The sequence below is a fragment of the Eisenbergiella sp. OF01-20 genome (genome assembly GCF_003478085.1).
In the GTDB taxonomy this organism is placed as follows: Bacteria; Bacillota; Clostridia; order Lachnospirales; family Lachnospiraceae; genus Eisenbergiella.
Genome location: NZ_QUES01000003.1, coordinates 296,726 through 354,396 on the forward strand (window position 1 = coordinate 296,726; position 57,671 = coordinate 354,396).

A 57,671-nucleotide genomic window follows, 5' to 3' on the forward strand; every position below is an offset into this window, starting at 1 on the left:
GGTCGCGGGGCATGCTCAAGGCCTGCGGCCTTTCGCTTTGTGGCTGTCGCCACATGGTCCGGAGAAAACAAAAACTGTCCGGGACGCAGCGTCCTTTGGACTGCTGTGTCCCGGACAGTTTTTGTTTTCTCCGGACCGCCCGGCTCGTAGCTTTAAAAAATTTCCTTGCTTTTATAAATAATATGTGGTAATATGTGAAACAATTTATAGAAAAAGCAAAGAACGGGACTCTTATCAGGGGAAACGACAGGAATGCGGCGTCACCGACTGAGAGCGCTGCTTGTGAAAGCTGATGTAGGGAACACCCGGGAGCTGGTTATCTGAAATTCCTCTGGAACGTAGGGTAATCCGTGTAACACGCGTTAAGTGTAAGAGTGGATGAGGCGATGAAGCATTTTGTTGGAAGTGCCGTCTTGTCAATGCGGGTGGTACCGCGGATTTGAATGGAATCCGTCCCGGAATGCAGTTTTACTGTATTCCGGGACTTTTTTACGTTTTCGGATAGTATCTGTATTTGTACAGTACCGTTATTTTGTCCGGGATTAATATTCCGTCCGGAATGTATATTCCGTCCGCCCCGCAGCCGGAACCTGAAAACCAGCCACGCAAAAGGAGACCAGACTATGAAATTTTTAACAGGAGTCCTGCAAAAAGAAACAAGGGAGCTTACCGACCTTCTGGAGCCGGAAATGGAGGGTGCCCTGGTAACAGTAAACGGCGCTGTCCATACCATCCGGGATATGGGGCCAATAGCTTTTGTAATCCTCAGGAAGCGGGAAGGGCTGCTGCAGTGCGTATACGAATCGGAGGAAGCGGACTTTTTGCTGAAGGATGTGAAGGAGGCCGCTGCCGTAGAGGTATCCGGCATATTGACGCTTTCCCCTAAGGCGCCCTCCGGAGTGGAAATCCGGATGAAGTCGGTGAAAATCCTTTCGGAGCCTGCGGAGCCGATGCCTATCCCTGTTTCCAAGTGGAAAATGAACGTATCTCTGGAAACAAACCTGGATTTGCGGCCTATATCCCTGAGGAATATCAGGGAACGTGCCAAATTCCGTATCCAGGAGGGTATCGTGCGGGGTTTCCGGGAATTCCTTACTTTACAGGGCTTTACGGAAATCCATACTCCCAAAATCGGTTCCAAAGGGGCCGAGGGAGGCGCCAATATATTCAAACTGGATTATTTCCACCGGCCTGCGGTCCTGGCACAAAGCCCTCAGTTTTATAAGCAGATGATGGTAGGGGTATTTGACCGGGTGTTTGAAACCGCCCCCGTATTCCGGGCAGAAAAGCACAATACCAAGCGTCATCTGAATGAATATACCTCCCTGGATTTTGAAATGGGTTATATTGACGGTTTTGAAGATATCATGGCAATGGAAACCGGCGTTCTGCAGAATATCATGCGGCTTCTCGGAAAGGAATACCAGAGGGAGTGCGGGCTTCTGGAAATAGAACTTCCCGGGACGGATAACATCCCCTGTGTCCGGTTTGATGAAGCAAAGCGGCTGGTGAGCGAAAAGTATGGCCGTCCTATAAGAAACCCCTATGATCTGGAGCCGGAGGAGGAAATGCTTATCGGAAGGTATTTCAGGGAAGAGTATGGCAGTGACTTTGTTTTCGTCACCCATTATCCCGCCAAAAAACGTCCCTTCTACGCCATGGAGGATCCGGAGGATCCCACCTTTACCCTGAGCTTCGACTGTCTTTTTAAAGGGATGGAGATTACCACAGGGGGACAGCGTATCCACGATTACCACATGCTTATGGAGAAAATACGCAGACGGGGTATGACGGAGGAAGGAATGGAACATTACCTGATGGCATTCCGATACGGCATGCCGCCCCACGGAGGCCTCGGCATCGGCCTGGAACGCCTTACCATGAAGCTTATCGGAGAAGACAACGTCCGCGAAACAACCCTGTTTCCCCGTGACTTGAACCGGTTAGAACCGTAAAGGGAAACACAGACTTGATGCCGGTTCAAGTCATGTGGGACTATGAACCGGTTAGAACCGTAAAGGGAAACACAGACTTGATACCGGTTCAGGCCCGTTCCCAAAAAAGAAAGGAGCCATATCATGGCAAATAAAATCAGTGATGAAACAATCGAATATGTGGGGATTCTCGCTAAACTGGAGTTGTCCGGGGAAGAGAAGGAACAGGCGAAAGCCGATATGGGCCGTATGCTGGACTATATAGATAAGCTGAATGAACTGGATACCGAAGGCACGGAGCCAATGACCCATCTTTTTCCCGTGACCAATGTATTTCGGGAAGACGAGATAACGAACACGGATATCCGGGAGGATCTATTGAAAAATGCGCCGGGGGTTAAGGATGGTATGTTCAAAGTACCCCGTACCGTATAGGCAGATGCCTGTGCATACCCGGTGCCCGGACAGCCCCGACGGCGGGGCGGAAAGAGAGGGAATCATGAGCCTGATGGATTGTACGGCCCTGGAGTTGGCCGATAAGATAAAAAGAAGGGAATATACCTGTCAGGAAGCCGTACAGGAGGTATTCGCGGAGATAGAGAAAAAAGAAGACTGTTATCATTGCTATATCAGTCTGGATAAAGAAAAGGCCCTGCAAAGGGCAGAGGAGGTACAGGATGCCATAGATGCGGGTGAACCCGCAGGCCCTCTGGCAGGGGTGCCGGTGGCTGTTAAGGACAATATCTGTACGGAAGGTGTGGAAACCACCTGTGCCTCCCGGATCCTTTCCGGATTTGTACCCGCTTTCCATGCCAAAGCCGTAGCCAATCTGGAAAAAGCGGGAGCTATTATACTGGGAAAAACCAACATGGACGAATTTGCCATGGGATCCACCACGGAGACTTCCGCTTACGGAGTAACCAGAAACCCCTGGAATCCGGGGCATGTGCCCGGAGGTTCCTCGGGCGGTTCCGCGGCGGCAGTTGCGGCAGGTGAATGCTTTTTCGCCCTGGGCAGCGATACCGGAGGCTCCATCCGCCAGCCCGCAGGATTCTGCGGAGTGGTGGGAATGAAACCCACCTATGGTACGGTTTCCCGATACGGCCTGATAGCCTACGGTTCTTCACTGGATCAGATCGGCCCCCTTTGCAGGGATGTCTCTGACTGTGCTGCGGTTCTGGAGGTGATAAGCTCCCGGGACACAAAAGATTCCACATCCCTGGAGCGGGAAACGGATTTTACCTCCGCCCTGACTGCCGATGTGGACGGAATGCGGATTGGAATCCCCAGGGATTATTTAGGGGAAGGCCTGGATCGCGAAGTGAAAGAGGCCGTATTGCAGGCAGCTGAGGAATTGCGTAAAAGGGGCGCCGTTTTGGAAGAGTTTGACTTAAGCCTGGTGGAATATGCCATCCCTGCTTATTATACCATCGCTTCCGCGGAAGCCAGTTCCAACCTGGAACGGTTCGACGGCATCAAATACGGCTATCGGGCAAAGGCGTATGAAGGCCTGCATTCCATGTATAAAAAGACTCGATCCGAAGGCTTCGGCCCGGAGGTAAAACGCCGTATAATGCTGGGATCCTTCGTCCTAAGTTCCGGCTACTACGATGCTTATTATCTGAAGGCGCTCCGGGTAAAAGCCCTGATAAAAAAAGCATTTGACGAGGCATTCGGACGGTTTGACATCCTGCTGGGGCCGGTGGCTCCCACCACGGCTCCTGAGCTTGGCAAAAGCCTGGCAGACCCGCTTACGATGTATCTGGGTGATATTTATACCATCTCCGCGAACCTGGCAGGGCTTCCTGCCATCAGCCTTCCCTGCGGGTTGAGCGGCAACGGCCTGCCCATAGGGCTTCAGTTGATTGGCGATTGCTTTCAGGAGAAAAAACTGATCCGCGCGGCATATACCTATGAAAAGGCAAGAGGCGCTTTCCCATGTGCCCCGCAGTCACCTGTGTACGGTCCGGCCGGAGAGGCACAGGCGGCGGAAAAAGCATGCGGCGCAAAAGGTAGGGCTGCGGACGGAAAGGAGGCATAAGGAAATGGCAAAACAATATGAAACGGTTATCGGCCTGGAGGTCCATGTGGAACTGGCGACCAGAACTAAAATATTCTGCGGCTGTTCCACGGCCTTCGGCGGATCCCCCAACACCCATACCTGCCCGGTATGTACCGGCATGCCAGGTTCCCTTCCCGTTCTGAACAAACAGGTGGTGGAATATGCCGTGGGAGTCGGTCTGGCGGCAAACTGTACGATTACCAGGTACTCCAAATTCGACCGGAAAAACTACTTTTATCCCGATAATCCCCAGAACTATCAGATCTCCCAGCTGTACCTTCCCATTTGCAGAGACGGCTATGTGGAAATCGAAACAGCCGCAGGGGCCAAACGTGTGGGAATTCATGAAATCCACATGGAAGAGGATGCGGGAAAACTGATCCATGATGAGTGGGAGGACATTTCCCTGGTGGACTACAACCGTTCCGGCGTGCCTTTGATCGAAATCGTTTCCGAGCCGGATATGCGCAGCGCGGAGGAGGTCATAGCCTATCTGGAAAAGCTGAGGCTGATCATCCAATACCTGGGGGCTTCTGACTGTAAACTGCAGGAAGGAAGCATGCGTGCGGATGTCAATCTCTCCGTGAGAGAGGCAGGAACAACTGCATTGGGAACCAGGACGGAGATGAAAAACCTGAATTCCTTTAAAGCTATCGCCCGCGCCATTGAAGGGGAAAAAGAACGGCAGACGGCGCTTCTGGAGGAAGGGAAGATCGTGATCCAGGAAACCAGGCGCTGGGATGACAACAAAGAATATTCCTATGCCATGCGCTCCAAGGAGGACGCCCGGGATTACCGCTATTTTCCCGATCCGGATCTGCCGCCGGTATTTATCAGCGATGAATGGCTGGAACGAATCCGGAAAAAGCAGCCCGAATTCCGGACGGAAAAAAGGGAACGTTACAAAAAAGAATATCAGATTCCGGATAAAGACATAGAGATCATTACCGGATCCAAACGACTGGCAGATTTGTTTGAAGAGACGGCCAAAGCCTGCGGACAGCCCAAAAAGGCCAGCAACTGGATTATGGGAGAAACACTGCGTCTTTTGAAGGAAAGAGGGGAGGAGCCGGAGGATATCCGTTTCTCCCCGGCACATCTGGCAGCCCTGATAACGATGGCGGACAAAAAGGAAATCAACGGGAATACTGCAAAGGAAATTTTCGAAGTCATGTATGATACCGATGTGGATCCCCAACGGTATGCAGTGGAAAAAGGGCTGAAAACCGTGAATGACGAAGGCCTTCTGCGCAGTACGATAGAGAAGGTGGCAGCGGATAACCCGCAGTCTGTGGCGGATTATCAGAAAGGGAAAGAAAAGGCCATGGGCTTCCTGGTAGGGCAGACAATGAAAGCCATGAAGGGGAAAGCGGATCCGGCTATGGTGAATGCCATTTTAAAGGAAATATTGTAACGGATCATACCGGGGCGCCACGGGAATGGAAGCCCCGGTAATTGATTAAAAGCATAGGACTCAAATCTCGCAGTTGCCGAATGGCCATCCGCCGGCTGTCTGTGAGGTTTGAGTCCTATGACCCTATTGCCGGAAACGATTCAGGAAAAATTCCCGGTGTCCTGCCCGCTGCAGTTCATGGCCACACAGTTGCGGCCGGAATTTTTTGCCCGGTAAAGCGCCCGGTCCGCCTGTTCATAGAGCGTGATAAAATCAAAGGGGGTCATAACGGAGGCGGCGCCAATGCTTACTGTGACAAATGGGCTGACCTCATCGTCTGCGGCAGGGAGCTTAAGCGCGAGTATTTCTGACAGAATCCGTTCTGCCATCCGAAGGATTTCATCCGGAGAATAATCAACAAGGGCTACCAGGAATTCCTCTCCGCCGTAACGTGAGGTAATATCATAGGGGCCTTTTGTACATTCTTTTACCGTATCGGCCACTTTCTTCAGACATTGATCGCCCTGCTCGTGTCCGAAACGATCATTATATTTTTTAAACAGATCGATATCTATCATCAGAAAGCCTGTGCGGACGGGATGGTCAAAACGGGGCAGAATTTCCTGCAGCTGTTCCTGTATTCCGCGGCGGTTACACAGGCCGGTCAGGGGATCCGTCCGGGCGAGATCCATCAGTTTCTGGTTGGAGATCTTCAACTGTGCCATCATAATCTCATTCATTTTATAAGAGCTGTAAAGCATGCGGGACAGAATCCATGCAAAAATGGCTATTAGCGGAAATTGCAGCATCTGCTGAGGTGCCAGCCCGCTGTAAAGGGCAAAGGAAAACATAACAGCCGTGTCTGCGCAGAACAGCAGAAGGGACTCCTTCCAGGTAAGGAGGGGAAACGCGGCTGTGAGGATGAGCAGATAGATGAAATTATTAGTGGAGCCTCTGGTGCAGATTTCCAACCAGATAAAGACCAGCATTCCCAGTGAAAAGAGCCACCAGAAGGAGCGGTAAAGAAGCCGGCAGTGCCCTGCGGCAGCAAAAGAACGGCGGAGCACCAGATAAGCCAGCAGGATGGCGGAGACCATCAGAAGAATCATCAGAATCCCCGCTGGCAGATAAGCAGCCCGCAGACTATCTTCTGAGGAAGTCAGAAGGATTGTTATCTGATTAATTATTTCAATCAACAAAATAATCGCGGCAAAAGGGATAAGCCTTTTGACGTTATTTTTAGCAATTTTAAGTGCAACCTTCTTCTCCAGCTCAGGAGAGTGCTCTTGCTGTGCTGTCTGAAAACGGAATAATCCTTCTTTTTCTTCACGAAATATTCGTTTTATAAAAATCATAAGCTTCCTTTACGATCCTTTTCTAATAGAATAAAACCATTATACTATAGCTCTTTGCATACCGTCAAAATGATTTTATTGTCAAAAAGTCGGTTTTTTGATTATGATCATACAGCTTTTCCGTAACCGTTCAGACGCCCCCTTGTGTCCTGCGGCATCCCCTTCCCTGCTTTTTCCTGGGGCGGCGGTGCTGCAGGACACAAAGGGGCGTCTGAACGGTTACGCTTTTTCAATATAAATAATGACATTCCTGCTACAAAACTTGATTTATTATTACTACTGTGATATTTTAAATTTATCTATGTTTATTTTTTCTGCCGGTAAGTAATGTCGGGTTTAAGGGGGGCTGCTATGACTATTGACCCTATAGAAAAAGAAATAAAAGAACTTCAGGAAGAAAATTCCCGGCTTAAAATGCTAAGTGAGGTTGACGGTCTGACCGGTCTTTACAACAGAGTGGCGGGAGAACGGATAATCAATGATAAGCTCCGTAAGAATGCCGGCGGCAATTTTATGGTAATAGATGTTGACGGTTTTAAAAGAATTAATGACAGATACGGCCACCTGTTCGGAGATGATGTACTTCGGGGGCTGGCGGAGCTGATGAGGGATATTTTCCGAACGGAAAATCTGGTCGGCAGGTTCGGCGGTGATGAGTTTGTTGTTTTCACTACGGAGAAATGGGATTCCCGGAAGGCGATGGAAAAAGGGAAGGAGCTCATACGCCGTATGGAGGAAATGGGACGGAAAATGGGCGTGGAGGATCGGTTTTCCGCGACGATTGGGATGGCATCCTATCAGGATAAAGATACGTATTCATCCATGTTCAGCCGGGCGGATTATGCCTTGCTGGAAGGGAAAAAGAGCGGAAAGTCAACGGTTTACCTCTATCGTGAGAGACAGAAGGAACTGCCGCCGCCGGAGACGGCGGAAAACAAAGGGGCGGAGGATACCGGGATAGACCGGGATATGGAGCTTATCTGGATGGAGCTGAGAGAGAAAGACAGGCCTCAGGGAGCGTATTGCCAGGATTATGAAACCTTTAAGCGTCTGTACCGTTTTGTGGAGCGGGGGCTTATGCGTGCACCCTCCAGTGCATATACAATACTGCTGACGCTGGTGGATGATAACAAGGCATATGTCACCCTTCAGGATAAAGAGCATCTGATGATAAGCCTGGGGAAAACCATTAAAGCCTCCCTTCGGAGCGGGGATGTATACACACAATACAGCAGCTGCCAGTATCTGCTGATGGTTATGGGGACGAGCCTGGAAAATGCATGGAAGGTTGTGGAACGGGTCCGATCTAATTTTACAGGGGACGCACAGGAGTATTCCGTGTATATCGGTTCCAATATACGGCCGCTGCAGTCGGCCGGAAGGGGCCTTTCCCATATGGAGGACACAAGCATAAAGAGTGGATGCAGCGATGGCAGGGACAACTAAGGAACAGAATGGAGTGCGGACAAAAGAATGAATAGAAGGATGGAAGACAAGACAAGTTTGAAGGTACATATGTTAGGAGGCTTTTCCCTGGTTTACGGGGGGAAAACGATTCCCAATAATTATTCAGGAACATCTAAAATGATGCAGCTGTTCCAAATTCTTTTGTACGCAGGAAGGGACGGCATTCCCAGGGGCGAATTGATCAGCCGCCTCTATGAAAGAGAGAATCTGGAGGATGCAGGGGCAACGCTGCGGGTAAATATTTACAGGTTAAGAAAATACATACAAAAACTGAACTGCTTTGAAAATACGGACTGTATCTGGTTCCAGGAGGGGATTTACCGCTGGAATTACTGTGCCGTCCCATTGGAACGGGATACGGATCTTTTCCTCACGACAGCGGAAGCTGCTTTGGAAGAGGAGGATCCGGATAAAAAGGTGGAGCTGTTAAAGGAAGCCTGCCGGATGTACCGGGGGGAATTCCTGCCGGAGCTGGCGGGGGAGGAATGGGTGGCCATAGAGAGCTGCAAGTACCAGAAGCTGTATGTGGACTGTATTAATGAAGCAGCCGTTCTTCTGAAGGAACGGGGGCAGTTCGGCGAACTTCTTGAGCTGAGCAGCCAGGCCAGCAGTATTTATTATTTTGAAGAATATTACCTGATGCAGATAGACTGTCTGATGGCTCTCGGCCGGTATAAGGAGGCAATGGAAATTTATGAGACAGCCGCTTCCTTTTACTTTGAGGAGCTGGGGCTGGAGCCTTCGGAAGAGATGATGGACAGATTCCGGCAGATGAGGGAAAAAATCCATTACAACGCATCGGTAATCAGTGATATCAAGCATGGCCTTCAGGAAGGGGAAAACAAAAACGGCGCCTACTTCTGCAGCTATCCCGGCTTTGTGGACTGCTACCATATCGTCTGCCGTATGTCGGAACGGAGCGGACAGCCGGCATTTCTCATGCTCTGCACCCTGGTGGACGGGGAAGAACTTCCCCTTACAGAGGACGCAAGGCTCGGCAACTGCATGGATAAGCTCAAGAGCGCCATCCGCTCCGCACTGCGCCGGGGAGATTCCTTTACCCGCTATGGAAACAACCAGTTCCTGGTGCTTCTGGTGGGAATTAAACAGGAAAACTGTGCCATAACCCAGAGCCGGATAACCAACTGCTTCTTAAGCTATGGCCTGCGGGGAAAGATTACGGTACGTTACGAGATCTATCCCGCAACGGAAGAGGACGGGACAGCCGGAAACCTGCTGTTCCATCAGCCTTCCGACTGGCAGAATACCTGAGTGGGGATTGGAAGAAATGCCTTGTCCCGGGACATAAAAAGTACGCCGCTTTCAAATAAAAGCGGCGTACTTTTTATGTCCGGTTCCCTACTCCATATCCAGGTATTCCAGGAATTTAACAGCGTTATCCACATGATCCGAATTGATGACAATACCGAATAACGCATCATTAGTGACGGCATAAGCGCCGGTTTCCACTACCTTGGGGGCATCTGCAAGCTGGATCCCGATAGGAATTTCACCCTGATCATCCTCCGGCACATCATAATAAAAGAAACGATCCTGATACTTGTCAATCAGCTCCCGGGGAAGCACATCATTCAGATTGCAGAAATAGCCGGGTTCCGCATAATTGGTAAAGGTCTGGGTATCCGCCATGATTACATCCAGCTCCTTGGCGGCAACCAGCGCCATAAGCTTCTGCACATTTGCCATGGTATATTGATCCGTGGCCTCCTCCTGTATGGTGAAATTCATTTCCAGGGAAGTGGCGTATTCCTCGGTATCAATCTGTGCATATTCATTGAAACCATCCATAAAAGGTTCCGTATCCATTTCGGAATAGCCGTTGATAAACAATACGGATAATGCGCTGTCCTTGGCCGTGGCAATGGTGTAAATCAGGTTGCCTGCGAAAGCAATAACCAGAATGGTGACCAGCGTCGGCATCCTGTAATATTCCCAAAAATAAAGAAACTTTTCTTTTACGGTTTTTCCGGCCAGTTTCTTGTGCTGGGCTTTGATTTCATCTGAAACGGAATTTCCATCTGCCATATTCATCCTCACTTCCGCTGCTCGGTGCAGCTCTTTTGTCCTTTTTACTATGATAAGCGGTTGTTCAAATGATGTCAATGAAGCGTTTGGAACAACCTCTAAAATTTTTCTAAAATCCCTGTGAATTTTTGGCGAAACACAGGATTTGAAGGGATTCTTACTTGCAAGTTACAGGATTTTGTAATATCATATTACCTAAGAACGCGGCGGGTGAACTGTCTGGCTGAAAGGGTGGAATGTAAAATGGAGACTTACGTGGAATGTATGGTTAAGAAAAAACCGAGCGGGGCTATGGCGGCTCTGAAAATAGTATTGATTGGTATTGCTGCGGTTACCGGGCTGCTTGGGCTGATGGGGCTTATCGTTTTCCTGATTGTGGCCGTGGTGGCAGGTGTCGGGGCCTATTTTGTGAATCTGAATGCCAATCTGGAGTATGAGTACCTGTATGTGGACAAACAGCTTACCGTGGATAAGATTATGGCGAGGACAAGACGTAAAAAGGTGGAGACCTTTGATATGGAGAGAATGGAGATTCTGGCTCCCATCAAATCCTGGCATCTGGATGATTACAAAAACCGCCAGCTGAAGGAGATCAACTACAGCAGCGGTGTGGAGCAGCAGCCCGATATCCGTTACTGCATGATATATAATGGAGAGAAGAGGGTTATCTTCGAACCCAATGCGGCTATGGTAGCGGCAATTAAATCAATTGCACCAAGAAAAGTTTTTACGGATTGACAAGCGTCCGTAAGTCTGGTACACTTTTCAAAACACAAAACTGTCAGTAAGTTTACTGGCAGTTTTATATTCACATTTTTTTGAACTTTGTCCGTTCCCCACGGACAAAAAATCCAATCATTCAAATGAAAACAGGAGGAGAAGAAATGGGTCAGATTATTGGTGACGGCATTACCTTTGATGATGTGCTGCTGGTTCCGGCATATTCCAAGGTGATTCCGAATCAGGTTGACGTAACAACCTGGCTGACGAAAAAGATCAAACTGAACATTCCGATGATGAGTGCAGGAATGGATACCGTTACTGAGCACAGGATGGCGATTGCCATGGCGAGGCAGGGCGGCATTGGCATTATCCACAAGAACATGTCTATTGAAGCGCAGGCAGAGGAAGTTGACAAAGTTAAGCGTTCAGAAAATGGAGTTATCACCGATCCTTTCTCTCTTTCCCCGGAGCATACGCTTGAGGATGCGGACAACCTGATGGCGAAGTTCCGTATTTCCGGTGTCCCGATTACTGAAGGACGCAAGCTCGTTGGTATCATTACCAACCGGGATCTTAAATTCGAAACGGATTTTTCCAAGAAAATCAAAGAATCTATGACTTCTGAAGGACTGATTACAGCCAAGGAAGGCATCACGCTGGAAGAGGCGAAGAAAATACTCGCTAAGGCCAGAAAAGAAAAACTCCCTATTGTAGATGACAATTTTAATCTGGTGGGCCTGATCACCATTAAAGATATCGAAAAAACGATTAAGTATCCTCTTTCCGCGAAGGATGGACAGGGCCGTCTCCTCTGCGGTGCAGGTGTGGGTATCACTGCTAATGTGCTGGATCGCGTAGGAGCGCTGGTGGATGCCAAAGTGGACGTTGTCGTACTGGATTCCGCCCACGGACATTCTGAAAATGTGCTTAATTGCCTGCGTATGATTAAAGGAAAATATCCGGAGCTACAGGTAATTGCCGGAAATGTGGCTACCGGAGCGGCAACCAGGGATCTTATTGAAGCGGGTGCAGATGCGGTTAAGGTTGGTATCGGTCCCGGATCCATCTGTACCACTCGTGTAGTGGCGGGTATCGGTGTTCCCCAGGTAACGGCGATCATGGATTGTTACGCAGTAGCCAAGGAATACGGAATCCCCGTTATTGCGGACGGCGGAATCAAATATTCCGGTGATATGACCAAGGCTATTGCAGCCGGCGGCAGTGTCTGCATGATGGGCAGTATCTTCGCAGGCTGTGACGAAAGCCCGGGAACCTTTGAACTGTACCAGGGGCGTAAATACAAAGTATACCGCGGCATGGGCTCCATTGCCGCCATGGAAAACGGCAGCAAGGACCGCTATTTCCAGAACGATGCCAAGAAGCTTGTTCCGGAAGGGGTGGAAGGCCGCGTGGCATATAAGGGAACCGTGGAAGACACGGTGTTCCAGCTCATGGGAGGCCTGCGATCCGGTATGGGTTACTGCGGGACCCAGACGGTGGATGAATTGAAGGAAAACGGCAGATTCATCAAAATTTCGGCGGCATCCTTAAAAGAAAGCCATCCCCACGACATTCATATCACCAAGGAAGCACCCAATTACAGTGTGGATGAATAAGAGTAGATGTGCTTCCTTTGGAAGCAACCCAATTACAGTGTGGATGAATAAGAGTAGATGTGCTTCCTTTGGAAGCAACCCAATTACCGTGTGGATGAATAACAGAGCAATGATAATTGCAGAAACAAGCTGTCTCAATGGCCCTGCAGGGCTTTTGAGGCAGCTTTTTTATACCAGCAGCAATAAACAGGAAAGAAAGCAATATAGGAGAAAGAGGATATGGATTTAAAAGAAGTAAAGGAACGGATGCAGACCGGAAAGCTGTATTTCCCTACGGAGGAGGATCTGTTAAGCGAACAGGCGGAATGGATGGAACTCTTATATGACTTTAACAGCACACGCCCTTCGGAAGGGAAAAAGCGGGCAGAGCTGCTGGAAAAACTCCTGGGCGGGGTCGGAAAGAATTGTTATGTGGAACCGCCTCTTCATGCCAACTGGGGATGCAATACGTATATGGGCGACGACGTATATGCCAACTTTAACCTGACCCTGGTGGATGATGTGAAGATTACCATCGGAAGCCATGTGATGTTCGGCCCGAATGTGACGGTGGCTACGGCCGGCCATCCGGTGGAGCCGAATCTCCGTTCCAGGCAGGCACAGTATAACCTGCCGGTAAATATCGGGGATAATGTGTGGATAGGAGCGGGGTCGGTAATCCTGCCCGGCGTGACCGTCGGGGATAATACGGTCATTGGAGCAGGCAGTATTGTTACCAAGGATATCCCCGCCAATGTGGTGGCTTATGGCAATCCCTGCAGAGTGGTGAGGGAAATCGGGGAACGGGATCGGAAAATTTATTACCGGGATCGGGAGATCGATCTGGAGTAAGGCACCGCTGCCGGGATGTTCAGATCAGCAGCTGTTCCCCCTTTACCCGGACAATACCGGCATTATCCGGTTTATAGCGGGAGGCCATCTGGGAAAAAGGGGTGTTGTTCAGATATGCCATAAGTGACATGATAACGCCGCTGTGGGTAACCAGCAGAAGGGAATGGGAATGAGGGCCGGAGCGGGCGGCTTCGGTTTCCTCTTTCACCAGACTTCGCAGGGAGGGAAGCAGCCTGTCCAGCAGATCCTGGTAGGATTCCCCCATAGGTGTTCTCTGGTATCTCCGGTTTTCATACCATGCGGTGAATTCTTCCGGATACTGTTCCTTCACCTGGCCCCAGGTGAGACCCTCCCATAAGCCGAAATGGATTTCTTCCAGCCCATCCCTTACCACACATGCAACGCCCAGCGTTTCCGCCGCAATCTGTGCGGTCTGCAAGGCTCTTTTCTGCCGGCTGGTATATATCCGCTCCGGCCTGATGCCGTTGGTTTCCAGATGCTGTGCCAGCAGGGCGGCCTGGGCCACACCGCTTTCATTTAAGTCCGTATCCGCACTTCCCTGGATCCGTTTCTGTCTATTCCAGTCCGTTTCCCCATGTCTTGCAAAGAAAAGATTCATAATACGTTTCTCCTGTTTTATAATAAACGCAAACTCCGTATCTGCATTTTAGCATAGCCGGGAAAAGAAATCCATAAGCCGGCAGGGGAAAACGGGCAGGTAAAACCGCAGGGCGGGGGACAAGGGGCTGTGAACAGTAACCGATTGCGTGAAAAGTATCTTTGCCAAACCAGGAATGCATGGCTGAATAGCAGCAAATATGCTATCATAAAGATAAGGGAAACAAAGGTATCGTTTTGTTGCGTTATTGGGCGCGGATGGGAGCAGCAAATGAAAAGTACAGGAAAGGATCACAGGACGCGGGTAACGAAAATGCTCATCCGTAAAGCATTTACGGATTTGCTGAAGGAAAAACCCATTCAGAGCATAACCATTAAAGAGCTGTGTGAAGCGGCGGAAATTAACCGGGGAACCTTCTATTCCCATTATTCCGATATCTACGATTTGCTGGATAAAATGGAAGAGGAAATGCTGGCTGATTTTATTAAAGCGCTGGAACCTTTGCTGGAAACAGAGAAAGAGGATTTGACCCCGGTGAAAATTACTGCCGGTATTTTCCGCTGTCTCAAGGAAAACGCGGATATTTGCATCGTAACACTGGGAGACTATGGAGATAAGGAATTTGCACTGCGCCTGATTAATCTGGGCAGGGAAAAATGTGTGGAAGCCTATTCCCATTATTTCCAGTCCGCTACCGCTAAACAGATTGAATTTTTTTATGCCTTTGTCAGTGCGGGCTGTATCGGCCTGCTCCAGAAATGGCTGGCGGAAGGAATGGTAAGCAGTCCCGAGGAGATTGCTGCTATGGCGGAAAATATCATGATGTATGGTATGGGCGCACTGTTGGAAAAATTAAAGGAAATTTAAGAAGTCCTTTGTTAAAAAGATAAGGAAGCTGTGTTATACTTCCTTTCACGGAAAGAGGTATCACTCGTTTTCTGTTCAAAGATATGGTGTAAGGAGCTGCAGTATGCGAATTATCAAAAAGTTTATTGTAACCGTCATTGTTGTTTTTTTCATAGGGGGCTGTGTGGCGGGCGGACGTCTGCTATGGGAGGGATACCGGATGTATCAGGAGGTAATTGCCGGGGAGCCGCTTACGGATAAGGTGGAAGAAATCCGATCCAAACCGCATTACACTACCCTTGACCAGCTTCCTGATACGTATAAAAATGCCGTGGTGGCCGTCGAGGACAAGCGTTTTTATAAGCACGGAGGGATTGATCTCATTTCTACGTTCCGGGCCGTATTCATTAACCTGAAGGAAAAAAAGCTGGCGGAGGGAGGAAGTTCCATCACACAGCAGCTTGCCAAAAACATGTATTTTACCCAGGAGAAAAAATTTCTGCGGAAAGTCGCCGAGCTGTTTGTGGCGTTTCAGCTGGAGAAAAATTATAGCAAGGAGGAAATACTGGAGCTGTATGTCAATACGATTTATTTTGGCAGCGGCTATTATTGTGTCTATGATGCCGCCCAGGGCTATTTTGAAAAAGAACCCGGGGAAATGAGCGATTACGAAAGTACGCTTCTGGCCGGAATCCCCAATGCTCCTTCTGTTTATGCCCTGACCAACCGGCCGGAGCTGGCGGCTCAGAGACAGAGAACCGTAGTAGAATGCATGGTGGAACAGAAAGTTCTGACACAGGAAGAGGCGGAACATATTTTGGGGGAAGGAGAGCAGACGATACAGGACAATGAATAAAGTATTGATTGTGGAAGATGATACGCTGCTGAATACCACCCTTGCCTATCATATGCAGGGACGGGGAATGGAAACGGATTCAGCGTTCGGCTGTATGGACGCCAGAAAAAAGCTGGAAGCGAGATCTTATGATCTGGTCATTCTGGACGTAAACCTTCCGGATGGTGATGGCTTCTCCCTTTGCAGGCAGATCCGACGGGAATGGAAAACGGCGGTTATTTTTCTTACGGCCAATGATCTGGAAAGCGATATGCTCAAGGGCTATGATTTAGGTGCGGCAGATTATGTGACAAAGCCTTTTTCCACCCAGGTGTTCCTGAAAAAGGTGGAACGGCTGATGCAGCTGATTTCTCCGGAAAAGGAGCGGGCGGAGGATAGTTATGAAGATGAAGAGCTCCATATTGGCCTGCAGAGCATGACGGCATCCTTCCGCGGCAGGGACATTGCATTTACCCCTCTGGAATACAGGCTTCTCACTATTTTTATCCATAATCCCGGAATCGTCCTCACAAGGCAGAAGCTGCTGGAACGGCTGTGGGATGATCAGGGGAATTATGTGGATGAACACACGCTGACTACGGTTATCAGCCGGATGAGGAGCAAGCTGGAGGGGGCGCATCCTTATATTAAAACCGTTTATGGGATGGGATATCTCTGGAATGGGAAAGGCGGACGGTATGACGGCTGAGGACGGCGGGAACAGGAGAGGCGGGCGGATTATGTACGGACATACAGCGCGGAAACAGGAATGGCGGTTACCCCGCGGAAAATGGAACAGAACAGGTATCGGGGCGGGAATGCTTCTGACGGCTGCAGCGGCTGTCGGGGGCTTTTTTGCAGTTACCAAAGAAGCGGGGGTGCTGGCGGCCGGCGGGAGTGTCCTGGTGCTGGCGGCGATTTGGACGGCAGTCATGTACGAAGCCGAAAGGCGGGAACTGCAGACATTTATGGAGGATGTGGGAAAGCTGCTGGATACCATGGAAGGCGTTTGGAACAGGGAAGGGATGCAGAAGCCGGAAGAAATGTTCCGGGAGATTACCGGCCTGGAGGAAGAAACGCTTATATCACGGCTGGGAAGCAGATTCTGCCGTCTTTATGAAATGATGGAACATGCCCGGCTGAAGACGGAAGAGGAAAAGAAAAAATTACAGTCCCTTGTTTCGGATATTTCCCATCAGGTCAGAACGCCGGTGACCAATATGAAAATGATCGGTACGGCGCTGACGGAGCCTGCCGGCGGTAAGTCTCTCACGGCGGAAAAAAGGAAGGAATTCCTGGGAGCTATGAATGCCCAGGTGGAAAAGCTGAATTTTCTCATGCAGGCACTGGTAAAGACCTCCCGTCTGGAAACCGGGCTGATAACGCTGCACCGGCAGAAGGAATGCCTTTATGAAACATTGGCGGAGTCCCTGGGCGGCATTCTTTTTGCGGCGGAATCGAAAAAAATCGAAGTGGAAGCTGTCTGCCCGGAAAAGCTGCAGCTGCCCCATGATAAAAAATGGACGGCGGAGGCCCTTTTCAATCTTCTGGACAACGCGGTGAAATATACCCCGCCCGGCGGGAAAATCCGGGTGGAGGCAGTGCAGCAGGAGATGTATACCCGGATTGATGTGGCGGATACCGGAAAGGGGATCCGGGAAGAACACCAGGCCGCCATATTCCGCCGTTTTTACCGGGAAGAGGGAGTGGCTGGAATCCCGGGACTAGGCATCGGCCTGTATCTTGCCCGCGAAATTGTATCCATGCAGGGCGGTTATATCAAGGTAGTCTCACGGGAGGGAGGCGGATCCGTCTTTTCCGTTTACTTACTGAATACCGTTCCTTAAGAATTTTTTTCAGAATTTGTGACTTTTCTGCAACAATTTCACGATATCCTTGATACAAAGGAAGAGCCATGGCTGTGACACACAAGCCGGGTAAGGAATCATGAATTATGGTTTAGGGAAGGAGCAGAAATGACAATTTTACAGACAACGGATTTAAAGAAATATTATGGGGAAGAGCCAAATCTCACAAAGGCGCTGGACGGGGTGGACCTGTCAGTGGAGCAGGGGGAATTCCTGGCTGTGGTAGGAACCAGCGGGAGCGGGAAATCGACGCTGCTCCATATGATGGGCGGGCTGGATACGCCCACCTCCGGAAGCATAAAAGTAAGGGGGAAGGAACTGGCGGAAATGAATGATGAACAGCTCACTATTTTCCGCAGGAGAAATATCGGATTTGTATTCCAGAGTTATAATCTGGTCCCCATATTAAATGTATATGAAAATATCGTGCTGCCTGTGGAGCTGGATGGGGAACCGGTGGATCAGGCTCTGTTTGACCGGATCGTGGATATGCTTTCCCTGAAGGAAAAGCTGGAAAGCATGCCGAATCAGCTGTCCGGCGGGCAGCAGCAGCGTGTGGCAATTGCCAGGGCGCTGATTACCAAGCCGGCTATTGTGCTGGCGGATGAGCCTACCGGAAATCTGGACAGCCGTACCAGTGCGGATGTGCTGGGGCTTCTGAAAATGACAAGTGAAGAATTCCATCAGACAGTGGTGATGATAACCCATAATAATGAAATCGCCCAGCTATCCCATCGGATTGTGCGCATTGAAGACGGCAGAATCGCAGGGAAACAACAGGAGGTGTGATCATGTTAAAGAATCTGAATACGGGAATCATCCGGAGACTGGCGGCAAACAGCCTGAAATCGGATAAAAAGAGGAATCTGTTTCTTATCATTACGATTGCTTTCAGCGCCTGTCTCATGCTGACGCTGTCCCTGAAAATACTGGGGGATAATACGAAGCTGAATAGATATATGCGGGGAAGATATCAGACCGTTTTCTCAGACTTGCCGGAGAAAGATATCCGGAAGCTGCAGGAACAGCCGGAGGTGGAAGCTTCCGGGATGAAAAAGAACCTGTATACGGCCCGTATCAGGGACTATACGGTGGATGTGGAGTATGCCGATCTATCTGCCGCAAGTCTGCTTACGTACGGTAAGGTGCTGGGAAGCTGGCCGGAAAAAGAAAAGGAAATTGTGGTGGAAGAAGCCTATCTGAAGCACCTGGGCCTGCCTGTGGAGCCGGGGCAGAAGGTGACGGTGGATCTGGGTGATGGTAGCGAACAGGAATATATGGTCAGCGGCATTTTGCTGGGGGATAATGAGACACGGGTATACAGAATCGTTGTATCGAAGGATTATGTAAATTCCGTATATGGTGAAAATACGGGATATGAGATAAACATCCGCCTTAAGGATACGGAAAAGGACAATATGGATACCCTGAAGGCAAAGATACAGGCCTTTGCAGCCGCAAACGGCGTGGAAGAGAACAAGGTGTTCTACAGCTCCACATATTTCAGCCTGGGAGAAGATTTGCCCATAGAAAAGGTTCTGGCAATCCTGTTCTGCTGTGTCCTGATTGTCGTTGCCACATCGTTGGTGATTTACAGCCTGTTTTATATTTCCGTTGTGGGTAAGATCCAGGAATACGGAAGGCTGCGTGTGATCGGGACCACAAAGAAACAGCTCCGGAGGCTGGTGAGAAAGGAAGGGCTGTTTGTATCGGGAATTGCGGTCCCCATCGGGCTTTTACTGGGCTGCATCCTGGGTTTCCTGCTTGTCCCTGACGGATGGAAGTGGTCCATTACCCTGCTGTTTGTAGGAATTATTGCTGTAATAACCGAAACGGCCGTTATGATATCCATCCGGACACCGGTAAAAATCGCATCCTCGGTGTCCCCGGTTGAAGCCGTGCGGATCAGTGCCATGGATGATGGGGGCAAAGCCGGATCCCCAGCGCGTCGCTGGGGTTCCGGCCCTCGCGGCGGCCGTCAAGCGGAAATAAAAAACAGAAGGCGCAGGAAAATAACCCCTGTCAGCCTGGCCTTTCTGAATTTTTCCAGAAATAAAAGAAAAGCAATCCTCACACTTACCTCTCTGGGATTCACAGGCATGCTTCTGATGTGTGTTGCCGCATATCTGAATTCCGTGGATGATGATGCCATGTCGAGGGCCAGTTTCGGATTGGGCTGTGCGCATCTGGAACTGCAGCAGTCGGATGGGCGCAGCGATACCAGTGATGACAGCCTTACGGATTATTATACTAAGGTACAACAGGAGAATCCCCTGGATGAGGAGATGCTGCAGACGGTTAAGCAGATAGACGGGGTATCCGACGTACTTATATTCCAGGGATGCAAGTCCGATATGATTTTCCCGGAAATGAACGATTATGCAAGGGAGAACCCGAAGGAGCTTTCTTTCCGCAATATCGGGCTTACCAGGGAACAGATGGAGTCCTGCAGTGGTTATCTTGTGGAGGGGACGATGGATTATGATACCCTGGTGCAGAATAACGGAATCCTGATAGCCGATTCGGATAATCTGATTGGCCGTTTTTACGGGTATACCGCGAAGCTGGGAGACAGGATTCAAATAAAAACGGACACGGATACCACGGTGGAATTCCAGGTGATGGGCGTGTTAAAAGGACTTACATTGGGAATTGATGTGCCCTTCTTTTACATGCCGGATGCGTGCCTGCCTCTTCTGAAAACTACAGTTACTAATTTTAACACCCATTTTATGCTGGTGGGGGATCAGGAAAAGGAAGAACAGATAGAAAAAGCGATAATCGCACAGATGGAGGGATGGGATTCTATTGAGATCAGCTTCCTCAGTGACCTCAGACGGCAGTTGAGCCTTCAGATGGAACAGCTAAAACTCCCTCTTTATGGCCTGGTAGGATTTATCGCCATATTCGGTCTGCTGAACCTTATCAATACACTGCTTACCAATGTGGTAACGAGACGCCAGGAATTCGGAATCCTGCAGTCTGTTGGGATGAGCGGAAAGCAGCTGGCCTCCATGCTCAGGACAGAGTGCTTCCTGTATGTATCAGGCACACTTTTTCTGACACTGACGGTTGGCACGCTGGCAGGCTGGATACTCTGCCGGGTATTCGATCAGTTAGGAACCTTCGGAAAGCTGGTATTCCACTTCCCGGTCCTGCCTGTCCTTGTTTTTGCCTTCCTGCTGCTGCTAATCCAGATGTTTTTCTCCTGCTGGGCCGTGAGTTACTGCGGAAAGGAGTCTTTGGTACAGCGGATTAAGACGGAATAACCGATTACGGTTCCGTCCCCTCTGTGTCCGGGACATCCCACCGGCGGCCTCCCTTCCGGCCATGGTATGTTCCCTGCGTGGGCGCGTTCTCACAGCTTCCGCAGTAACCTAACCTGCCATATAATAGGGAACCACAATCCGGAAAACGGAATAAATAAGTGCTGCAGCGGTGAAGAAAATCAACAGGCCGGAAAGAATGGCCGGGATTTTTTCCGCCAGGCTGCGGCATTTTATTTTATCGGCGAGTTCCTGGAGAAGGAAACCGGTTTTGCGCAGCCCCAGAGTGACAAAATACATAAAAGCGGGAAGCATGGGCATCAGGTACCGGCCCTGGGGCTGGAAATCCCAGGTATAAGAATAGTAAACACACAGGAAGACAGGTATCACACAGGCCAGCACCATACACCCGTTAAAAAAGAAGCGGCGGATTTTTTCCTGCCAGGACAGATACAGGCCGCGCCCTATGGGCAGCATGCAGACCAGCAGGCCGACGGCAAAAATGCGGTAATAAATTTCATAAATATAATAGTGGGTGGGCAGGTTCATCGGGCCGAACATAGCCACAAAGCTTCTCACAAGAAGCGTGAAATAATCCGTACCGAACACCATGGCAAGCACGCCGATACCCTGGTTTTGGCAGGTCTGCCTCAAAAGCGGATGGAAATCCGGCGTACAGGTGGAAGCCACACAGAGGTTGCGGGCATTCATTCCCAGAAAGTCCCCGTGATAGAGGATTGCATTGCGGATAAACCACCAGCCCGCGCCCAGAAAAACCAGGGCCGAGATAAACGCACCTGCGCGGAACATGGGTTTCCAGTCCATGTAATACCGGTCAACGGGAGAGGCGGTGCCGTCCCGTGTGATGGTCCCGGCAGAAACTTTTCCTGCAAAACAGCTGATAAACAGTATGACAGTCACCACTACGGCGCCGTAGGCGTTATAATAGGACAGCGCGCAGAGGATAACCCCTGCGGCGGTCTGGATGCAGAGCGGGCGGGTAAACCCGTTTTTCATCCCGTCCAGTACGGCGGTAAACATGAGGATAACCGACAGGAAGGCGCAGGAATCCGTATTGATATAGGTATGCAGAAACAGGCTCTGGGGAAGGAATACCACCAGACAGGAAAAGAGCCATTGGGTCATTTTTTCCGGAAACAGCAGCTTGGAAAGCTTTCTTGTGAGGACGGCGGCCGCCATGCCGAAGAATACGTTCACCATACGGGCGGCTACGAGCAGGACATCAAAACGGTCGGTAAAGAGATCCACCGCGCGCAGAAGGAAACCCTCCAGTATGTAGGTAAGCATGGGCTGAAACGCGTAGGAACCGCCGTAACCGGGAATCAGTACCGCCGGATCGTCTCCTTTGGGAAGATATCCGTTTTCATAAATAAAGCGGACAACGCGGAAGCGGTTGATTTCATCCGGCCCCTCCCCGAAGGGCTGGAGCAGTACAAAGGTCATCATGCACACAAAAGCCAGGGAAAGGAAAAGGATTTCCGGAAACCGTTCATTTTTATAGAAACGACGTATTTTAGCCATAGATTACTCCTGTAATAAAATGGTTGCTTTGGTTGGCAGACATTGAGCCTGATAGATATAAATTTATTATAATCGAATTACCTCTAAATTTCCACAAAAATACTTGTCAGCGTAAAAAGGATGGGCTATACTGTTTGTGTAGGGCGTTTTGCCCATGAATTTAAGGTAGTACATGCGACTGGCGGAATGGTGGAGCACCACAGGGAGTATGTATGAAGAAAGCCGGCCGCCTGGGTACCCGTATGAGAGTAACCAGGGGGTTTTTTATTTTTCCGGAAAGCGAAGGATTTCCGGAAAAGTCCCTGTGGGGACACTTTATGAAAGAAGCCGCTGGAACGGCAGAATGGAGGAAGTTATGAAATTACTGTCTCTGGAAGACGAATTGAAAAACAACGCCTATCCCGGAAGGGGGATTGTGCTGGGGAGGACTCCCGATGGGAAAAAAGCGGTTGCCGCTTATTTTATCATGGGAAGAAGCGCCAACAGCCGGAACCGCATTTTTGCGGAGGAGGGGGAAGGTATCCGTACCCAGGCATTTGATGAATCCAAGCTGGAGGATCCCAGCCTTATCATTTATGCGCCGGTGCGGGTTCTGGGAAATAAAACCATTGTGACCAATGGAGACCAGACAGATACCATTTATGAAGGCATGGACAAACAGCTGACCTTTGAACAGTCCCTGCGCTGCCGGGAATTTGAACCGGACGGCCCCAACTATACCCCCCGTATTTCCGGGATCGTCCACATAGAAAACGGCGGCTTCAATTTTGCCATGTCCATACTGAAAAGTGACGACGGCTGTCCTGATTCCTGCAGCCGCTTTACCTATGCCTATGAAAATCCGGCGGCAGGAAAAGGACGCTTTATCCATACGTATATGCATGACGGAAATCCCCTTCCCAGCTTTGAGGGCGAACCGAAAATGGTGGAAATCAAGGGCGGGATTGATGAATTTACCGACCTGGTCTGGAACAGCCTGAACGAGGAAAACAAGGTTTCCCTGTTCGTGCGTTATATTTCCATAGATGACGGAACCTATGAAACAAGAATTGTGAACAAGAACTGTAAATAAAAACCGGCGGCACGGCGGCAAGCGCATTCCCTGCGTTTATCCTTGCATGGAACGGAAAAGGTAAGGAAGCGTTATACGAATAAATATACAGGAGAAAAAGAAATGAATGAAATTCAGTTAAAGTACGGCTGTAACCCCAATCAGAAGCCATCCCGCATTTATATGGAGGAGGAAAGGGAATTGCCGGGTAATTCACGAAGGGAATTGCCTGTCAGCGTACGGAACGGCAGGCCCGGTTATATCAACTTCCTGGATGCATTAAACGGCTGGCAGCTGGTGAAAGAGCTGAAGGAGGCGACCGGCCTTCCTGCGGCCACTTCCTTTAAGCATGTTTCCCCTGCAGGCGCGGCAGTGGGGCTTCCTCTGTCCGACACCCTGGCAAAGATTTACTGGGTGGATGACCTGGGAGAGCTTTCTCCTCTTGCCTGTGCTTATGCAAGGGCCAGAGGGGCAGACCGCATGTCCTCCTTCGGCGATTTTATTTCCCTTTCCGACATCTGCGATGCCGATACGGCAAGGCTGATTAAAAGAGAGGTATCCGACGGGGTAATCGCCCCAGGCTATACGGACGAGGCTCTGGAAATCCTGAAGCAGAAGAAAAAAGGGAATTATAATGTGATTCAGATCGATCCCTCTTATCAGCCGGATCCGCTGGAAAGAAAACAGGTGTATGGAATCACTTTTGAGCAGGGAAGAAATGAGCTGTGTATCGACGAGGCGCTTCTTTCCAATATAGTGACGGAAAATAAGGATATCCCGGCACAGGCCGTAATTGATATGAAAATCGCCCTCATTACGCTGAAATACACCCAGTCCAATTCCGTATGCTATGTGAAAGACGGCCAGGCCATCGGAATCGGGGCCGGACAGCAGTCCAGAATCCATTGTACGCGTCTGGCAGGAAGCAAGGCGGATAACTGGTTCCTGCGCCAGTCCCCCCAGGTGCTTTCCCTTCGCTTTGCAGACGGCCTGGGACGTGCGGACAGAGATAACGCCATAGATGTTTATATGAGCGATGATTATATGGACGTGCTGGCTGACGGTGTGTGGGAGAGGACTTTCAAGGAAAAGCCTCCGGTCTTCACAAGAGAAGAGAGAAAAGAATGGCTGGCTAAGCTGGAAAATGTAACCCTTGGATCCGATGCCTTTTTCCCCTTCTTCGATAACATTGACCGTGCGTACAGAAGCGGCGTGAAGTATATCGTACAGCCCGGCGGATCCGTGCGGGATGATGCGGTTATCGATGCCTGCAACCGATATGGGATGGCAATGGTGTTTACCGGAATACGTCTGTTCCATCATTAATCGGGAATGATTCCGGCCGGACATTCCTTTTCCGTCCCGGGGACACCGCTAAGCCGGCGGGCGGAAGGCCTTTCGGCAGATGCGGCGTTTGTGTAAAGTGAAAAAACGGAGCCTTCATTCCAAATTTTACCATTTGGATAAAGGCTCCGTTTTTCTATTGCTCCCAAAACGACGAATCAAGTTGAAAATTGATTACTGTGGATTGGAATTATTATTTTGCTGGCCGTCAGGTGTGTATCCCTGCTGTGGGCCGCCCTGCTGGTAATTGGGATCATATCCCTGCTGATAAGGGTTGCCGAAGCCCTGCTGGCCGTAGCCCTGCTGCTGGCCGCCGTTTTGCTGGTAGCCGCCCTGCTGATAACCGTTTGGCTGGTAACCATTCTGCTGGTAACCGCCGTAGCCTGCCCCATAGCCATACTGCTGCTGATAGCTGCCGCCGTATTTCAGGCTGTTATAGAATGCCGCATTGGTGATTTCCACATAAGGAGTGACATAAAGCCCCGCGAGGCCGCAAGTAATGCCAGCCAGGAGAAACCAGAGAATGAAAGAAAGATCCAGTACGAACTTATCCATCTTGTGTCCGTACATCATGGCTTTGCTTTCATTAATACAGTCCATAATCCCTTTTTCCGGATTTTCCGCAAGTATGTAATAAGCCTGGGAATAACGGTACATGGCAACGATTCCGGGAACCCACAGCAGCAGGGACCATGCGAATACAAAGAAGCCCATGACGATGTTCAGGCCCCAGATTTTCAGACAGTAACGGGCATAAGCGAACAGGTCGTTAATTCCGGCCGGCTGTCTGTTGATAACACGAAGCGTATATGCGGTATAACCCATCTGCAGAAAACCCGTAACCAGTGTGGAAACAAGGGAAAGCAGAAGGGAAGGTATCATCATACCCGCATAAATGGCGGCTGCAGCGTCCGGATCCGAAACAAGGGCGGTAAATGCGCTGGAAAAACCGGACATCATGGAAATTACAAAGCTGATTGCAGCAAGAATGACCATGTATACCAGAGAAACAAGGGCGGGGTGGGGATTGGCCTGCTGCATGGCAGCTTTGGCATCCATTTTCAGTTGTACGCGATCCATAGTAAGTATCCTCCTCAAAAAAGCATGTATTTTGATGCTCAAAATATGAAAACATTATATCACTACATAGTAAGATATGCTACCAAGAAACATAAATTTTACAATTATTAATGAGTTGACTGCTTTCCGGGTTTAAAAATGCGGTCAATAAATATTTCCCACCTGCGCGGACTTGTCTGAACTATTACGGAAAAAGCCGGAAAACGGGGATTTCCCGTATTTTTTCTTTGCGTATTCCGAATACTTATGATAAGATAGTCTGTAATAATAAAGTAAGGTTCAAGGAGGGAGTACCCGCCTGGTAAGGAAGGCCAAAAACCCGGATGCAGTGTATGCCGGGAGCGGCCGCAGGAGGCGGGAAAAAGAGCATGAGTGAGATAAGCAAGAATTTTATTGAACAGATAATTGATAAGGATCTGGCTGAGGGCGTATATGAGACGGTGCACACCCGGTTTCCGCCGGAACCGAATGGATATCTGCATATCGGACATGCCAAAAGTATCCTTTTAAATTCCGGGCTTGCCAAGGAATACGGCGGAAAATTCAACCTCCGTTTTGATGATACAAACCCCACTAAGGAAAAGCAGGAATTCGTGGAATCCATTAAGGAGGACGTGAAATGGCTGGGCGCCGATTGGGAGGACAGGCTTTTCTTTGCCTCCAATTATTTCAGTCAGATGTACGAGGCGGCCGTTAAGCTGATTCAAAAAGGGAAAGCTTATGTGTCCGACCTCACTGCGGAGCAGATCCGGGAATACAGAGGTACGCTGACGGAACCCGGCAAAGAGGATCCGGGCAGCAGCCGGAGTGTGGAAGAAAACCTGGAGCTGTTCGAAAAAATGAAGGAAGGCGCATATGCTGACGGGGAAAAGGTTCTCCGCGCCAGAATTGATATGACTTCTCCAAACATGAACATGCGGGATCCGGTGATTTACCGTGTGGCCCATATGAGCCATCATAATACGGGAGATACCTGGTGCATTTATCCCATGTATGATTTTGCCCATCCTATCGAGGATGCCATTGAAGGGATCACCCATTCCATCTGTACGCTGGAATTTGAAGATCACAGGCCATTGTACGACTGGGTGGTCAGAGAGCTGGAGTATCCCCGCCCTCCTAAGCAGATAGAATTTGCCAAGATGTATCTTACAAATGTGGTGACCGGCAAGAGATATATCAAGAGACTGGTGGAGGACGGCATTGTGGACGGCTGGGATGATCCCCGCCTTGTGTCCGTTGCGGCTTTGCGGAGAAGGGGCTTTACCCCGGAAGCCATTCAGATGTTTGTGGATTTGTGCGGCGTTTCCAAGAGCAACTCCTCCGTGGATTATGCCATGCTGGAATACTGCATCCGGGAAGATCTGAAGCTGAAAAAGCCCAGGGTAATGGCGGTTCTGGATCCTGTCAGACTGGTAATTGACAACTATCCCGAAGGACAGATCGAGATGCTGGAGGCGCCCAATAACCTGGAAAATGAAGAACTGGGCAGCCGGCAGATTCCTTTCGGGAGAGAATTATATATCGAACGGGAAGATTTCATGGAAGAGCCTCCCAGAAAATATTTCCGCCTTTTCCCGGGCAATGAGGTACGTCTCATGAATGCGTATTTCGTCACCTGTACCGGTTTTGAAAAGGACGCGGACGGCAATGTCACGGTGGTGCATTGTACCTATGATCCGGAGACAAAATCCGGAAGCGGTTTCAATGCCCGTAAGGTAAAGGGAACCATCCACTGGGTATGTGCCGGTGAGGCCTTTAAGGCGCAGGTCCGTCTGTATGAAAATATTATCGACGAAGAAAAAGGTGTCTATAATGAGGACGGCAGCCTGAACCTGAATCCCAATTCCCTTGTGGTCAAGGAATGCTACCTGGAGCCTTCCCTGAAGGAGGCCTCCGCTTTTGAAAGCTTCCAGTTTGTAAGACAGGGCTTTTTCTGTGTGGATTATAAGGACTCCAAACCCGGTGAACCGGTATTCAACCGCGTGGTATCATTAAAGAGTTCCTTCAAGCTGCCGAAAACGGATGGTAGATAATACAGGAAAGAAAGAATGAATGATTTGGCGATTCAGCTGACGGATGACGGCAGCAAACATCTGTATGAACAGATATATGAATACATCAGAGATGAAATTAAGGAGGGGAAGCTTCTGGCAGGAGAGAAGCTTCCCTCCACGCGTTCCCTGGCGGAATATCTCCAGGTCGCCCGCAGCACGGTGGAGCTGGCCTACGGGCAGCTGCTTTCGGAGGGCTATATAGAATCCTCCGCATACAGGGGCTATTATATCTGCCGGGTGGAAGAACTGTATCAGATTATGACGGATATGTCGGAGAAGAAGCAGCGTCTGCCGTACCCCGCAGGTCATCCTTTTGCCGGGGAAGAAACGGCAGGAACCGGCACGGCAGCAGGGGAAAGGGCCGGGAAACCATTCGCTTATGATTTTTCACCCAATGCCGTGGATATGAGCGTTTTTCCTTTCGGCACCTGGCGGAAAATTACGAAGGATATCTTAAGCGGTGACCGGAAAGAGCTGTTTGCGTTAGGAGAACCCCGGGGAGATGCGGAATTCAGAAAGACCATCTGCCGTTACCTCCATTCCTCCAGAGGGGTGAACGCATCTCCGGAGCAGATCATTGTGGGGGCGGGAAATGATTACCTGTTACTGCTTCTGCAATATATTCTGGGGAAAAATATCCGCGCCGCGTTTGAAAACCCTTCCTACCGGAGAGCCTACCGTATTTTTTCCTCTTTTGCGGCAGAAACCGTGACGGTTCCTGTGGACGAAAGCGGGATTTCTGTAAAAGAGCTTGCCCGCAGCGGGGCGGATGTGGCCTATGTCATGCCCTCCCATCAGTATCCCACCGGTGTGGTAATGCCTATCGGAAGGCGGATGGAGCTTCTGAAATGGGCGGCGGAAGAGAAAGACAGATATTTGATCGAGGATGATTACGACAGTGAATTCCGGTACCGGGGAAAACCGGTGCCCTCCCTGCAGGCCTCCGACACGGCGGGAAAGGTGATCTATATCGGGACCTTTTCCAAATCCATCGCCCCGGCGATCCGTGTGAGCTACATGGTGCTGCCCCCGGCCCTGCTGAAGCGCTACGAAAAGGAATGTGCCTTTTTTTCCTCCACCGTATCCAGGATTGATCAGACGATACTGAACGAGTTTATTCGAAGCGGGGCGTTTGAAAGGCATTTGAATAAAATGAGGAAGGTATATAAAGAAAAGCATGATATCCTGCTGGAAGAGCTGCGGCCATTCCTGAAAAAATACCGGCTTTCAGGGGAGTATGCCGGCCTGCATGTGCTTCTTTCTTCCAAAGGGGCGGCGGACGAAGAGGCGCTTATCCGGAAGGCGGAGGAAAAAGGGGTGCGGCTTTATGGTCTGCATGAGGCTGCCCTGGAGCCAGTGGAAAAAAAGGAAGCCACCGTGCTGCTGGGGTATGCCGGCCTGAAAAAAGAAGAGATAAAAGAGGGGATTTCCCTGCTAAAAGGGGTACTGTAGATAGGACAGCGGTGTAAGGAATTGCAGGAATGAAAGGAGAGGGTTATATGGAAATTGAAAATCTGGTACAAAGACAGCGTGCTTTTTATCATACGGGACGGACAAGGGATGCGGCCTTTCGTATCGCGTCCCTGCAGAAGCTGGCGGAACAGATAGAAAAGTATGAGAAGGATATCAATGAAGCGCTGAGGAAGGATCTGAACAAATCTGTTTTTGAAGGATATATGACGGAGGTGGGACTTACACTGAGTGAAATCCGCTTTCTGGCGAAGCATACGGCAGCCTGGAGCCGCCCGAAGAAGGTACGCACGCCTCTGGCCCAGTTCCATGCGAAAAGCTTTGTGGTGCAGGAGCCTTATGGAGTGTCTCTGGTGATGTCCCCCTGGAATTATCCTTTTATGCTTTCCCTGGAACCTGCCGCAGGCGCCATCGCGGCGGGAAACTGCTGTATCATCAAACCCTCGGCCTATGCCTGTGCCACTTCGTCTGTTCTGAAGAAAATTATTGGCGAAACCTTTCCCGAGGAATATGTGGCGGTTGTGGAAGGCGGAAGGCAGGAAAATACGGAGCTGCTGGAACAGGAATTTGATTATATTTTCTTTACCGGCAGTGTATCGGTGGGAAAGCTGGTGATGGAAAAGGCAGCGGCCCATCTCACCCCTGTCACGCTGGAGCTGGGCGGGAAAAGCCCCTGTATTGTGGAGCGGGACGCGAAGCTTTCCCTGGCGGCAAAACGGATCGTGTTCGGCAAATTTTTAAACAGCGGTCAGACCTGTGTGGCGCCGGATTACTGTTTTGTCCACGAGGCGGTGAAGGACGAATTTATAGGCTGCCTGCAGAAATGGATTGACAAATTGATTGGAAAGCAGCCTTTCAGCAATCCGGATTATCCGAAGATGATCAATGAAAAACATTATGACAGGGTGCTCGGGCTTATAAAAGGAGAAAGCGTGGTCACAGGCGGCTGCGGCAAACGGGAAACGCTGCAGATCGCCCCTACTGTTTTGAAGGATGTCGGCGCGGATGCCCCGGTGATGCAGGAGGAAATTTTCGGGCCTGTGCTTCCGGTGCTGACTTACCGGGATATCCATGAGGTGGAGCAGTTTGTGGCCGGCCGGCCGAAACCTCTTGCCCTCTATCTGTTTACCGGGAGCCGGGAAACGGCCGACCGGATTCTGGGAACCCTTTCCTTTGGCGGCGGGTGCATCAATGATACCATTATTCATCTGGCTACCTCACAGATGGGATTCGGAGGCGTGGGTGCCAGCGGAATGGGGGCATATCACGGGAAAAAGAGCTTTGAAACCTTCAGCCATGCCAAATCCATTGTGGAAAAATCCACATGGATGGATATGCCCATTCGGTATATGCCTTATACGAAAGGGAAAGAGAGCATTTTGCGGAAGGTTCTGCGGTAGGGCAGGTGCTGCCGGGGCAAAGGTTCCCGCCCGGGGTGCGGTGTGGTTCCGCTATGGCTGCGGCGGAATCCATTTTTTTATCGGCACCTGTGAAGCATATTTGATTGGAATAACAAAGACAGAAGGAGAGAGCGCATGGAAAAGCAGGTTTTAGTTTATGAATTTAAAGGACTGCGGCTGGGGCAGATGAGTAAGGCTTTGGAGAAGCTGCCCTGTAAGATGCGGGTGGTGGAACGGGAAGAGTATGGAATGCCGTTAGGATATCTGGCAGGACTGGAGAAAAAGCCTGTTGCAGGAAAGCGGTATGAAGGAGAAGGGCTGGAGCAGGAAATGGTGGTATTCGCCGGTTTTGTGGGAGAGGATATCGATATGGCCCTTAAGGCGTTTTGCGAACATGGATTGGCGGGAGTGGGGCTGAAGGCGGTGGTAACGGAAACCAACAGGGGCTGGAACTCTTTGCAGTTGTTTGAGGAGCTGAAGAAGGAACATGCAATGATGCATGGAAAATAGAGTCCGATACTTTGCGGCAGGCTGCGGGGCATCTGATTTGCAGGACGGTGAGGAGAATGGGAACAGGGGATAACGCGGATTTTTTGGAGGAGGCCGGGATAAAAAAGGCTTCCTCCAAAGTTACGTTAAGTAAATGGATACTGCGCATGGTGGGAATTCTGTTGGGGATTCTTGCGGTGGGTATCAGCGTAAGCGCTTTTTTGGGAGGTTATATCAGGAAGCAGGCGGAGGAATCTATCAAGTCGGCTACAGAGTTCTATGCTAGGCAAATGGATACCACGTTCCGGGATATTAATGACTATATGGGGGAGCTGGTTTTTCAGGATAAGGATGTCGCTATGACACGGTATGCGTCGGATACGCTTTTATTTATCCAGGCGGTGCAGAAGATTAATGAAAAGCTGGAATTTTACAGGGTAAAGCTGGGCGGGGATTTTACTTTTTTTATTTATTATCCGGAGCTGGATTATTTCGCCTCCTCGGAACGGGGAGAACGGGAGATTGTGGAATTTGCAGAATTGAAAAAGGCTGCAGCGGGGTACATAATGGAGGACTTTGCAGCAGAAGGGATCCATGCCGGAAAAAAATGGCGGATTGCTGAAATCGGGGGAAAGAAGTATGTGTTGAATTATATATTCTTTGACGAGTGGTATGCCTGCTGTTTTATCGAAGCGGACAAGCTGGCGGATTCCGCGAATGTGATACACCTGGGCAGGGAATCCTATGTGACGCTGGTGACCGCGGACGGCATTCCCAGCAATCATACGGCAGAATTGGAAGCAGGAGGATTTTACAAAGAAAATACCGGTGAGTCCCGGCTGAACACAAATGTGTTCGGCATGAAATATACCATAATCCATCAGCCGTTGGAATACGCCCGGTTTGGCATCAGCGTTGTGGTACAGAATAACCGCAGCATGATGACGGTAGTCGTTCTGCAGGTTATTATTGTCCTTTTTATCCTGGCCGGTATTGGAATTGCCGCTGTTTCGCTGTTCCGGGTAAAGAAGCGGGTAATAGAGCCTATGAAATTATTCAGTCAGAACCTGATGAAAATCCGGGAGGACAGCCAGGAGGTTTATTATGACAATGTGGAGATTGCGGAACTGGCGGAGGCAAATGCGCTGTTCCGTAATATCTGCGGGCAGATGAAGGAAATGAAGATACGGATGTACGAACAGGAGCTTGCCCGGCAGAAACTGCAGATCGACTATATGCACCTGCAGATACAGCCGCATTTTTACATAAACTGTATGAGCCTGATTTATAATATGGCGGTAATGGGGGAGGACGATACAATCCAGCAGCTTTCCGCCTGTGTATCGGATTATTTCCGTTATATTTTCCGGGCCGACGGGGAACGGATAAGCCTGAGAGAGGAGCTGCGGCATGTGGGGAATTATCTGGAAATCTGCAGGATCCGTTATAAGGAGCGTCTTACTTTCCGGGTGGAAGAGGGGGAGGGAACCGGTGAGGTGGATATCCCGCCTCTCCTTTTGCATACCTTTGTGGAAAACTCCGTGAAATATGCGGCGGGCAGTGGAAAAGCAACAGAAATCCTGGTATGTGCACGACAGATGGAAGAGGAAGGAATCGTGGAAATCCGGGTAGAGGATAATGGGACCGGTTTTCCGGAAAGTGTGCTGGAGAGTCTGCGGGCAGAAGAGGATATCGTAACGGAGAAAGGTACACGGATAGGTATCCGCAACGGCATCACCAGGCTGGCACTGATTTATGGCCCTGCGGCCGGCGTACGTTTTGAAAACAGAGAAGAAGGCGGTGCCGGAGTGATTATCAGGCTTCCTGCTGCGGAAAGAAGAGAGATGGCATGAATATACTTCTGGTAGATGATGATTATTATATAGTTGATACGGTAAAATCCATGATTGACTGGGAAAAAATCGGCATTGACGGTATTTATACCGCGCTGGATGCGGCGTCTGCCCGGAAGATCATGGAAGGGATTCCTATTCAGATCATATTGTGTGATATTGAAATGGGAAAAGAGTCGGGGCTGGATCTTGTGGAGTGGGCAAGGCAGCAGGGAAATGGGGCAAAGGTGATTTTCCTGACGAGCTATGCGGATTTTTCCTATGCACAAAAGGTGGTAACCCTGCAAAGCTTTGACTATCTGCTCAAACCGGTGCAGTTTCCCCTGCTGGAAAGCCGGCTGCTGAAGGCTGCGGAGGAGATTTCCCGGGAAGAGGCATATCAGGCCAATCTGGAAAAATGGATGAATTCCCAGACCGTGCGAAAAGAAAGCTTCTGGAGGAAATTATTGTTTGAAGATTCCGATGATAAGGCCGTATCCCGCTGGATGGAAATTTTTGGCGTGAAATACGGGCAGGAGGAGAGCTTTCTTTATATCTGTATTTCCATTTATGATTATGAAACGATTTATGAATCCCTGGAACGGGGAATGTTTGATTTCCTTATAGGAAATATCACCCACGAGATTTTTTCCCGGGAGGGATATGAGGTACAGGCATTGTTCCGTACGGATTCAGAAGATGCTTCCCAATGGAACATGGTGCTTGCGCATCCCGGGGGGACCGGCAGCCGGGAAGCGCTGGAGCAGCTTGGGGCAGAATATATTGATCAGATAGATCAGGTAATGCACAGCAAGGTAAGCTGCTATGTGGGCAGCAAAGCGCCCCTTCGGGAACTGGCAGCGGAAGCCAGGGCAGTCATGCGGATGCAGGAGGAGGATGTCCTGGGCATACGGAAGGTTAAGTTCCTTTCCGATTATGAAGAAAAGGAGATTCCCTATGTGGAGCCGGCCTTTACACTGTGGGAAGAGATGCTTTTACAGGGAGAGACGGAAAAACTGGTGCGGGAAATCAGCCTGTATGAAAACGGTCTGGAAATAAACGGAACCTGCAATGCCGGGACCCTGAAGCTTTTTCTTGGAGATTTCCAGCAGATGATATCTTCTGTTCTGCATAAAAAATGTATTTCCATGAACCGCCTCATGAAGGAGCCTGCGTTTTCCGATTACCGGGAAGCCACCCGTTCCCTCTATCACTGCCGCCGTTATACCGAACGTGCGGTCAGAAAGGCCGCAGGCTATATCCGGTTTGTGGGCGAGGAAAAATCGGTGGTAGATGTGGTAAAAGATTATATTGAGGGACACCTGGACGAAGAACTGACCCGTGAAGATTTTGCCGCCCTGGTGTTCCTGAACGCGGATTATCTTGCCAGGCTATTCAAACAGGAAACCGGTCTGTCCATCGGAAATTATCTGGTGGAACAAAGAATGGGAAAAGCAAAACAGCTCCTCGCCTGCACCGCAAGGCCCGTAAATCGGATCGCTGTGGAAGTGGGGTATACCAACTTTTCCTATTTTGCCAAGCTCTTCCGTAAAACAACCGGAATGACCCCAAACGAATACCGTAAATCCAGGAAGAACTCTGCCGGATAATACGCGTACCCTCTCCTGTCTGACCCAAACGGTTTTCCTTCTCATGTCTGAATTTTATCATTTTCCCTCTGAATTTTGTTAGAACTGCCCACCCCACAGTTGTATAGTAAACTTACACCTGCAGACACGTCCGTTTGTACGGCTGTCTGCAGGAATGAAACTGGGGAGGTTTTTGATGCAGACAAAGGTTATAAAAAGAAAAGGAAAAGGGAAGCAGTTCCTGCCGGTCTACCTGATGATGCTTCCGGGGCTCCTGTATCTGTTTATCAACAATTACATGCCCATGGCAGGTCTGGTGGTAGCCTTTAAACAGGTTAATTTTTCAACCGGAATCTGGAAAAGTCCCTGGGCAGGGCTGAAAAACTTTGAATTCCTGTTTACCACGGATGAAGCTATGGTGATCACGCGGAATACCATACTGTACAATCTGGCATTTATTGTTATCGGAATTGTCCTGGGTATTTTCCTGGCAGTCCTGATTACGGAGGTGGCGAATAAGACACTGAAGAAGCTGTATCAGAGCGCTGTCCTGGTTCCGTTCCTCATGTCGATTGTGATTGTCAGTTATATTGTTTATGCGTTTCTGGGAGCGGAACACGGACTGCTTAATAATTCGGTTCTGCCCCTTCTGGGAAAGGAACCGTTCAGCTGGTATACCCAGCCGCAGTACTGGCCGTTTATCCTGGTTTTTGTACACACCTGGAAGGGGATTGGTTATGGATGCCTGATCTATATTTCCACAATAAACGGAATCGACAAGTCCCTGTACGAAGCGGCCGGCCTGGATGGCGCAGGGATTATGAAGCAGATACGTTACGTTACCCTCCCTTGTCTGAAGGGGACCGTAATAACCCTGACGCTGCTTAATATCGGTAAGATTTTCTATGCGGATTTCGGGTTGTTTTATCAGGTGCCAATGAATTCCGGGCAGTTATATGATACCACCAATGTGATAGACACCTATGTATACCGCGCACTGCTCCAGCTTGGGAATTCCGGAATGGCGGCGGCAGCAGGCTTTTACCAGTCTGTGGTGGGGTTCGTCCTTGTGATGATTTCCAATGGAATCGTGAGGAAGACGAGTTCGGAAAATGCATTGTTTTAGGAGGGCGGAAAAATGACGCGACACAACCGCAGATTTCAAATATTTGCAAATAGCATTCTGTTACTGATGGCAGCGGGGATTGTGCTTCCTTTTCTTCTGTTGTTTATGTCGTCTATAACAGAAGAAAATACGCTGATTCAGAATGGGTATTCCTTTTGGCCGGAAACATTCAGTATGGCGGCTTATTCCTATATATGGAACCAAAGAGGACAGATTTTCAGGGCATATGGGATTACCATAATGGTAACTGTCATTGGCACATCGGTCAATATACTGCTGTCTTCCCTGCTGGCATACGGGCTGTCCCTGAAAGAGCTTCCCGGCAAATCGGCATTGACATTTTACGTATTTTTTACCATGCTGTTTAACGGAGGACTGGTACCTACCTATTTGATGTACACCGGTATCTTCCATATCAAAAATACAATTTTTGCATTAATTATCCCCGGTTTCTTAATGAGCGCCATGAATGTCCTGCTGATAAGGACCTTCTATCAGACAAGCATTCCGGACGCACTTTACGAAGCGGCTGAAATAGACGGTGCGGGACATCTGAAAATATATGCCTGCATTGTCATACCCCTTGGAAAACCAATCATGGTAACTATGGGACTGTTTTCCGCATTAAACTACTGGAATGACTGGACAAATGGGTTATATTATCTGTCGGGAGATAAGGGCTATGCGCTCTACAGCATTCAGAATCTGCTGAATGAGATGATTTCCAAGATAGAGTTCCTGTCCTCCAATTCAGCGGCCGGCTCGATCAGCTCGGATTTATCTCAATTACCGTCCACATCAGTCCGTATGGCAATTGCTTTTGTGGCAATGCTGCCAATGCTTATGATTTATCCATTCCTGCAAAAATATTTTCAGAAGGGTATTGCCTTAGGGGCGGTAAAAGGATGACGAACCAATTCATATAAAAAAATATGGGGAATAAAGGAGAGATTACTAATATGAGAAAAAATAAGCTGTTACATAAAGCGGCTGCGGTTCTGCTGGCAGCTTCGATGGTATTATCAGCCACAGGCTGTACAAGCAAGGCGCCGGAAGCCGGGGCGGTACAGTCAACCGGAACCGGGAGCGCGGCAGGCGGAAACGGAGACACTGCGGCAGCGGATGAAGCGGTTGACAGCTCAGAACCTTATACCATTACCTGGGCATATATCGGCGCGACCTATCAGGATACAGATTTGGTAGAAGCGGAAATGAATAAAATCCTGCAGCCCAAATTTAATTGTACGATTGATATCATCGGGTTTTCCTGGGGCGAGTATACACAAAAGCTTAACTTAATGCTATCCGGAGAGGAACCGCTGGATATGGTTCCGGTAATTTATGGGAATGGGGCAAGCTATCTCAATAATGGACAGATTATTGACATGAAAGAACTGATAGACAAATATGGGAAAAATATGAAAGAAGTGGTGGGAGAGGATACCCTTTATGTATGTAATGTGGGCGGAAAAATATATGGAGTGCCTGTTTTCAAGGAGTACTCCGTGGATGCAGCAGTGATGCTCAGAAAGGATTTACTGGAGGAAGCCGGTTTTTCGGTAGACGACATCCATTCCATTGACGATTTGGGGCCTGTTTATGAAAAGGTAAAAGAAAAGCATCCGGAGATGGTGATGCTGGCAGGAAGGAAGGGGGAAACCCCCGCGGTGGCAGCTCTCTGGTGTGATAATCTTTCCGACGGTTTCGGTGTGATAATGCCGGAAGATAAAGAAGGCAAAGTGGTAAATTATTATGAATCGGAGCAGTTTAAACATAATGCGGAAGTGATTTATGAATATGCCCGGAAAGGATACCTTTCCAAAGACTGTGCAACTATGAACGACGGGAAAAAGCCGCAGGTAAAAGCGGGAACCGCATTTTCCTATTTCACGCCCACCAAGCCCGGTGTGGAACTGCAGGACTCTCTGGATACCGGCTATGAAATGGTTTATGCACCTCTGACAAGCACCTTCCGGGCAACCTCGCAGATGGCCTGGATCGGATGGGGAATCGGCAAGAACTGCAAATATCCGGAACGGGTAATGCAGGTTCTGGATTATATGTATGCAAGCCCCGAGCTGATGAATCTGTTTAACTGGGGGATTGAGGGCAGACACTATGTGTTTGCTGATGAAGAAAAGGGTATTATAACTTATCCGGAAGGCGTTAATGTACAGAATAAAACCTATGGGCTGAATATGGGATATGAAATGCCGAACCAGACGATTGCTTATGTATGGGAAGGAAATGAACCCTCTGTCTGGGAGGAATACCGGAAATTCAATTCCGCTGAACCGCTCATTTCCACAGGCTTCATCTTTGACAATTCCAATGTCCTCACAGAGATTTCGGCACTTACCAATGTGCGGGACAAATATATTGATGCCATTGGATCCGGCGCCGTGGATCCGGCGGCTGCCATCCCTGAAATGAATGAGGCATTGAAAAAAGCCGGTCTGGACAAGGTTATCCAGGAAAAGCAGGCACAGCTGGACGCCTTTATCGCATCCAAATAACACACGGGTAATTCAGGTAACTGTACCAACCGGCAAAAAGAAAAAGGAAACGTGTATGAAAGTAATTCTGATTTTGATGGATACCTGCAACCGGCATATGCTCTCGGTTTATAATCCCCATGCAAAAGCAAAGACGCCGAATATTGAACGGTTTGCACGGCGCAGCCTGCTGTTTGACAACCACTTTATCGCCTCCGCACCCTGTATGCCTGCCAGGAGGGACATCCTCACAGGGAGAATTCATTTCCTGGAAAGAGGCTGGGGACCTATTGAACCCTATGATGTGACACTGCCCCGCCTTCTGCAAAGCGGCGGGGTTTTCACCCACATTGTGACCGATCACAGCCATTACATGGAAATCGGGGGAGAAGGCTATCTGCAGCAATACAATACCTGGGACTTTCAGCGGGGACAGGAGACGGATGTGTGGGTATCCAGAATAAAGGATCCGGAGGAGCCACGGCCTCATCTGGGAACCGTATACCGGCAATACCAATGCAACCGTACCAGATTTGCCGGAGAGGAAGACCGGCCCACCCCCAGGACCTTTGCTTCAGCGATACAGTGGCTGAAAGATAATGAAGGAGAAGATCATTTTTTCCTGACGGTAGAAGCCTTTGATCCGCATGAGCCGTTTGACGCTTCCGAAGAATTCAAGGCTATGTATCCCGATGATTTCCCCTGTTTTTATGAATGGCCCCGATATTCCGCCCTGAACAGCGAAGAAACCCCGGAAGCTATTGCCCATCTCAGAAACCAGTATTATGCCACGCTGTCCATGGCGGATAAATGGCTGGGTAAGCTTCTGGATGAGGCGGACAGGCAGAATCTGTGGGAAGATACCTGTATCATATTCACTTCGGATCATGGACATATGCTGGGCGAACACGGCGTGACCGGCAAAAACAGATACCATGCCTGGGATGAAATGAGCCGAATCCCCCTTCTGGTACATATGCCTGAAGATTTCCGTGCCGGAGAACGGATAGCCGGCCTGACCCAGAACACGGACCTGTTTCCCACCCTCCTGGAATATTTCGGAATGGATCCGAAAAAATGCGGCTGCCCCCCTGTCCACGGGCACTCCTGGATGCCGCTGATTACCGGAGAAAAAGAAAAAATAAGAGATTACGCTATCTATGGCTGGTTCGGACAGCCGGTGAATATTACGGACGGAAGATATACCTATTTCCGGGCGGCTGCCCGGGAACAGAATACTCCCTTATATGCCTATATGGCTTCCCTGACAACCTATGAAAGATACCTGGGCTGGGATATGCCGCAGATGGTTACCTGCGGGAGATATCTGAAACAGTGCCCCATTCCGGTATACCGGCTGCGCATGGATCCGGGAACAAAAGAACCTCCTTATCTGGATATAGGCATCAGCCGTCTTTATGACACATGGAAAGATCCCGCACAACAGGATCCGATAACCGATAAAGAACGGGAAGAAAAAATGTGCCGGGAACTGGCTGTTCAGATGAAGGTTCATGATGCCCCTGAAGAACAATTCCAAAGATTGGGACTGGAGCAATACAAAGATATAAATACTATATAACAACCGTTTGCGATAAAATCTTTCCGTCGCTGGCAAGTGAAAATACTGACAAAAATAACGGTATAAACCTTATAATGACGGAATTAAAGCATAAAACAAAGAAAAAGGATTGCGTGAAAATAACCATAATATTCCACAATTCTTTTTTTGTTTTGTTAAAAACCACGATTTATATAACAACCGGTTGACATATAAAAATCCCTATGCTATTATCAAAACACAGTAAGACAACCCCCAATAAAAACACCGCTGTCTGTTATAACAGACTTGCAGAACACTTTTCCCTCCCTTTTCTTTGTGTCTGAGAAGCCGTTGGACGGCGGTGTCCCCCCCCCTTTTTTTATAATTGAACATTCCGGTCTTGCTGTAACAAGCCCCCCTCCTGATATCTTCTCCCCCGAAGATATCGTTATCATAAAAATAGGGGCGCTCCGAGGGAAGTATCCGGAGGAACGCCCCAACCCCCCCCTTCCTTTTATTTTGTCCGGATGGGTCAGCAAATGGCTCATGCGGCCTTTTTTATTTCTGCGGGCAACTGCGATGTTTGCGTAAAATAGATAAAAAAAGATGCGACTATATAACAGGCAGCGCATTTGCCGGGCTGGCTGTAAGGAAATGACAAAACGGAGGAAAGCATGGCAACACTGAAGGACGTGGCAAAAGAAACCGGGCTTACCGTCAGTACGGTGTCAAGGGTATTAAACAATCGGGGATACATCAGCGCCCAGACACGGGAGAGGGTATATGAAGCTATGAAAAAGCTGAATTACCAGCCCAATGAGCTGGCACGCTCCCTTTCCAAACAGACCACAAATACCGTTGGCGTTATTGTTCCCCACATCGATCATCCTTATTTTGCCAGACTGCTGAGCAGCCTGGAAACAGCGGCTTACCGGAATGGATATAAACTTCTGCTTTTTAATTCCAAGGACAGGGACGAAAAAGAGGATGAATATCTGGAAATGTGCAAGGGCAGCCGTGTGGCGGGGATCATCCTTTGCAGCGGCAGCGTGGATACCCAGCGTTTCCGGGATCTGAATGTACCGCTGGTGACGATTGAACGGTTCCTGGAGCAGGGGACCGCGGCAGTTGAATGTGACAACAGGCAGGGAGGCCGTCTTGCCGCCAGACACCTTCTGGAATGCGGCTGCGAAAACGTGATCTATCTCAGCGGGGAGAATGATGTGTCCATGCCTGCCGACGACAGGGCGCTGGGTTTTACGGAAATCTGCCGGCAGGAAGGCATACATTGCCTGGATCCGGGAAAAGAAATCGATGCCCGGCTTTATGCATCCCTGGATTATCATACGTATATAGAAAAAATCCTGACGGAATATCCGGAGATAGACGGTATTTTCGCCAGCAGCGATGTCATTGCCGCCCAGGTTATCCAGATCTGCAGCAAAAAAGGGATTCGGATACCGGAGAAGATGAAGCTGATCGGCTTTGACGACAGCAGCATAGCTTCCCTGACGACACCCGGCATCACTACCATAAGGCAGCCTGTGCGGGAGATGGCCGAGCTGGCTGTCCAGATGATCGCCCGTGCGGAAAGAAAGGAAATTGTCCCGAACCGGACAACTCTGCCGGTTACGCTGATACGGCGGGGGACGACCTGACGGACGGCAGCTGTAAGGACAGCCGCCGTATTGACAGCCGGAGGCCGGTTATAGTACGTCCGGCCTCCTTTTTCTCTATTATCTGATAACATATCTTATCTTCTTCCGGATAACCGCTTAAGCAAATGGCAGCGGTGGAGCTGTATTTTCCGGATTCCTTATAACAGAAAGAAAACAGGCAGCGTTCCATCCCTTACCCGGTCAGTCCGGTATAGGAAGGACGTAAAATGAGTGAAACGATTCACAAAATAATGCAGAAATAGCATTAATTTATTTATGAATCGTTTTATATTTTCAAAGTGCACAAATTTATTGGTGTACTTTAGGCCTGTTTTAATAAATATATAATTTATATACAAAAAAAGTGAAAAAAGATGTTGACAATTATAGAAAGGGATGTTATTGTTTAATTACGATATGAAACGATTCAAGTTCATACAGGCATCAGCATCGTCAAGCGAAAAGCAAGAGAAATGAATACGCTGCCAAACGTCAGGATATGCAGCACAACTTTATGGAGGAAAATACCTCTGTTCACCAGAGGGCAGATTTCTAAAGAAATTGTATTTTTCTCCGCAAAACAAGTAGGAGGAATGAAGATGAAGAAAAAATTACTCAGTGTAGTTCTTTCCGTTGCCATGATAGCCACAGTGCTTGCAGGCTGCGGCGGAAGCGGGGCTTCCACGGCAGAGAGCACAGGAGCGGGAGAGAATGCGGCAGCTACAGCAGCCGGGACAGCAGAAGAAGGAAGTTCCGCAGCTTCCGCGAATGTCTCTACAGAAGGCGTGAAGATTACCGTTCTGAATACCAAGAGTGAGATTCAGACACAGTGGGAAGAGGCGGCCGCACAGTATAAGGAACTTACCGGCGTGGATGTGGAGGTTTCCGTAACGGTAGGTGATTCCCCTTCCCAGGATATCACCAAGAGATATGCTTCCGGTGAAGTGCCCACCATCTTTATGGGTGACATCCAGGATATCATCATGCTGGATGAATATGCGCTGGACCTTTCCAATGAAGACTGGGCTAAGGACGGCGGTTCCGATTATGGCTGCAACTACAACGGAAGACTGATTGGTTTCCCTTTCTGTATCGAAGCACGCGGCCTTATGTACAATAAGACGGCAATCGAAGCAGCTACCGGAGAGACCTTCGACCCGACAAGCATTAAGTCACTGGATGACCTGACCGCACTGCTTGATAAGCTGGTCGCAGGCGGAATGGAAACACCGGTTGCCCTGAATATGGAGGACTGGTCTCTGGGCGGACATTACCTGACCCAGGTATATGAAGAACAGGACGGCACCCTGGAAGGCGCTGCCGCATTCATCGAAAGCCTGAAAGCAGGAAATGAAGATTTAAAGAGTAATGCAAGATGGAATTCCCTGATGGATACCTTTGATGTATTAATGAAATACAACATGAATGCCGGGGATCCTCTGGCAGCCGATTACAATAACAATGCTGTTTCCCTGGCAGAAGGCGACATCGCATTCTGGTTCAACGGAAACTGGGCATGGGCGGAGATGTCCGACTTCGCGGTAGAAGGAAGCGAATACGGCATTATGCCGGTAGCACAGCCTGACAGCTCCAACGGAGCCGTAGACAAACTGGCAGGCGGCGCAAGCAAATACTGCATGATTGATACCAAATACAACAGCGAAGCACAGCAGCAGGCGGCAAAGGATTTCCTGAACTGGCTTGTATATGATGAAAAAGGACAGGATTTCCTTGTAAACCAGTGCAGCCTTGTACCCGCATTCTCCAATATCTCCCTGGAAGTTACCAACCCCATGGGACTTTCCGTACAGAATTATGCGAACGAAGGCAACCTGATTCCCGGATATCCGGAATACCCCGGAGACCATTGGAAAGAGATGGGCGCTGAAATGCAGAAATACCTGGGCGGCCAGGAAACGAGAGACCAGCTGGCAGACAACATTGCAGCATATTGGAAGGCACAATAGTTCATGCGTAATCCCGAGTGAAATATGGCTGAAAACGAGGGGCCGGATCTGAAAGGGTCCGGCCCTTTATGCGGGAACGTATATAAAACAGCCGTTGTTTAAGCCCGCTGAAGCAGCCCGCCTGTGAAAAGCAGGCTGCTTACCACAACCCCTTCCATACCCGGTTTACCGGGAAGTACCATGTATAAAAGCAACCAGGCCGAAAGGCCATCAAAACTGTGAAAGCGTAGCTTCCACAGTAAGCGGGAGGTAATTATGCAGAATCAAAATAAGTTCCATTACAAAGCGATGATGTTTCTCAGCTTTGCAGGTCCTGCTGTTATTCTGTTTTCAGCAGTAGTCATTGTACCATTTATATTCGGTCTGTACCTGACCTTTACGGGATGGGACGGCATTTCCAGCAGCATCCCTTTTGTAGGGCTGGAAAATTACTTCGCCCTGTTCCAAGACGGAAGCTTCTGGGTGTCTCTGGGAAGAACCATCCTGTATGCATTTATCGCCGTTATTCTTGCCAATGTGGTGGCCTTCGGACTGGCTTACCTGGTAACGAGCAAGATAAAAGGAAGCAATTTCTTCCGGGCGGCTTTTTTCACCCCCAATTTGATTGGCGGTATCGTACTCGGTTATATCTGGCAGTTCGTGTTCAAACAGGCTATCCTCGTTATCGGTGAGGCCACAGGCATCAGCCTGTTCTCCACTTCCTGGCTGTCCGATCCCTTCAAGGCCTTCTGGGCTTTGGTAATCGTAACGGTATGGCAGCTGTCAGGCTACCTGATGCTGATTTATATCGCAGGCCTCATGGGAGTCTCCGAGGATCTGAAGGAAGCCGCTAAAATCGACGGCTGCGACGAAAAGAAAACCACACGTTACATCACCCTTCCCATGATGGCGGGCACCTTTACCATCTGCTTCTTCCTGGCTATCACAAGGGCGTTCGTGACCTACGATGTAAACATTTCCCTGACGGAAGGCGGCCCTTACGGCTCCACCACACTGGCTGCCATGTATGTGTACAATATGGCTTTCTCCTCCAAGAAATACGGTCTGGGCCAGGCGGAAGCTTTGATATTGTTCCTCGTAATCGCCATTATTGCCGTAACCCAGGCGTTCATCGGAAAGAGTAAGGAGGTAGAAGCATAATGGATCTGAATACAAAAGGATTTCTTAAGAAAAAAGTCTCTTTCGTATTGAAAATGATAGTGCTGACAGCCTGCTTTATCATTTACATGTTCCCTTTTGTTATGGTGGTAATCAACTCCTTCAAAACGAAAAGAGATATTATCAAGGAGCCTCTTGCCCTGATAGGGACAAACGGGGCATCTGCAGCCAACTATGTGGAAGCCTTCACCAAGATGAATTTCCCCAGGACATTTATGAATTCCCTGTGCATTACCGGAATCAGCGTCCTGCTGATCATCCTTGTTTCCTCCATGTGCGCCTATATTTTCGTGCGTACGGACTATAAACTGAATAAAATATTCTTCTCCCTGATGATTGCATCTATGGTAATTCCTTTCCAGGTAATCATGATTCCGCTGGTTTCCATTTACGGCGGGCAGCTTCATCTGCTCAATCACAGGCTGACGCTGATTCTGATGCATGTGGGATTTTCCACGGCCATGTCGGTATTCATGTATCACGGTTTTATCAAGAGCAGCATTCCGCTTTCGCTGGAGGAAGCGGCGCGGCTGGACGGATGCTCCAGGCATCAGACCTTTTTCCGGATCGTGCTCCCGCTGCTTAAGCCCACGACGGCGACCCTGGTTATCCTGTATGCCATGGGGCTTTGGAACGACTTTTTGCTTCCGTCCCTGGTACTCACTAAAAAAGAGCTGTACACACTGCCTATCGCCACACAGATGTTCTACGGAACCTATTCTTCGGATCTGGGGCTGATAATGGCATCCCTGATCATGGTGGTTATTCCGGTTATCATCCTATATCTGTTCCTGCAGAAATACATTATTGCAGGTGTGGTTGCCGGCGCGGTGAAATCCTGACGGGTTTTATAAATACAGATTTAAGCAAATTGTTGATTGCCATAACAGTGATTTTCAGGGTATCATGAGGAGAAGTAATATAAAAGGATTGAGTAAAACCTATATGAATCACTGGGAGGGAAAGAAAATGGTAACGATTAAAGAGGTTGCGGCAGATGCCGGCGTATCGGTGGGAACGGTGTCCAAGGTGCTGAACAATATGTATGTAAAAGCGGATAACAGACGCAGGGTGGAGGAGTCCATCCGCAGGCTGGGGTATCAGGTGAATACGTATGCCCGGGGACTGAAGGCGCAGCAGACTTTTACGGTAGCCATTATTGTGCCGGATTTGATCAATCCCTTTTTCGCCCTGTTGGTAAATTATGTGGAGCAGGTGCTGGCAGCTATCGGATATAAGCTTCTGGTATGCAATTCCCACTGTAATGCGGACAGGGAGCTGGCCTATATCAACATGGCCAAACAGAATAAAGTGGACGGCCTCATAGCCGTGACCTACAGCAATACGGATGAATATCTGGAAGCGGATATGCCCTTTGTATCCATAGACAGGCATTTTAAGCACCAGATATGCTGTGTATCCAGTGATAATGAAATGGGAGGCCGCCTGGCTGCCGAGAAATTTATCCACACAGGATGTAAACATGTAATCTATATCCGTAACGGATCCAATCTGGAGGGCGAGACCCTGAAGCGGGGAAAGGCTTTTGTGGATACCTGTATGCAGGGCGGCGTGGAGGCTGCGCGTATGGATTTCGGCGAAGAAACCACCCTGTCCAAACACCAGATGGAAAAAATCGTAGGTTTCCTGAAGCAGTGTGTCAAAAATGGGGCCATGCTGTATGACGGTATTTTTACCAGCTCCGATGTCCATGCCATCGTGGTATTGAAGCAGCTGACGGAGATGGGGATCCGGGTGCCGGAGGATGTGCAGATTATCGGCTATGACGGGATGCGTATCCTGAATGTGGGTGATTATCCGGTGTCCAGCATCGCCCAGCCTGTAAAGGATATGGCGGTTACCTGTGTGGATACGCTGATAAAGCTCATAGAAAAAAAGCCTGTGGAAAGGCGGATTATCCTGCCTGTTACCTTTGTGGAGGGCGGGACAACAAGATAAAGCTTTTCTTTATCATATCAGTTTGTAATTGCAGAAAGGCGGTAAAAAATGAAAAAGTTAGAAAACAAGGTCATGTTGATTACCTATTCCGATTCCATGGGGCATAACCTTAAGGATTTGGAAAAGGTACTTTCCACATATTTCAAAGATGCAATCGGCGGTGTTCATATTCTCCCTTTTTTCCCCTCTTCCGGGGACAGGGGGTTTGCACCCATGGACTATACCAAAGTGGATCCCGCGTTCGGCGGCTGGGAGGAAGTGGAAGCGCTGGCGGATAACTATTATCTGATGTTTGACTATATGATTAACCACATTTCCGCACAGAGTGCATATTATAAGGATTTCCTGGCTAAAAAGGATGCCTCCCGTTATCATGATCTGTTCATCCGCTATAAGGATTTCTGGGAAGGCGGAGAACCCACACAGGAGCAGGTGGATGTGATCTATAAGAGAAAACCCCGCGCGCCCTACGTGGACGCCCATTTCGCAGACGGGACCACGGAAAAGGTGTGGTGTACCTTCGATGAGGAGCAGATCGATATCAACTGCAAGTCGGAAACGGCCAAAGAATTTATCCGGGATAACCTCACCGGCATGTGCAGGCACGGCGCGGCAATGATCCGTCTGGACGCCTTTGCTTATGCCACCAAAAAAGCCGGCACCAGCTGCTTCTTTATTGAGCCGGATATCTGGGAGCTGCTGGATGAGTGTACGGAAATCCTGAAGCCTTACCAGGTGGAAATCCTTCCTGAAATCCATGAACATTACAGTATGCAGAAGAAGATTGAGGAAAAAGGCTATTATGTGTATGATTTCGCCCTTCCCATGCTGCTGATTAACGCCCTGTACTACGGACAGACCAGATACCTGAAGAACTGGCTGGAAATCTGCCCCAGAAAGCAGTTTACCACCCTGGACACCCATGACGGAATCGGCGTTGTGGATGTGAAGGATCTGCTGCCGGATGAAGAAATCAACAGGACAAAAGAGGATATATTCAAATACGGCGCCAATGTAAAGAAAATTTACAATACCGCCGCATACAATAACCTGGATATTTATCAGGTAAACTGCACCTATTATTCCGCTCTCGGTGACGATGACAGGGCTTACCTCCTGGCGCGGGCCGTGCAGTTCTTCGCACCGGGTATTCCCCAGGTTTACTATGTGGGGCTGATGGCAGGAAAGAACGACCTGAAGCTTCTGGAAGAAACCAAGGTGGGCAGGAATATCAACCGTCATTATTACACCGGGGAAGAGATTGCGGAGGAAGTGAAGAGGCCGGTTGTGGAGAAGCTGATAAAACTCATGGAGTTCAGGAATTCCTTCCCCGCCTTTGACGGCAGCTTCGAAATGCAGGACTGTGAGGACGGAAAACTCATTATCGTAAGAGAGAGCAATGGGTATACGGCTCGTCTGGAAGCGGATTTCACCACTAAGGAATTCGTTGTTACTGCCACTTCTCCCGATGGAGAAACGAAAAAACCGGAATTCTGATATACGGTAATAGAGAAAAGGGGAACCGGCCGGGCAGGCCGGTTCTTTTTGCCTGTACCTTTCAAAAATGGTTGATCTTGCCCTGAAAAAAGTTATACTGAAAAGGTAGATAACGATTCAGCAAGCGGCCTGTGAAGGCGCCGGACAGATACAAAAAAGACGGGGAGGATAGGGTATGGATATACTGGTATTATGTGATGATCGCTGGCATCCCGGCGAGGTGGTGGAAAAAGGGATGGCTTTTTTGAAGGAGGAAGGGTTTGGACTGGATTTTGTGAAGGATGCCAAGGACATCCTCACACCGGAGAGGATCCGGCGTTATCCGCTGCTTGTCAATGCGAAAGGAAACGCAATCAGCTGCGGGAACGACGCCCCCTGGTTTGAAGACGGAGTGACGGAGGTGGGGCCGAAGGAGCTGCAAAGCTATGTGAGGGAAGGCGGCGGATTTTTGTCCATCCATGCGGGAAACAGCTTTACTGCCAAGACATGCAGGGATTATACGGAATTTGTGGGGAACAGTTTTGTGACCCATCCGCCCAGATGTGATGTAAAGGTGACGGTGACGGGAAAACACCCGGTCACGGAGGGGGTGGCGGATTTTTGTATCCGTGATGAGCATTATCAGCTGGATCAGCTGGCAGGGGATATTCTGCCGCTTCTGACTACCCGATCGGAGAACGGCGGAGAGCAGATGGGGGGATATGTGCGGACAATGGGGAAAGGGCGGATCTGTGTCCTTACTCCCGGGCATATTTTATCCGTATGGGAGAATCCCCAGTTCAGAAAGCTTGTGAAAAACGCCATATGCTGGTGTGCAGGCGGACGGGAGTGAATATTTTTGTTATGATGCCGGGGAACCGGCCGTTCATTCCGATGAAAACCGGCTTGTCATGCGGGATCGGTTTTACCGGGAGATAGCCTGGTAGGGTTTGCTGCCGGCGCTCTGCTTTTTTCGTCATGGATTGACATGAAATTACAAATGATGCAACTATGATGCAATTTTGATGGAGATTTGATGCATCGCGCATGTAAACTTTGAAAGGTAGCCGGAACTTGCTTTTTGCAAGGGATACATTACAAATTCCATGTAAAGCGGGAGCCTGTAAAAAAAGGGAACCCGACTGCGGGAATTAAGCTGCCAAGCAACACTGATAAAACAAACGGATTACAGAAGCAGGTGTGCCTGATAAAGGGATGAGGAAATGGAAACTGGAACGAAAGGGAAAGCAAAGTGGAAATACCGGGTAACTGCCTTGACGGCGGTTCTTTTTATTGTGGGGGGCAGCCTGACCCGGGTGTATGCCGCCGAGAAGCGCCCGCTGGAATACGCGGCGGAAAAGAAACCCCGGATTATGGAGACCACGCAGAGCGGGAAGCTTGCGCTGGTGAAAAGCATGTGGCAGGAAATGGCGTTGGAAGAAGCGGCGCGGGCAGCGGCTGCGGGAGAAGGGGAGACAGACGGAACGCAGGCGGGAACGGACAGCGGAACCGAAAGCGAGGCCGGAGAACCGGAGCTGTCCGAGGAAGAGAAAAAAGCGGAGGCACAGATCGATTCGTATTTTGATGATTCCGTTTTCGTGGGGGACTCCATTATGCTGGGTTTCCGGAATTATGCCATGAAAAGGCAGGATACTTTTTTAAGCAGGCCGCAGTTTCTGGCAGCGGGAAGCTTCTCCGTGAATAACGCCCTCTGGCCGGTTGATGAGAAAAGCGTTCACCCGGTCTACCAGGGAGAACAGCGGCAGATATGGGACTCTATTTCCCTGATGGGGAGCCGGCGTATTTTCCTGATGTTTGGCATGAATGACCTGAATATTAACGGTGTGGAAGGAACCTGTGATAAATATGCGGAATTGATCGATAAGATTAAGGAAAAGGATCCGAATGCCGAAATACATATTATGAGTATGACCTATATTCTTAACGGCAGGGAAACGGGTATGCTGCAAAACGATACCATCCGCCGGTATAATGAAGAACTGAAAAAGCTGGCAGGGGAAAAAGGCTGGGGCTTTGTGGACATTACGGAACCGCTGGCGGATGAAAACGGGGATCTGGCGGCGGAATACTGCAGCGACGATTTTGCCCATCAAAGGCCGGAGGCCTATGATATCTGGGTATCCGTACTGCGGGATTATGCCAGGGAACAGCTATATTAAAAAAGGAAAAGGAGCCGTGTTTACAGTATGAAAAAAGCAGGTTGGAAAAGCATCTTGATTGGTCTGGCAGCTTCAGCGCTGATGCTGGCAGGCTGCGCGCAGGCGCCGGAAGAAACGGAAACGCAGGAGGTGTCCCTGAAGGAGGTACGCACAGAGACAGAGGAGGCACAGGAAGCGGGAAATGAGGGAGAAGCGGAGAAAACCAAATCCGTACAGGATATATACGAGGAAATTATGCAGAAAGTCAAGCTTATTTCCCCGGTAACTATGACGGACAGCTTTATCAGCAATTATTACGGAATCGATCCGGAGAAGCTGGAGGAATATGTATTCTCTATGTCCGAGGATGCCACAAGTGCGGAAACCGTTATTCTCATGAAGGTGAAGGAGGAGACGGATGCCGCCGGTATCCATGCGGCCCTGGAGGTGGTGCGGGAAGAAAAAAGCGGGGAAATGAAAGATTATCTTCCTGCCCAGTATGATATTGTGGATAAAAGCTCCGTGAAAACAGAGGGCAGTTATGTATATCTGGTGATCTCCGAAAAAGCGGATGATATTATCCGGGTCATCCGGACGGGAATATAGGAAGGGCGGAGTAAACAATGGTTTTCAGCAGTATCCCGTTTTTGTTTTTCTTCCTGCCGTTTTGCCTGCTTCTGTATTATGCGGTTCCTTTTTCCTGGAAAAACAAAGTTTTGCTCGTTTTCAGCCTTATTTTTTATGCGTGGGGAGAGCCGGTGTATATTCTGCTGATGCTGTTTGCAGCCGGTGTGGATTACGGCAACGCAAGGCTTATGACCCGGTATGGTACGACGACGGGACGGCGTCGTTTTTTCCTCTGCTGTTCCGTGGTGATAAATCTTTCGGTACTGGCTTTTTTCAAATATGCGGATTTTCTGATTCAGACGGTCAACACGCTGTCCGGCACTTCTTTCTCCCCTCTTGGGCTGGGGCTTCCCGTGGGGATCAGCTTTTACACCTTCCAGACAATGAGCTACAGCATTGATTTGTACCGGAAAAAGGTGAAGGCGGAGAAAAATTATCTCACCTACCTCACCTATGTGTCCATGTTTCCCCAGCTGGTGGCAGGGCCGATTGTCCGTTTTGCCACGGTGAATGAGGAACTGCACAGCAGGAAGATAAAGAAAGAAGAGGTGGAAAATGGGCTGTTCCGGTTTATGCAGGGGCTTTTCAAAAAGGTGCTTCTTGCCAACCGGACGGGAGCCTTGTGGGAAGAAATCCGCCTTCTGCCGGCAGGGTCGGCAAGTGCGGCGACGGCATGGCTTGGAGCGGCCGCCTTCACCCTGCAGCTGTATTTCGATTTCAGCGCATACAGCGATATGGCTATCGGCATGGGCTGGATGCTGGGTTTTCATTTCCCGGAGAATTTCCGTTACCCTCTTTCCTCCGTTTCGGTTACGGATTTCTGGCGCCGCTGGCACATATCCCTGTCCACCTGGTTCCGGGATTATGTATATATCCCTTTGGGCGGGAACCGGAAAGGGACGGCAAGGCATCTGCGCAATATGCTGATCGTATGGTTCCTCACAGGGCTATGGCACGGGGCCGCATGGAATTTTGTCCTATGGGGGCTTTACTATGGCCTGCTGCTGGCGCTGGAGAAATATGTATGGGGCAGACGGCTGGAACGGTTCCCCAAAGCGGTGCGGCATATGTATACCCTGCTGATTGTGGTATTCGGTTTTGTTATTTTTGTATTTGACGATTGCGGGGCCATGGGGGCGTATCTTAAGTCCATGGCGGCCTGTGCGGGCAACACATGGTGGGGAGAGGAATGCCTGTGGTATCTTTCCAATTACGGAGTGGTTTTGCTGACGGCCGTTGTACTGGCATTTCCCGTATACCCTTGGGTAAAGCAGAAGATTAGCCGTATGGGGAATGCCGGAAGGACGGCGTTCCGGACGGCCGCCCTGGCAGGCTATGTCCTGCTGTTTCTGCTCACCACCGCGTATCTGGTAAACGATACCTATAATCCGTTTCTATATTTCAGATTTTAAGGGACGGCTGGAAAAGAGATGACAATGGAAAAAAGAATCAGAAGCCTGACGGCCCTGATCCTTGCTGGAATGGTGCTTGCGCTTGCGGCAGGTTTTATGGCCGGGAAAAAACAGACGTTTTCCGAAAATGAAAACCGTTACCTTGCTGGTTTTCCCCATTTTACATGGGAACGGGCAGTCAGCGGTGCATACATGGAGGACTGGAGCTCTTATCTGGCGGACCAGTTCCCGTTCCGGGATTTCTTTGTGGGAGCTAAAACCGGAATGGAATATGCGCTTGGAAAAAGGGAGATTAACCAGGTGTTTTTTGCCGGGGATGGTTATCTGATAGAAGAATATGCGGCACCGGTGAATACGGATCGGATTGCCGCCGCCCTGCATAATTTTGCGGAAGAGCTGGAGAGTCTGCAGCTGGAGCCAAGGCTCATGCTGGTACCCACGGCGTATCATGTGTACCGGGAAAAACTGCCTGCACATGTCTCCTGGCGGGACCAGATGGAGACGGCGCAGACTCTGTACGATGCATCCGGTATGGTACCTATAGACTGCAGCCGGGCATTGCTGACCTGTGAGGAGGAAGGGCTGTATTACAAGACGGATCACCACTGGACCACGCTGGGCGCTTACCAGGGTTACCGTGTCTTTTGCGAAGAGATGGGGCTGGAACCGGTTGACCGGAAGGAACTGACGGTGCAGACGGCTGCCGAAGATTTTAAAGGCACCTTATATTCCAAATCGGGTGATTACACCCGGCCGGGAGAAGCGATTACCATTTATACCAATCCCGCTGACCGTCTCACGGTGGAATACAGGGACACGGGAGAAAAAACGGACAGCCTTTATAATCTGGATTATGCGCAGCAGAAGGACAAATATTCCCTGTTCCTGGATAACCTGCATCCCCTGGTGGAAATAACAAATGATACGGCGCAAACGGACAGGGAGCTGGTACTGATAAAGGACAGCTATGCCAATTCCATCGTGCCCTTCCTGGTCAGCCATTTTAAAAAAATATATGTTTTTGATACCAGATACTATAAGGAAGGGCCTTCTGCTTTTATAAAGGAGCATCCGGGTGTGACAGATGTGGTGCTTCTTTACAACATGAATACACTGGATACGGATACCGGGATCCGCGGTGTATACTGAAGAAAGAGGAAGGAAAAAGGGGAAAACAGAATAGGATGGCACAAAAAGGGCCGCTGTACTGATGGAAAACCACTGGTACAACGGCCCTTTTTGTCCGGAAGCTATTCCTTTTCTTCTTTTTCGGAAGCGTCCTGTGCCATATCCCGGGCGGCAGATTCCGCCGCTTCTTTTACATCCTCCGCTGCATCTTCCGCTTTTTGCGCTGCGGCATCAGCGGCAGACATCACTTCCTGCGCCGCCTCATGAACGGTATTGGCAGCCGTATCGGCAGCCTTTCCGGTCATGTCTTCCGCAGCGCCCATGGTAGCGTTTATTTTTTCACCCACCTTGTTTACGGCTTTTTCCGTTGCTTCCTTAACCTTGTTAAGGGCGGATTCCATCTGTTCGTCAACGTTGGCATATTCGTTACTGTTTTTAATCCGCTCCACGGCATCATTGATTTTTGTGGTGACGGTTTCAAACTCCCCGGAATTTTTGATTTTGGTAACCGCCTCATCCACCTTGGAGGTAACGGTTTCATATTCTTCGGAGGACTTGATCTTCTGTACGGTGTCTTCAACCTTCTCAGAAACATTATTGATAAGGGCGTCAGCCTTTTCTTTTGCTTTTTTCAGATCGAGGGAGACATAGGAACGGCAGTTTCCCTGTCTGTCGGAAGTATGCTTATCGGAAGAATGCGCTTCCTGCTCTTTGGTATGGGTATGAGCTTCGTCATGTTCATCGGCAGCAGAGGACATACTGTCGGAATAGTCGTCATTGAGATCTTCATCATCGAACACGTCGAATTCGTCAAAATCCTCTCCGCCGTCAGCGTTTTCTTTGTCCGTGAAGCTCTCTTTGTTTTTCAGGTAATAGTAGGTACCGGCAGCAGCGGCGCCAATAACTGCGGCAGCGGCGAGTAATCTTCCCAATCCATTTGACTTTCTGGCCATTGTTCTAAACCCCTTTCTTAAGGCTGTTGTTATAAAACGGACCGGATGCACCGGGCCTGCATTTCAGCGGCTGAACCCGCTTATTGTTATTTTAATACTATTTTGCGGAATTGAAAAGAAAATATGTATTAAAAATGTATTAATTTGGAAGGAATGGATAACAGTTCAGACGGCCCTTTGTGCCGGGCGGCTTTCATGAGAGATACCGTTGCCATGTACTCCGCAGAATAACGATGTCTTTCATAAAAAAGGAAATGGTGTCGTAACGTGTCTGTTTTTTAGACATATTATATAAAAAAGACTATATATAGGTGGTACAATGATAACAGAGCGATATATTATAAATCTTTTCGGTATGGATACAAAATATTATACGGATGATTATCTCGCCCATTTGTGGAAAATATGTGCGGAAAAGGAGTACCAGTGCGCAGGAATATTCATTACGGCCTTCATTTATATCAGCAAGTATGTATGCAGCTCCAAGGCCGGATGCAATGTAGGAGAAACCGTGCATGTTATCTCCACGGTCAGGAATCCGGTGGAGGCCGCGGACAAAGCAAAATTCTGGGAATCCTTTCTGAATATAACAAAAGAAGTCAGGGAAAGGCTGGAAAATCCCTGTATGTCGTTATCAATTGAAGAAGTAGAATATCGCTACTTTGCGAAATAGGTATGACGGGCTTCTGGTATATGGGGAGGGCTTACGCCTGAGGAATATGGAGTCTGCCCGCCGGCAGACTCCATACTTCCCGGGAAAGGGGAAGCGCCGGGAGAGAGGCAAGCTTGAAGGGCGGATGCCGATGTGCTATGATAAACAGGAAGCATACAGGTGTTCCATAAAGGAGGCGGCTCCATGAATGATAAATTTTTTGATTTAAAAAAAGAGAAACAGGACAGGATAATAAATGCCGCTCTGAAGGTGTTTGCGCTAAACGGCTACCGTCATGCCAGTACGGATGATATCGTGAAAACCGCCTGTATCAGTAAAGGGCTGCTCTTCCATTATTTTGAGAGCAAGCTGGGGTTATATGTTTTTTTATTTGATTACAGCAGCCGGTTTATGCTTTTGGAATTTTCCCGGGAAATTAAGGAGACAGATACCGATCTGTTTCTGCTGATGAAGAAAATGGAAACGGGCCGTATGAGGGTGCTGAAAATGTATCCTTATATGAGACGGTTCCTGGATATGGCGGAAAAAGAGGATTGGGAACCTGCAGTCAGGGCCATCGAAGAGGCGCACGGGAATTATACGGGAAAAATTGACGGCTACATGGAACAGGCGGATTACAGTGAGCTTTCCCCCAGGACAAGCAGGGAAAAAGTGATAAAGAGTGTGGAGTATACGCTGAAGGGCCTGACGGAGGATTACAGCAGCAGGGCGGACTTTAAGCCGGAAAATCTGGAAAGGGAAATCGACAGCTATCTGCAGATGTTTGCGGCGGTATTTCAGTAAATGTAATTATAGAAAGATATGAAGAAGGGCGTCAGCCCGGTTCGGAGGAATCCGGTTCCGGGGCTGCCGTCCTTTTTGGCAGGGACAGAACGGAGCGGAATCAATAACGAAGCCGGGTTTCCCTGTATTTTCCGGGAGTGATACCTACAACGCCGCTGAATTTTCTTATAAAGCTGGAGGCGTTGACAAACCCTATTTCCTTAACAATGGCTTCTACGGTGAGATCCGTATCAACCAGAAGCTGTTTCGCCAGTCCGATCCGTTGTGTATTGATATATTCCAAAACGGTAATTCCATATTTTTCCTTGAATATACGGCATAGATAGGAGGCGGATACGCCGAATTCATGAGACATGCCGGTGATGGAAAGCTGCTGGCTCTGCAGATTGCAGTCAATATAATCCTGAATCCGTTCCACGACAGAGAGGGATTCCTGACGCTTTTTCCGATTTTCCTCTTTCATGAGACGTTCATCTTTCATGATGGAGCACATGTCTGCCGACAGGTTTTCAAGGAAGGCCCGAAGTGCGTCAAGAGTAGTGATTTTCTCAATATTGCTCATCTGATAACGGTTGTAAAAACTGCCGTCAATCTCAAAATCATAATTATAAAAAGCGGATACTAAAACTTCCAGTATGCAGGCCAGTAAAAACTGTACCTCGCTGATTTGCATATCGGAATCGATAATTGCCATCTCCATTTTCTGAAGGAGCCGAAGAGATTCTTCCGGGATGCATTCCCGGACCGCAGAACGGAAACGGGGAAAGTAGTTGCGTATCTGCTGGTAGAAACGGCTGCCGTCATCCTCTTCCATGTGGTAAAGGATTTTTCCATCGTCCTTTAAGCTCCGGCCTCTTATTTTCTGGGATGCCTGCATGTAAGAAATGGAAACAAGACTGAGTTCCGGATATATGGTTCCGATCCCTATAGTAGCCGTAATGCCGAATCGCTGCGTAATCTGCTCCTGAAGCATGGCAAAAAAGGGCTGATAGAGCAAAATATCATCTTTGTCCAGTGTCAGCATCAGATCGATCTGATTGGGATCCCTTCCTTCGATGGCATAGAGGGTAATACCCTCCCGGGAAAAAGCTTCCAGAAAAGAAAGATATTCCTGGGCCGTCAGTTCCTTTCCTTCCCCGGAACTGTCTATCAGGTATATGATACCGGCAAGCACGAATTCCGTATCGGCCGTAATTCCCAACTGGAGAAGCCCGTTGGATACGGCAGACGGATTATTGACACGGCCCAGCAGCAGGCTGCTGATCAGAAACTGTTTGATTGCCTTGTCACGGATATCGCCGGAAACAGTAAAGGCTTCCAGGGAACTTTGAAGGCTGTGAAGGGCGGTTTGTATGATATCCAGTTCATTTTTGGTTTCGGTAAATGTGGTGCCGCCCCTGTTATCCAGATAGGTAAGTACAGCTTCCGCTTTTGTGTTCAGCCTTTGGATTGGTTTATAGCTGACATAGGTAAACAGGAGACAGAGCAGGTTCCCGCATAAAAATACCAGAAGAATGACCAGATAAGTAATGCTCTGCTTCTGGGTAACCAGGGATACCATGGCGTTCTGCGGGCTGAGGGAATAATAGTAAAAATCAGTGACCGGATAATAATCAATAAATACGTCATATTTTTCCCCGTTATCGTTTAGGACACAGGACAGGGGAAATTCCGTACCGGAGGGCTTGTGGGAAAGCAGCTCTTTCAGATCGCTGTTTATTTTATCATTCATTATTCCATCATAGAACAGGAGGTTGCTGTTGCTTCCATAGATACCATAGCCGGAATCAGTCAGCCTCCGGCCATTGGTCAGCTTACTGCCAATCAGTCCGGGATCCA

The 57,671-nt window shown here is 49.2% G+C and carries 48 protein-coding genes and 1 riboswitch (1 of these 49 cut by a window edge); of the genes, 41 read left to right on the forward strand and 7 right to left on the reverse strand.

Features of this window, described 5'->3' with window-relative positions; translation table 11 throughout:
- The 5 genes from DXA36_RS33315 to gatB form a co-directional block, all read left to right on the forward strand.
- Positions 1-181 (forward strand): hypothetical protein (locus tag DXA36_RS33315; RefSeq protein ID WP_207666344.1); only part of this gene is annotated, 181 nt, incomplete at its 5' end.
- Positions 182-623: 442 nt separating this feature from the next.
- Positions 624-1,955: an aspartate--tRNA(Asn) ligase gene (gene aspS, locus DXA36_RS06715; protein WP_118677578.1), complete on the forward strand. Its 1,332-nt coding sequence runs from the start codon at positions 624-626 to the stop codon at positions 1,953-1,955.
- Positions 1,956-2,078: 123 nt separating this feature from the next.
- Complete coding sequence (gene gatC, locus DXA36_RS06720; RefSeq protein WP_118677580.1) at positions 2,079-2,369, forward strand: Asp-tRNA(Asn)/Glu-tRNA(Gln) amidotransferase subunit GatC; 291 nt, start codon at positions 2,079-2,081, stop codon at positions 2,367-2,369.
- A 64-nt stretch (positions 2,370-2,433) separates the two neighbouring features.
- Positions 2,434-3,975, forward strand: a complete 1,542-nt coding sequence (gene gatA, locus DXA36_RS06725; protein ID WP_118677716.1) for an Asp-tRNA(Asn)/Glu-tRNA(Gln) amidotransferase subunit GatA — start codon at positions 2,434-2,436, stop codon at positions 3,973-3,975.
- A gap of 4 nt (positions 3,976-3,979) precedes the next feature.
- Positions 3,980-5,410, forward strand: coding sequence for an Asp-tRNA(Asn)/Glu-tRNA(Gln) amidotransferase subunit GatB (gene gatB / locus DXA36_RS06730; protein ID WP_118677582.1), 1,431 nt, complete (start codon positions 3,980-3,982; stop codon positions 5,408-5,410).
- A 140-nt stretch (positions 5,411-5,550) separates the two neighbouring features.
- Here gatB and DXA36_RS06735 read toward each other — a convergent pair whose 3' ends face one another.
- Positions 5,551-6,744, reverse strand: a complete 1,194-nt coding sequence (locus DXA36_RS06735) for a GGDEF domain-containing protein (RefSeq protein WP_118677584.1) — start codon at positions 6,742-6,744, stop codon at positions 5,551-5,553.
- A 351-nt stretch (positions 6,745-7,095) separates the two neighbouring features.
- On the opposite strand from DXA36_RS06735, the gene DXA36_RS06740 reads away from it, so the two are divergent.
- A complete protein-coding gene (locus DXA36_RS06740; RefSeq protein WP_182478962.1) occupies positions 7,096-8,190 on the forward strand; it encodes a GGDEF domain-containing protein in 1,095 nt (364 codons plus the stop codon).
- Positions 8,191-8,217: 27 nt separating this feature from the next.
- On the forward strand, positions 8,218-9,483 hold the full coding sequence (locus DXA36_RS06745) for an AfsR/SARP family transcriptional regulator (RefSeq protein WP_118677588.1): 1,266 nt from the start codon (positions 8,218-8,220) through the stop codon (positions 9,481-9,483).
- Positions 9,484-9,570: 87 nt separating this feature from the next.
- Here DXA36_RS06745 and DXA36_RS06750 read toward each other — a convergent pair whose 3' ends face one another.
- Entirely contained in the window at positions 9,571-10,257 is a 687-nt protein-coding gene (locus DXA36_RS06750; protein WP_147366556.1) for a hypothetical protein, read from the reverse strand.
- 243 nt (positions 10,258-10,500) lie between these two features.
- Between DXA36_RS06750 and DXA36_RS06755 the strand changes: the two genes are divergently transcribed.
- From DXA36_RS06755 to DXA36_RS06765, 3 genes are all read left to right on the forward strand, one after another.
- Positions 10,501-10,995 (forward strand): DUF6106 family protein, encoded by a 495-nt coding sequence (locus DXA36_RS06755; RefSeq protein ID WP_118677718.1) that lies wholly within the window; start codon positions 10,501-10,503, stop codon positions 10,993-10,995.
- A gap of 146 nt (positions 10,996-11,141) precedes the next feature.
- Entirely contained in the window at positions 11,142-12,596 is a 1,455-nt protein-coding gene (gene guaB, locus DXA36_RS06760) for an IMP dehydrogenase (RefSeq protein WP_118677592.1), read from the forward strand.
- A gap of 219 nt (positions 12,597-12,815) precedes the next feature.
- Complete coding sequence (locus tag DXA36_RS06765; RefSeq protein WP_118677594.1) at positions 12,816-13,427, forward strand: sugar O-acetyltransferase; 612 nt, start codon at positions 12,816-12,818, stop codon at positions 13,425-13,427.
- 19 nt (positions 13,428-13,446) lie between these two features.
- Here the strand turns inward: DXA36_RS06765 and DXA36_RS06770 are convergent, their stop codons facing one another.
- The gene (locus DXA36_RS06770; protein WP_118677596.1) at positions 13,447-14,046 is read right to left on the reverse strand and encodes a histidine phosphatase family protein; all 600 of its coding nucleotides are present in this window, start codon (positions 14,044-14,046) and stop codon (positions 13,447-13,449) included.
- Between the two features lie 270 nt (positions 14,047-14,316).
- Here DXA36_RS06770 and DXA36_RS06775 point away from each other — a divergent pair, with 270 nt between their 5' ends.
- The 6 genes from DXA36_RS06775 (at position 14,317) to DXA36_RS06800 (ending at position 20,864) form a co-directional block, all read left to right on the forward strand.
- Positions 14,317-14,913 carry a TetR/AcrR family transcriptional regulator gene (locus DXA36_RS06775; protein ID WP_118677720.1) on the forward strand — a complete coding sequence of 199 codons (597 nt, stop codon included), beginning with the start codon at positions 14,317-14,319 and terminating at the stop codon, positions 14,911-14,913.
- Positions 14,914-15,016: 103 nt separating this feature from the next.
- Positions 15,017-15,748: a biosynthetic peptidoglycan transglycosylase gene (locus tag DXA36_RS06780; protein WP_118677598.1), complete on the forward strand. Its 732-nt coding sequence runs from the start codon at positions 15,017-15,019 to the stop codon at positions 15,746-15,748.
- On the forward strand, positions 15,741-16,436 hold the full coding sequence (locus DXA36_RS06785; protein WP_118677600.1) for a response regulator transcription factor: 696 nt from the start codon (positions 15,741-15,743) through the stop codon (positions 16,434-16,436). The genes DXA36_RS06780 and DXA36_RS06785 overlap by 8 nt, the downstream gene beginning before the upstream one ends.
- Before the next feature lie 109 nt (positions 16,437-16,545).
- On the forward strand, positions 16,546-17,574 hold the full coding sequence (locus tag DXA36_RS06790) for a sensor histidine kinase (protein ID WP_412250237.1): 1,029 nt from the start codon (positions 16,546-16,548) through the stop codon (positions 17,572-17,574).
- A 129-nt stretch (positions 17,575-17,703) separates the two neighbouring features.
- The gene (locus DXA36_RS06795; protein WP_118677604.1) at positions 17,704-18,384 is read left to right on the forward strand and encodes an ABC transporter ATP-binding protein; all 681 of its coding nucleotides are present in this window, start codon (positions 17,704-17,706) and stop codon (positions 18,382-18,384) included.
- Between the two features lie 2 nt (positions 18,385-18,386).
- A complete protein-coding gene (locus tag DXA36_RS06800) occupies positions 18,387-20,864 on the forward strand; it encodes an ABC transporter permease (RefSeq protein WP_118677606.1) in 2,478 nt (825 codons plus the stop codon).
- Between the two features lie 108 nt (positions 20,865-20,972).
- Here the strand turns inward: DXA36_RS06800 and DXA36_RS06805 are convergent, their stop codons facing one another.
- Positions 20,973-22,403, reverse strand: coding sequence for a hypothetical protein (locus DXA36_RS06805; RefSeq protein WP_118677608.1), 1,431 nt, complete (start codon positions 22,401-22,403; stop codon positions 20,973-20,975).
- A 164-nt stretch (positions 22,404-22,567) separates the two neighbouring features.
- A riboswitch (ZMP/ZTP riboswitch) is annotated at positions 22,568-22,646 on the forward strand.
- A gap of 112 nt (positions 22,647-22,758) precedes the next feature.
- Between DXA36_RS06805 and DXA36_RS06810 the strand changes: the two genes are divergently transcribed.
- Both DXA36_RS06810 and DXA36_RS06815 read left to right on the forward strand, forming a co-directional pair.
- Positions 22,759-23,475: an IMP cyclohydrolase gene (locus DXA36_RS06810; protein ID WP_118677610.1), complete on the forward strand. Its 717-nt coding sequence runs from the start codon at positions 22,759-22,761 to the stop codon at positions 23,473-23,475.
- Between the two features lie 102 nt (positions 23,476-23,577).
- On the forward strand, positions 23,578-24,780 hold the full coding sequence (locus tag DXA36_RS06815; protein ID WP_118677612.1) for a phosphoribosylaminoimidazolecarboxamide formyltransferase: 1,203 nt from the start codon (positions 23,578-23,580) through the stop codon (positions 24,778-24,780).
- Between the two features lie 192 nt (positions 24,781-24,972).
- Here DXA36_RS06815 and DXA36_RS06820 read toward each other — a convergent pair whose 3' ends face one another.
- Complete coding sequence (locus tag DXA36_RS06820) at positions 24,973-25,878, reverse strand: DUF975 family protein (protein ID WP_118677614.1); 906 nt, start codon at positions 25,876-25,878, stop codon at positions 24,973-24,975.
- Between the two features lie 368 nt (positions 25,879-26,246).
- On the opposite strand from DXA36_RS06820, the gene DXA36_RS06825 reads away from it, so the two are divergent.
- The 21 genes from DXA36_RS06825 (at position 26,247) to DXA36_RS06935 (ending at position 53,444) form a co-directional block, all read left to right on the forward strand.
- Positions 26,247-27,914, forward strand: coding sequence for a glutamine--tRNA ligase/YqeY domain fusion protein (locus DXA36_RS06825; protein WP_118677722.1), 1,668 nt, complete (start codon positions 26,247-26,249; stop codon positions 27,912-27,914).
- A 15-nt stretch (positions 27,915-27,929) separates the two neighbouring features.
- Positions 27,930-29,387 (forward strand): MocR-like pyridoxine biosynthesis transcription factor PdxR, encoded by a 1,458-nt coding sequence (gene pdxR, locus DXA36_RS06830; RefSeq protein WP_118677616.1) that lies wholly within the window; start codon positions 27,930-27,932, stop codon positions 29,385-29,387.
- Between the two features lie 47 nt (positions 29,388-29,434).
- Positions 29,435-30,805 (forward strand): aldehyde dehydrogenase, encoded by a 1,371-nt coding sequence (locus DXA36_RS06835; protein WP_118677724.1) that lies wholly within the window; start codon positions 29,435-29,437, stop codon positions 30,803-30,805.
- Between the two features lie 135 nt (positions 30,806-30,940).
- On the forward strand, positions 30,941-31,315 hold the full coding sequence (locus DXA36_RS06840; protein ID WP_118677618.1) for a DUF3783 domain-containing protein: 375 nt from the start codon (positions 30,941-30,943) through the stop codon (positions 31,313-31,315).
- A 56-nt stretch (positions 31,316-31,371) separates the two neighbouring features.
- The gene (locus DXA36_RS06845) at positions 31,372-33,147 is read left to right on the forward strand and encodes a sensor histidine kinase (protein WP_118677620.1); all 1,776 of its coding nucleotides are present in this window, start codon (positions 31,372-31,374) and stop codon (positions 33,145-33,147) included.
- Positions 33,144-34,736, forward strand: coding sequence for a response regulator transcription factor (locus DXA36_RS06850; RefSeq protein ID WP_118677622.1), 1,593 nt, complete (start codon positions 33,144-33,146; stop codon positions 34,734-34,736). The genes DXA36_RS06845 and DXA36_RS06850 overlap by 4 nt, the downstream gene beginning before the upstream one ends.
- A gap of 175 nt (positions 34,737-34,911) precedes the next feature.
- Positions 34,912-35,841, forward strand: coding sequence for an ABC transporter permease (locus DXA36_RS06855; RefSeq protein ID WP_118677725.1), 930 nt, complete (start codon positions 34,912-34,914; stop codon positions 35,839-35,841).
- 12 nt (positions 35,842-35,853) lie between these two features.
- Positions 35,854-36,750, forward strand: a complete 897-nt coding sequence (locus DXA36_RS06860) for a carbohydrate ABC transporter permease (protein WP_118677624.1) — start codon at positions 35,854-35,856, stop codon at positions 36,748-36,750.
- Between the two features lie 50 nt (positions 36,751-36,800).
- Complete coding sequence (locus DXA36_RS06865) at positions 36,801-38,357, forward strand: ABC transporter substrate-binding protein (protein WP_182478964.1); 1,557 nt, start codon at positions 36,801-36,803, stop codon at positions 38,355-38,357.
- A gap of 55 nt (positions 38,358-38,412) precedes the next feature.
- The gene (locus tag DXA36_RS06870; RefSeq protein ID WP_118677628.1) at positions 38,413-39,918 is read left to right on the forward strand and encodes a sulfatase; all 1,506 of its coding nucleotides are present in this window, start codon (positions 38,413-38,415) and stop codon (positions 39,916-39,918) included.
- A gap of 635 nt (positions 39,919-40,553) precedes the next feature.
- Positions 40,554-41,537 (forward strand): LacI family DNA-binding transcriptional regulator, encoded by a 984-nt coding sequence (locus tag DXA36_RS06880; protein WP_118677632.1) that lies wholly within the window; start codon positions 40,554-40,556, stop codon positions 41,535-41,537.
- A gap of 599 nt (positions 41,538-42,136) precedes the next feature.
- Entirely contained in the window at positions 42,137-43,504 is a 1,368-nt protein-coding gene (locus DXA36_RS06890) for a sugar ABC transporter substrate-binding protein (RefSeq protein ID WP_182478965.1), read from the forward strand.
- A 255-nt stretch (positions 43,505-43,759) separates the two neighbouring features.
- Positions 43,760-44,644, forward strand: coding sequence for a carbohydrate ABC transporter permease (locus DXA36_RS06895; RefSeq protein ID WP_118677638.1), 885 nt, complete (start codon positions 43,760-43,762; stop codon positions 44,642-44,644).
- A complete protein-coding gene (locus tag DXA36_RS06900) occupies positions 44,644-45,504 on the forward strand; it encodes a carbohydrate ABC transporter permease (protein WP_118677640.1) in 861 nt (286 codons plus the stop codon). Before DXA36_RS06895 ends, DXA36_RS06900 begins: the two co-directional genes overlap by 1 nt.
- Positions 45,505-45,631: 127 nt before the next feature.
- Positions 45,632-46,621, forward strand: coding sequence for a LacI family DNA-binding transcriptional regulator (locus DXA36_RS06905; RefSeq protein ID WP_182478966.1), 990 nt, complete (start codon positions 45,632-45,634; stop codon positions 46,619-46,621).
- Between the two features lie 48 nt (positions 46,622-46,669).
- Positions 46,670-48,118, forward strand: coding sequence for a sucrose phosphorylase (gene gtfA, locus DXA36_RS06910; RefSeq protein ID WP_118677644.1), 1,449 nt, complete (start codon positions 46,670-46,672; stop codon positions 48,116-48,118).
- 175 nt (positions 48,119-48,293) lie between these two features.
- Entirely contained in the window at positions 48,294-48,950 is a 657-nt protein-coding gene (locus DXA36_RS06915; protein ID WP_118677646.1) for a ThuA domain-containing protein, read from the forward strand.
- 370 nt (positions 48,951-49,320) lie between these two features.
- Positions 49,321-50,277: a GDSL-type esterase/lipase family protein gene (locus tag DXA36_RS06920; RefSeq protein ID WP_118677648.1), complete on the forward strand. Its 957-nt coding sequence runs from the start codon at positions 49,321-49,323 to the stop codon at positions 50,275-50,277.
- Positions 50,278-50,304: 27 nt separating this feature from the next.
- Entirely contained in the window at positions 50,305-50,862 is a 558-nt protein-coding gene (locus DXA36_RS06925) for a DUF4358 domain-containing protein (RefSeq protein WP_118677650.1), read from the forward strand.
- Between the two features lie 17 nt (positions 50,863-50,879).
- A complete protein-coding gene (locus DXA36_RS06930; RefSeq protein ID WP_118677652.1) occupies positions 50,880-52,295 on the forward strand; it encodes an MBOAT family O-acyltransferase in 1,416 nt (471 codons plus the stop codon).
- Between the two features lie 24 nt (positions 52,296-52,319).
- Positions 52,320-53,444, forward strand: coding sequence for a DHHW family protein (locus DXA36_RS06935; RefSeq protein WP_243114585.1), 1,125 nt, complete (start codon positions 52,320-52,322; stop codon positions 53,442-53,444).
- A 101-nt stretch (positions 53,445-53,545) separates the two neighbouring features.
- Here the strand turns inward: DXA36_RS06935 and DXA36_RS06940 are convergent, their stop codons facing one another.
- The gene (locus DXA36_RS06940; RefSeq protein WP_118677656.1) at positions 53,546-54,376 is read right to left on the reverse strand and encodes a hypothetical protein; all 831 of its coding nucleotides are present in this window, start codon (positions 54,374-54,376) and stop codon (positions 53,546-53,548) included.
- Positions 54,377-54,695: 319 nt separating this feature from the next.
- Here DXA36_RS06940 and DXA36_RS06945 point away from each other — a divergent pair, with 319 nt between their 5' ends.
- Both DXA36_RS06945 and DXA36_RS06950 read left to right on the forward strand, forming a co-directional pair.
- Positions 54,696-55,049, forward strand: a complete 354-nt coding sequence (locus DXA36_RS06945) for a hypothetical protein (RefSeq protein WP_118677658.1) — start codon at positions 54,696-54,698, stop codon at positions 55,047-55,049.
- A gap of 183 nt (positions 55,050-55,232) precedes the next feature.
- Positions 55,233-55,832: a TetR/AcrR family transcriptional regulator gene (locus tag DXA36_RS06950; RefSeq protein WP_118677660.1), complete on the forward strand. Its 600-nt coding sequence runs from the start codon at positions 55,233-55,235 to the stop codon at positions 55,830-55,832.
- A 100-nt stretch (positions 55,833-55,932) separates the two neighbouring features.
- Here the strand turns inward: DXA36_RS06950 and DXA36_RS06955 are convergent, their stop codons facing one another.
- Positions 55,933-57,671, reverse strand: the 3' portion of a protein-coding gene (locus DXA36_RS06955; RefSeq protein WP_118677662.1) for a helix-turn-helix domain-containing protein. 565 nt of this gene lie beyond the right edge of the window; 1,739 of the gene's 2,304 nt are visible here — the last part of the coding sequence; its start codon lies off the right edge, out of view — the gene reads right to left on this strand; the stop codon is at positions 55,933-55,935.

Bases quoted from the DNA above. Each gene is read 5' to 3' on its own strand.
- aspS (WP_118677578.1), top strand. From the start codon at position 624: ATGAAATTTTTAACAGGAGTCCTGCAAAAAGAAACAAGGGAGCTTACC.
- gatC (WP_118677580.1), top strand. From the start codon at position 2,079: ATGGCAAATAAAATCAGTGATGAAACAATCGAATATGTGGGGATTCTC.
- gatA (WP_118677716.1), top strand. From the start codon at position 2,434: ATGAGCCTGATGGATTGTACGGCCCTGGAGTTGGCCGATAAGATAAAA.
- gatB (WP_118677582.1), top strand. From the start codon at position 3,980: ATGGCAAAACAATATGAAACGGTTATCGGCCTGGAGGTCCATGTGGAA.
- DXA36_RS06735 (WP_118677584.1), bottom strand. From the start codon at position 6,744: ATGATTTTTATAAAACGAATATTTCGTGAAGAAAAAGAAGGATTATTC.
- DXA36_RS06740 (WP_182478962.1), top strand. From the start codon at position 7,096: ATGACTATTGACCCTATAGAAAAAGAAATAAAAGAACTTCAGGAAGAA.
- DXA36_RS06745 (WP_118677588.1), top strand. From the start codon at position 8,218: ATGAATAGAAGGATGGAAGACAAGACAAGTTTGAAGGTACATATGTTA.
- DXA36_RS06750 (WP_147366556.1), bottom strand. From the start codon at position 10,257: ATGGCAGATGGAAATTCCGTTTCAGATGAAATCAAAGCCCAGCACAAG.
- DXA36_RS06755 (WP_118677718.1), top strand. From the start codon at position 10,501: ATGGAGACTTACGTGGAATGTATGGTTAAGAAAAAACCGAGCGGGGCT.
- guaB (WP_118677592.1), top strand. From the start codon at position 11,142: ATGGGTCAGATTATTGGTGACGGCATTACCTTTGATGATGTGCTGCTG.
- DXA36_RS06765 (WP_118677594.1), top strand. From the start codon at position 12,816: ATGGATTTAAAAGAAGTAAAGGAACGGATGCAGACCGGAAAGCTGTAT.
- DXA36_RS06770 (WP_118677596.1), bottom strand. From the start codon at position 14,046: ATGAATCTTTTCTTTGCAAGACATGGGGAAACGGACTGGAATAGACAG.
- DXA36_RS06775 (WP_118677720.1), top strand. From the start codon at position 14,317: ATGAAAAGTACAGGAAAGGATCACAGGACGCGGGTAACGAAAATGCTC.
- DXA36_RS06780 (WP_118677598.1), top strand. From the start codon at position 15,017: ATGCGAATTATCAAAAAGTTTATTGTAACCGTCATTGTTGTTTTTTTC.
- DXA36_RS06785 (WP_118677600.1), top strand. From the start codon at position 15,741: ATGAATAAAGTATTGATTGTGGAAGATGATACGCTGCTGAATACCACC.
- DXA36_RS06790 (WP_412250237.1), top strand. From the start codon at position 16,546: ATGCTTCTGACGGCTGCAGCGGCTGTCGGGGGCTTTTTTGCAGTTACC.
- DXA36_RS06795 (WP_118677604.1), top strand. From the start codon at position 17,704: ATGACAATTTTACAGACAACGGATTTAAAGAAATATTATGGGGAAGAG.
- DXA36_RS06800 (WP_118677606.1), top strand. From the start codon at position 18,387: ATGTTAAAGAATCTGAATACGGGAATCATCCGGAGACTGGCGGCAAAC.
- DXA36_RS06805 (WP_118677608.1), bottom strand. From the start codon at position 22,403: ATGGCTAAAATACGTCGTTTCTATAAAAATGAACGGTTTCCGGAAATC.
- DXA36_RS06810 (WP_118677610.1), top strand. From the start codon at position 22,759: ATGAAATTACTGTCTCTGGAAGACGAATTGAAAAACAACGCCTATCCC.
- DXA36_RS06815 (WP_118677612.1), top strand. From the start codon at position 23,578: ATGAATGAAATTCAGTTAAAGTACGGCTGTAACCCCAATCAGAAGCCA.
- DXA36_RS06820 (WP_118677614.1), bottom strand. From the start codon at position 25,878: ATGGATCGCGTACAACTGAAAATGGATGCCAAAGCTGCCATGCAGCAG.
- DXA36_RS06825 (WP_118677722.1), top strand. From the start codon at position 26,247: ATGAGTGAGATAAGCAAGAATTTTATTGAACAGATAATTGATAAGGAT.
- pdxR (WP_118677616.1), top strand. From the start codon at position 27,930: ATGAATGATTTGGCGATTCAGCTGACGGATGACGGCAGCAAACATCTG.
- DXA36_RS06835 (WP_118677724.1), top strand. From the start codon at position 29,435: ATGGAAATTGAAAATCTGGTACAAAGACAGCGTGCTTTTTATCATACG.
- DXA36_RS06840 (WP_118677618.1), top strand. From the start codon at position 30,941: ATGGAAAAGCAGGTTTTAGTTTATGAATTTAAAGGACTGCGGCTGGGG.
- DXA36_RS06845 (WP_118677620.1), top strand. From the start codon at position 31,372: ATGGGAACAGGGGATAACGCGGATTTTTTGGAGGAGGCCGGGATAAAA.
- DXA36_RS06850 (WP_118677622.1), top strand. From the start codon at position 33,144: ATGAATATACTTCTGGTAGATGATGATTATTATATAGTTGATACGGTA.
- DXA36_RS06855 (WP_118677725.1), top strand. From the start codon at position 34,912: ATGCAGACAAAGGTTATAAAAAGAAAAGGAAAAGGGAAGCAGTTCCTG.
- DXA36_RS06860 (WP_118677624.1), top strand. From the start codon at position 35,854: ATGACGCGACACAACCGCAGATTTCAAATATTTGCAAATAGCATTCTG.
- DXA36_RS06865 (WP_182478964.1), top strand. From the start codon at position 36,801: ATGAGAAAAAATAAGCTGTTACATAAAGCGGCTGCGGTTCTGCTGGCA.
- DXA36_RS06870 (WP_118677628.1), top strand. From the start codon at position 38,413: ATGAAAGTAATTCTGATTTTGATGGATACCTGCAACCGGCATATGCTC.
- DXA36_RS06880 (WP_118677632.1), top strand. From the start codon at position 40,554: ATGGCAACACTGAAGGACGTGGCAAAAGAAACCGGGCTTACCGTCAGT.
- DXA36_RS06890 (WP_182478965.1), top strand. From the start codon at position 42,137: ATGAAGAAAAAATTACTCAGTGTAGTTCTTTCCGTTGCCATGATAGCC.
- DXA36_RS06895 (WP_118677638.1), top strand. From the start codon at position 43,760: ATGCAGAATCAAAATAAGTTCCATTACAAAGCGATGATGTTTCTCAGC.
- DXA36_RS06900 (WP_118677640.1), top strand. From the start codon at position 44,644: ATGGATCTGAATACAAAAGGATTTCTTAAGAAAAAAGTCTCTTTCGTA.
- DXA36_RS06905 (WP_182478966.1), top strand. From the start codon at position 45,632: ATGGTAACGATTAAAGAGGTTGCGGCAGATGCCGGCGTATCGGTGGGA.
- gtfA (WP_118677644.1), top strand. From the start codon at position 46,670: ATGAAAAAGTTAGAAAACAAGGTCATGTTGATTACCTATTCCGATTCC.
- DXA36_RS06915 (WP_118677646.1), top strand. From the start codon at position 48,294: ATGGATATACTGGTATTATGTGATGATCGCTGGCATCCCGGCGAGGTG.
- DXA36_RS06920 (WP_118677648.1), top strand. From the start codon at position 49,321: ATGGAAACTGGAACGAAAGGGAAAGCAAAGTGGAAATACCGGGTAACT.
- DXA36_RS06925 (WP_118677650.1), top strand. From the start codon at position 50,305: ATGAAAAAAGCAGGTTGGAAAAGCATCTTGATTGGTCTGGCAGCTTCA.
- DXA36_RS06930 (WP_118677652.1), top strand. From the start codon at position 50,880: ATGGTTTTCAGCAGTATCCCGTTTTTGTTTTTCTTCCTGCCGTTTTGC.
- DXA36_RS06935 (WP_243114585.1), top strand. From the start codon at position 52,320: ATGGAAAAAAGAATCAGAAGCCTGACGGCCCTGATCCTTGCTGGAATG.
- DXA36_RS06940 (WP_118677656.1), bottom strand. From the start codon at position 54,376: ATGGCCAGAAAGTCAAATGGATTGGGAAGATTACTCGCCGCTGCCGCA.
- DXA36_RS06945 (WP_118677658.1), top strand. From the start codon at position 54,696: ATGATAACAGAGCGATATATTATAAATCTTTTCGGTATGGATACAAAA.
- DXA36_RS06950 (WP_118677660.1), top strand. From the start codon at position 55,233: ATGAATGATAAATTTTTTGATTTAAAAAAAGAGAAACAGGACAGGATA.